At 74.3% G+C, this 57,671-nt stretch carries 46 protein-coding genes and 3 tRNA genes (1 of these 49 running past the window's edge); 21 read left to right on the top strand and 28 right to left on the bottom strand.

Going from position 1 to position 57,671, the window contains the following annotated elements; genetic code table 11:
* Together ABTZ17_RS11245 and ABTZ17_RS11240 are read right to left on the bottom strand one after the other, a co-directional pair.
* Nucleotides 1-449, bottom strand: partial view of a metal ABC transporter ATP-binding protein gene (locus ABTZ17_RS11245; RefSeq protein WP_352195297.1) — the 5' portion only. 370 nt of this gene lie to the left of the window's left edge; the window shows 449 of its 819 coding nt (coding positions 1-449); the start codon lies at nt 447-449; its stop codon lies beyond the left edge, outside the window.
* A gap of 38 nt (nt 450-487) precedes the next feature.
* Nucleotides 488-1,465 carry a metal ABC transporter substrate-binding protein gene (locus tag ABTZ17_RS11240; protein WP_352195296.1) on the bottom strand — a complete coding sequence of 326 codons (978 nt, stop codon included), beginning with the start codon at nt 1,463-1,465 and terminating at the stop codon, nt 488-490.
* Between the two features lie 164 nt (nt 1,466-1,629).
* On the opposite strand from ABTZ17_RS11240, the gene ABTZ17_RS11235 reads away from it, so the two are divergent.
* A complete protein-coding gene (locus ABTZ17_RS11235) occupies nt 1,630-3,012 on the top strand; it encodes a glycine--tRNA ligase (RefSeq protein ID WP_352195295.1) in 1,383 nt (460 codons plus the stop codon).
* A gap of 140 nt (nt 3,013-3,152) precedes the next feature.
* On the opposite strand, the gene ABTZ17_RS11230 is transcribed toward ABTZ17_RS11235, so the two are convergent.
* The 3 genes from ABTZ17_RS11230 to ABTZ17_RS11220 all read right to left on the bottom strand — a co-directional run bounded on the left by ABTZ17_RS11230 (nt 3,153) and on the right by ABTZ17_RS11220 (nt 6,220).
* Nucleotides 3,153-3,740 carry a TetR/AcrR family transcriptional regulator gene (locus ABTZ17_RS11230; protein ID WP_352195294.1) on the bottom strand — a complete coding sequence of 196 codons (588 nt, stop codon included), beginning with the start codon at nt 3,738-3,740 and terminating at the stop codon, nt 3,153-3,155.
* 20 nt (nt 3,741-3,760) lie between these two features.
* Nucleotides 3,761-4,801 (bottom strand): aldo/keto reductase, encoded by a 1,041-nt coding sequence (locus ABTZ17_RS11225; protein ID WP_352195293.1) that lies wholly within the window; start codon nt 4,799-4,801, stop codon nt 3,761-3,763.
* Nucleotides 4,802-5,050: 249 nt separating this feature from the next.
* Nucleotides 5,051-6,220 carry an MAB_1171c family putative transporter gene (locus tag ABTZ17_RS11220; protein ID WP_352195292.1) on the bottom strand — a complete coding sequence of 390 codons (1,170 nt, stop codon included), beginning with the start codon at nt 6,218-6,220 and terminating at the stop codon, nt 5,051-5,053.
* 222 nt (nt 6,221-6,442) lie between these two features.
* On the opposite strand from ABTZ17_RS11220, the gene ABTZ17_RS11215 reads away from it, so the two are divergent.
* Entirely contained in the window at nt 6,443-7,528 is a 1,086-nt protein-coding gene (locus tag ABTZ17_RS11215; RefSeq protein ID WP_352195291.1) for a polyprenyl synthetase family protein, read from the top strand.
* A gap of 39 nt (nt 7,529-7,567) precedes the next feature.
* On the opposite strand, the gene ABTZ17_RS11210 is transcribed toward ABTZ17_RS11215, so the two are convergent.
* Nucleotides 7,568-9,031, bottom strand: a complete 1,464-nt coding sequence (locus tag ABTZ17_RS11210) for an MFS transporter (protein WP_352195290.1) — start codon at nt 9,029-9,031, stop codon at nt 7,568-7,570.
* 57 nt (nt 9,032-9,088) lie between these two features.
* Between ABTZ17_RS11210 and dusB the strand changes: the two genes are divergently transcribed.
* The 3 genes from dusB (at nt 9,089) to ABTZ17_RS11195 (ending at nt 14,783) form a co-directional block, all read left to right on the top strand.
* Complete coding sequence (dusB, locus tag ABTZ17_RS11205; protein WP_502994641.1) at nt 9,089-10,240, top strand: tRNA dihydrouridine synthase DusB; 1,152 nt, start codon at nt 9,089-9,091, stop codon at nt 10,238-10,240.
* Between the two features lie 354 nt (nt 10,241-10,594).
* Entirely contained in the window at nt 10,595-13,303 is a 2,709-nt protein-coding gene (ppdK, locus tag ABTZ17_RS11200) for a pyruvate, phosphate dikinase (RefSeq protein ID WP_352195288.1), read from the top strand.
* A 478-nt stretch (nt 13,304-13,781) separates the two neighbouring features.
* Entirely contained in the window at nt 13,782-14,783 is a 1,002-nt protein-coding gene (locus tag ABTZ17_RS11195; protein ID WP_352195287.1) for an ArsR/SmtB family transcription factor, read from the top strand.
* A gap of 170 nt (nt 14,784-14,953) precedes the next feature.
* Here ABTZ17_RS11195 and ABTZ17_RS11190 read toward each other — a convergent pair whose 3' ends face one another.
* On the bottom strand, nt 14,954-16,114 hold the full coding sequence (locus ABTZ17_RS11190; RefSeq protein WP_352195286.1) for an alkaline phosphatase PhoX: 1,161 nt from the start codon (nt 16,112-16,114) through the stop codon (nt 14,954-14,956).
* Between the two features lie 256 nt (nt 16,115-16,370).
* On the opposite strand from ABTZ17_RS11190, the gene ABTZ17_RS11185 reads away from it, so the two are divergent.
* Complete coding sequence (locus tag ABTZ17_RS11185) at nt 16,371-16,826, top strand: group III truncated hemoglobin (RefSeq protein ID WP_352195285.1); 456 nt, start codon at nt 16,371-16,373, stop codon at nt 16,824-16,826.
* 155 nt (nt 16,827-16,981) lie between these two features.
* Nucleotides 16,982-17,395: a VOC family protein gene (locus ABTZ17_RS11180; RefSeq protein ID WP_352195284.1), complete on the top strand. Its 414-nt coding sequence runs from the start codon at nt 16,982-16,984 to the stop codon at nt 17,393-17,395.
* Nucleotides 17,396-17,401: 6 nt separating this feature from the next.
* Here the strand turns inward: ABTZ17_RS11180 and nirD are convergent, their stop codons facing one another.
* The 3 genes from nirD to ABTZ17_RS11165 are packed head-to-tail and all read right to left on the bottom strand — an operon-like array spanning nt 17,402 to nt 21,628.
* Nucleotides 17,402-17,740, bottom strand: a complete 339-nt coding sequence (gene nirD / locus ABTZ17_RS11175; protein WP_352195283.1) for a nitrite reductase small subunit NirD — start codon at nt 17,738-17,740, stop codon at nt 17,402-17,404.
* Nucleotides 17,737-20,274 (bottom strand): nitrite reductase large subunit NirB, encoded by a 2,538-nt coding sequence (nirB, locus tag ABTZ17_RS11170; protein ID WP_352195282.1) that lies wholly within the window; start codon nt 20,272-20,274, stop codon nt 17,737-17,739. Before nirB ends, nirD begins: the two co-directional genes overlap by 4 nt.
* A 1-nt stretch (nt 20,275) precedes the next feature.
* On the bottom strand, nt 20,276-21,628 hold the full coding sequence (locus ABTZ17_RS11165; protein WP_352195281.1) for an NAD(P)/FAD-dependent oxidoreductase: 1,353 nt from the start codon (nt 21,626-21,628) through the stop codon (nt 20,276-20,278).
* A 238-nt stretch (nt 21,629-21,866) separates the two neighbouring features.
* Here ABTZ17_RS11165 and ABTZ17_RS11160 point away from each other — a divergent pair, with 238 nt between their 5' ends.
* Nucleotides 21,867-22,649: a sulfite exporter TauE/SafE family protein gene (locus tag ABTZ17_RS11160; RefSeq protein WP_352195280.1), complete on the top strand. Its 783-nt coding sequence runs from the start codon at nt 21,867-21,869 to the stop codon at nt 22,647-22,649.
* A 49-nt stretch (nt 22,650-22,698) separates the two neighbouring features.
* On the opposite strand, the gene ABTZ17_RS11155 is transcribed toward ABTZ17_RS11160, so the two are convergent.
* The 4 genes from ABTZ17_RS11155 to ABTZ17_RS11140 all read right to left on the bottom strand — a co-directional run bounded on the left by ABTZ17_RS11155 (nt 22,699) and on the right by ABTZ17_RS11140 (nt 26,634).
* Entirely contained in the window at nt 22,699-23,373 is a 675-nt protein-coding gene (locus ABTZ17_RS11155) for a class F sortase (RefSeq protein ID WP_352195279.1), read from the bottom strand.
* Between the two features lie 164 nt (nt 23,374-23,537).
* Nucleotides 23,538-24,044, bottom strand: coding sequence for a GVDTG sorting domain-containing protein (locus ABTZ17_RS11150; RefSeq protein WP_352195278.1), 507 nt, complete (start codon nt 24,042-24,044; stop codon nt 23,538-23,540).
* 296 nt (nt 24,045-24,340) lie between these two features.
* Nucleotides 24,341-25,798, bottom strand: a complete 1,458-nt coding sequence (locus tag ABTZ17_RS11145) for a sensor histidine kinase (RefSeq protein ID WP_352195277.1) — start codon at nt 25,796-25,798, stop codon at nt 24,341-24,343.
* The gene (locus tag ABTZ17_RS11140) at nt 25,798-26,634 is read right to left on the bottom strand and encodes a hypothetical protein (protein WP_352195276.1); all 837 of its coding nucleotides are present in this window, start codon (nt 26,632-26,634) and stop codon (nt 25,798-25,800) included. The genes ABTZ17_RS11145 and ABTZ17_RS11140 overlap by 1 nt, the downstream gene beginning before the upstream one ends.
* A 250-nt stretch (nt 26,635-26,884) precedes the next feature.
* Between ABTZ17_RS11140 and ABTZ17_RS11135 the strand changes: the two genes are divergently transcribed.
* The gene (locus tag ABTZ17_RS11135) at nt 26,885-27,358 is read left to right on the top strand and encodes a gamma-glutamylcyclotransferase family protein (protein ID WP_352195275.1); all 474 of its coding nucleotides are present in this window, start codon (nt 26,885-26,887) and stop codon (nt 27,356-27,358) included.
* Nucleotides 27,359-27,384: 26 nt separating this feature from the next.
* Here ABTZ17_RS11135 and ABTZ17_RS11130 read toward each other — a convergent pair whose 3' ends face one another.
* From ABTZ17_RS11130 to ABTZ17_RS11120, 3 genes are all read right to left on the bottom strand, one after another.
* Nucleotides 27,385-29,589, bottom strand: coding sequence for a molybdopterin oxidoreductase family protein (locus tag ABTZ17_RS11130; RefSeq protein WP_352195274.1), 2,205 nt, complete (start codon nt 29,587-29,589; stop codon nt 27,385-27,387).
* 547 nt (nt 29,590-30,136) lie between these two features.
* Nucleotides 30,137-30,886: a glucose 1-dehydrogenase gene (locus ABTZ17_RS11125; protein ID WP_352195306.1), complete on the bottom strand. Its 750-nt coding sequence runs from the start codon at nt 30,884-30,886 to the stop codon at nt 30,137-30,139.
* A 105-nt stretch (nt 30,887-30,991) separates the two neighbouring features.
* Nucleotides 30,992-31,618 (bottom strand): SanA/YdcF family protein, encoded by a 627-nt coding sequence (locus ABTZ17_RS11120; RefSeq protein ID WP_352195305.1) that lies wholly within the window; start codon nt 31,616-31,618, stop codon nt 30,992-30,994.
* Nucleotides 31,619-32,182: 564 nt separating this feature from the next.
* Between ABTZ17_RS11120 and ABTZ17_RS11115 the strand changes: the two genes are divergently transcribed.
* The 5 genes from ABTZ17_RS11115 to ABTZ17_RS11095 all read left to right on the top strand — a co-directional run bounded on the left by ABTZ17_RS11115 (nt 32,183) and on the right by ABTZ17_RS11095 (nt 39,360).
* On the top strand, nt 32,183-32,950 hold the full coding sequence (locus tag ABTZ17_RS11115; RefSeq protein ID WP_352195273.1) for a sirohydrochlorin chelatase: 768 nt from the start codon (nt 32,183-32,185) through the stop codon (nt 32,948-32,950).
* 284 nt (nt 32,951-33,234) lie between these two features.
* Entirely contained in the window at nt 33,235-34,575 is a 1,341-nt protein-coding gene (locus ABTZ17_RS11110) for a deoxyguanosinetriphosphate triphosphohydrolase (protein WP_352195272.1), read from the top strand.
* 93 nt (nt 34,576-34,668) lie between these two features.
* Entirely contained in the window at nt 34,669-35,931 is a 1,263-nt protein-coding gene (locus ABTZ17_RS11105) for an NAD(P)/FAD-dependent oxidoreductase (protein WP_352195271.1), read from the top strand.
* Between the two features lie 32 nt (nt 35,932-35,963).
* Nucleotides 35,964-37,880: a DNA primase gene (gene dnaG / locus ABTZ17_RS11100; RefSeq protein WP_352195270.1), complete on the top strand. Its 1,917-nt coding sequence runs from the start codon at nt 35,964-35,966 to the stop codon at nt 37,878-37,880.
* A gap of 181 nt (nt 37,881-38,061) precedes the next feature.
* Nucleotides 38,062-39,360: an RNA polymerase sigma factor gene (locus ABTZ17_RS11095; protein WP_352195304.1), complete on the top strand. Its 1,299-nt coding sequence runs from the start codon at nt 38,062-38,064 to the stop codon at nt 39,358-39,360.
* A gap of 81 nt (nt 39,361-39,441) precedes the next feature.
* Here the strand turns inward: ABTZ17_RS11095 and ABTZ17_RS11090 are convergent, their stop codons facing one another.
* From ABTZ17_RS11090 to ABTZ17_RS11075, 4 genes are all read right to left on the bottom strand, one after another.
* On the bottom strand, nt 39,442-41,364 hold the full coding sequence (locus ABTZ17_RS11090) for an ABC transporter ATP-binding protein (RefSeq protein WP_352195269.1): 1,923 nt from the start codon (nt 41,362-41,364) through the stop codon (nt 39,442-39,444).
* Nucleotides 41,361-43,094: an ABC transporter ATP-binding protein gene (locus tag ABTZ17_RS11085; RefSeq protein ID WP_352195268.1), complete on the bottom strand. Its 1,734-nt coding sequence runs from the start codon at nt 43,092-43,094 to the stop codon at nt 41,361-41,363. The genes ABTZ17_RS11090 and ABTZ17_RS11085 overlap by 4 nt, the downstream gene beginning before the upstream one ends.
* Nucleotides 43,095-43,309: 215 nt before the next feature.
* On the bottom strand, nt 43,310-44,749 hold the full coding sequence (locus ABTZ17_RS11080; protein WP_352195267.1) for an FGGY family carbohydrate kinase: 1,440 nt from the start codon (nt 44,747-44,749) through the stop codon (nt 43,310-43,312).
* A gap of 52 nt (nt 44,750-44,801) precedes the next feature.
* Complete coding sequence (locus ABTZ17_RS11075) at nt 44,802-45,101, bottom strand: YtxH domain-containing protein (protein ID WP_352195266.1); 300 nt, start codon at nt 45,099-45,101, stop codon at nt 44,802-44,804.
* 158 nt (nt 45,102-45,259) lie between these two features.
* Here ABTZ17_RS11075 and ABTZ17_RS11070 point away from each other — a divergent pair.
* The 3 genes from ABTZ17_RS11070 to ABTZ17_RS11060 all read left to right on the top strand — a co-directional run bounded on the left by ABTZ17_RS11070 (nt 45,260) and on the right by ABTZ17_RS11060 (nt 45,672).
* Nucleotides 45,260-45,332: transfer RNA gene (locus ABTZ17_RS11070), tRNA-Asn, on the top strand.
* 5 nt (nt 45,333-45,337) lie between these two features.
* A tRNA-Asn gene (locus ABTZ17_RS11065) sits at nt 45,338-45,410 on the top strand.
* A gap of 188 nt (nt 45,411-45,598) precedes the next feature.
* Nucleotides 45,599-45,672: transfer RNA gene (locus ABTZ17_RS11060), tRNA-Ile, on the top strand.
* 207 nt (nt 45,673-45,879) lie between these two features.
* Here ABTZ17_RS11060 and ABTZ17_RS11055 read toward each other — a convergent pair.
* Nucleotides 45,880-47,049, bottom strand: coding sequence for a carboxylate-amine ligase (locus ABTZ17_RS11055; RefSeq protein WP_352195265.1), 1,170 nt, complete (start codon nt 47,047-47,049; stop codon nt 45,880-45,882).
* A 249-nt stretch (nt 47,050-47,298) separates the two neighbouring features.
* Here ABTZ17_RS11055 and ABTZ17_RS11050 point away from each other — a divergent pair, with 249 nt between their 5' ends.
* Entirely contained in the window at nt 47,299-48,636 is a 1,338-nt protein-coding gene (locus tag ABTZ17_RS11050; protein WP_502994642.1) for an MFS transporter, read from the top strand.
* 99 nt (nt 48,637-48,735) lie between these two features.
* Here ABTZ17_RS11050 and ABTZ17_RS11045 read toward each other — a convergent pair whose 3' ends face one another.
* From ABTZ17_RS11045 to ABTZ17_RS11035, 3 genes are read right to left on the bottom strand one after another with little or no spacing between them, the layout of a single operon-like run.
* Complete coding sequence (locus ABTZ17_RS11045) at nt 48,736-50,196, bottom strand: carboxyl transferase domain-containing protein (RefSeq protein ID WP_352195264.1); 1,461 nt, start codon at nt 50,194-50,196, stop codon at nt 48,736-48,738.
* Nucleotides 50,189-51,664: an acyl-CoA synthetase gene (locus tag ABTZ17_RS11040; RefSeq protein WP_352195263.1), complete on the bottom strand. Its 1,476-nt coding sequence runs from the start codon at nt 51,662-51,664 to the stop codon at nt 50,189-50,191. The genes ABTZ17_RS11045 and ABTZ17_RS11040 overlap by 8 nt, the downstream gene beginning before the upstream one ends.
* Before the next feature lie 17 nt (nt 51,665-51,681).
* Entirely contained in the window at nt 51,682-52,359 is a 678-nt protein-coding gene (locus tag ABTZ17_RS11035) for a LysE family transporter (protein WP_352195262.1), read from the bottom strand.
* A 70-nt stretch (nt 52,360-52,429) separates the two neighbouring features.
* Here ABTZ17_RS11035 and ABTZ17_RS11030 point away from each other — a divergent pair, with 70 nt between their 5' ends.
* The gene (locus tag ABTZ17_RS11030; RefSeq protein ID WP_352195261.1) at nt 52,430-52,867 is read left to right on the top strand and encodes an Lrp/AsnC family transcriptional regulator; all 438 of its coding nucleotides are present in this window, start codon (nt 52,430-52,432) and stop codon (nt 52,865-52,867) included.
* A gap of 45 nt (nt 52,868-52,912) precedes the next feature.
* Here the strand turns inward: ABTZ17_RS11030 and ABTZ17_RS11025 are convergent, their stop codons facing one another.
* Nucleotides 52,913-54,547 carry a sensor histidine kinase gene (locus ABTZ17_RS11025; RefSeq protein WP_502994640.1) on the bottom strand — a complete coding sequence of 545 codons (1,635 nt, stop codon included), beginning with the start codon at nt 54,545-54,547 and terminating at the stop codon, nt 52,913-52,915.
* A 4-nt stretch (nt 54,548-54,551) separates the two neighbouring features.
* A complete protein-coding gene (locus tag ABTZ17_RS11020) occupies nt 54,552-55,589 on the bottom strand; it encodes a rod shape-determining protein (protein ID WP_352195260.1) in 1,038 nt (345 codons plus the stop codon).
* 263 nt (nt 55,590-55,852) lie between these two features.
* Here ABTZ17_RS11020 and ABTZ17_RS11015 point away from each other — a divergent pair, with 263 nt between their 5' ends.
* Nucleotides 55,853-56,563, top strand: coding sequence for an esterase/lipase family protein (locus ABTZ17_RS11015; RefSeq protein WP_352195259.1), 711 nt, complete (start codon nt 55,853-55,855; stop codon nt 56,561-56,563).
* A gap of 75 nt (nt 56,564-56,638) precedes the next feature.
* Here the strand turns inward: ABTZ17_RS11015 and ABTZ17_RS11010 are convergent, their stop codons facing one another.
* Nucleotides 56,639-57,223, bottom strand: coding sequence for a hypothetical protein (locus ABTZ17_RS11010; protein WP_352195258.1), 585 nt, complete (start codon nt 57,221-57,223; stop codon nt 56,639-56,641).
* 93 nt (nt 57,224-57,316) lie between these two features.
* Here ABTZ17_RS11010 and ABTZ17_RS11005 point away from each other — a divergent pair.
* Nucleotides 57,317-57,671: SCO2400 family protein (locus ABTZ17_RS11005; RefSeq protein WP_502994639.1), on the top strand; the 355-nt coding region annotated here is incomplete at its 3' end.

Here is a 57,671-nt window from a genome sequence, read left to right as displayed (position 1 = left end):
GCCTGCGGCAGCATGTCCACGAGGGCCAGGGCGCGGTCCACGGCGGCCCGGTCGGCCTTGCGGGGCAGTCCGAAGCGGGAGCGGGCCAGCCGCCCGGAGGAGACCACCTCGCGGACGGTGGCGGGCACCCCGCCGGCGGCCGTGGTCCGCTGCGGCACGTATCCGATCCGGGACCAGGCGCGGAACTTGCCGAAGGGGGTTCCGAAGAGGTCCAGCTCGCCGCCGCTGAGGGGCACCTGGCCCACGACGGAGCGGACGGCCGTGGACTTGCCGGAGCCGTTGGCGCCGAGCAGGGCGACGACCTCGCCGCGGCGGACGGTGAGGTCGACCCCGCGCAGCACGGTGCGCGAGCCGAGCGAGGCGGTGGCCCCGCGCAGGGATATGACGGGCTGCTCCGCGGCGGTGGCCGGGTTCGCCGGTCCCGTCGCCGTGTCCGTGTGCGCGTTCATGGACTGCGCCTCCGATGCTGCCGGTGCTGCCGGGGTGGTCACTTGGCGCCGAGCGCCTTCTGCAGGTTCTTCAGGTTGGACCGCATGACCTCGAAGTAGTCCCGGCCCTGGGAGTCGTCGGTGATCCCCTCCAGGGGGTCGAGCACGTCGGTCTTCAGGCCGAGGTCGCGGGCGAGGGTGTCCGCGGTCTTGGGGCTCGCCAGAGTCTCGAAGAAGACGGTGGAGACCTTCTCCTTCTTCGCCAGAGCCTGGAGGTCCTTCATCCGGGCCGGGCTGGGCTCCGACTCCGGGTCCACCCCGGAGATGCCCTCCTGGTCCAGCCCGTAGCGCTCGGCGAGGTAGCCGAAGGCGGAGTGGGTGGTGATGAAGGTCTTGGAGGCGCTGTTCTTCAGCCCGTCCTTGAACTCCGTGTCCAGGGCCTTGAGCTTGCCGGTGAGGTCCGCGGCGTTCTTCTCGTAGGCGGCGGCGTGGGTCGGGTCGGCCTTGGCGAAGGCGGCGCCCACGCCCTCGGCGATCTCGGCGTACTTCACCGGGTCCAGCCAGACGTGCGGGTCCTCGCCGGCCTCGCCGTGGTCGTGACCGTGGTCCTCCTCGGCGTGACCGGCCTCGTCGGAGCCGTGGTCGTGGCCGTCGGCGGAGTGGACCTCCATGGTGGTCAGCTTCGCGGCGTCCACCTTCGCGGAGACTCCGGACTGCTCCACGGCCTTGTCCACGGCGGGCTGGAGGGTCTTGAGGTACAGGACCACGTCGGACTCGTCGAGCTGTGCGGTCTGGCGCGGGGTGATCTCCAGGTCGTGGGGTTCGACCCCGGGCTTGGTCAGCGAGGTGACCTTCACGTGGTCCCCGCCGATCTGCTGGGCGAGGAACTGGAGCGGGTAGAACGAGGCGACGACGTCCAGCTTGCCGCCGTTGGCGCCGTCGGCGGAGGCGCCTCCGGAGCAGGCGGTCAGCGCGGTGGCACCGAGCGCGACGGCTCCGGCGAGGGCGGTGGCGGGTATGAGGCGTCGTACGTTCATGACACTCATTTTCATCAAAGATGAGAATCATTGTCAAAAGCCCCTGCGTGCGGCCTCGCGTGCGCGCGGTGGGAAGGGGTGCGCGGGGAACCGATTTGAAAGTGGGGCCCCGGCCGCCGGTAACCTGAGGCATTCGCGTTCGTCCTCGTAATGAAGAGAGCATCGTGGCCGCCGACAAGATCGACACCATCGTCAGCCTCAGCAAGCGCCGTGGCTTCGTCTACCCGTGCAGTGAGATCTACGGCGGTCAGCGTGCCGCCTGGGACTACGGGCCGCTGGGTGTCGAACTCAAGGAGAACATCAAGCGCCAGTGGTGGAAGGCCATGGTCACCTCCCGTGAGGACGTCGTGGGCATCGACTCCTCCGTGATCCTCGCCCCCGAGGTGTGGGTGGCCTCCGGTCACGTGGCGACCTTCTCGGACCCGCTGACCGAGTGCACCGCCTGCCACAAGCGGCACCGTGCCGACCACCTGGAAGAGGCGTACGAGGCCAAGCACGGCCGCCTCCCCGAGAACGGCCTCGCGGACATCAACTGCCCCAACTGCGGCAACAAGGGCCAGTTCACCGAGCCCAAGCAGTTCTCCGGCATGCTGGAGACCCACCTCGGCCCGACCCAGGACACCGGCTCCAAGGCGTACCTGCGCCCCGAGACGGCCCAGGGCATCTTCACCAACTTCGCCGCGGTCCAGCAGACTTCGCGCAAGAAGCCGCCGTTCGGCATCGCGCAGACCGGCAAGTCCTTCCGGAACGAGATCACTCCGGGCAACTTCATCTTCCGGACCCGCGAGTTCGAGCAGATGGAGATGGAGTTCTTCGTCAAGCCGGGCGAGGACGAGCAGTGGCACGAGTACTGGATGAACGAGCGCTGGAACTGGTACCTGGACCTGGGTATCCGCGCCGAGAACATCCGGTGGTACGACCACCCGAAGGAGAAGCTCTCCCACTACTCGAAGCGCACCGCCGACATCGAGTACCGCTTCAACTTCGGCGGCAACGAGTTCTCCGAGCTGGAGGGCGTGGCCAACCGCACCGACTTCGACCTGAAGGCGCACTCCGAGGCCTCCGGCCAGGACCTGTCCTTCTTCGACCAGGAGGCCGGCGAGCGGTACGTGCCGTACGTCATCGAGCCCGCGGCCGGTGTCAACCGCGCCATGCTCGCCTTCATGCTCGACGCGTACATCGAGGACGAGGCCCCCAACGCCAAGGGCGTCATGGAGAAGCGCGTCGTGATGCGCCTCGACCCGCGCCTGGCCCCGGTGAAGGTCGCGGTGCTGCCGCTGTCCCGCAACCCGCAGCTGTCCCCGAAGGCCAAGGGCCTGGCCGCGGACCTCCGCAAGAACTGGAACATCGAGTTCGACGACGCGGGCGCCATCGGCCGCCGCTACCGTCGCCAGGACGAGATCGGCACGCCGTTCTGCGTGACCGTCGACTTCGACACCCTCGACGACAACGCCGTGACGGTGCGCGAGCGCGACACCATGAAGCAGGAGCGGGTCTCCCTGGACCAGATCCAGGCCTACCTGGGCGCCCGTCTGCTCGGCTGCTGAACCGGTGGGGGCGGTCCCGCCGCCCCGCCGCAGGACGAAGGCCGGTGCCCCGGCGCGCGAGGAGCGCGCCGGGGCGCCGGCCTTCGTCGTGGGTCGGTCCCCGTGGGTCCGTCCCGGTGGGTCCCGTCGTGGTGGGTCCGTCAGGGGCGGAGGCCGCGGATGACCAGGGAGGTCACGGCCTCGAACTCCGGCCGGATCCCCGGCAGCCGCCACTCCGGCGCGTACTGCGGGTCGTGGAAGCGGGAGGTGGCGTCGAAGACGGCCCGGGCGGCGGCGGGGACGTCCGGGGCGCCGAGGGTGCCGGCCGCCACCCCCTCGCCGATGATCCGGACCAGCTGGGCGATCAGCTCGGCGAGGTGCTCGTCGACCACGCCGCTGTTCTCCGAGAGCAGCACGGTGTAGGTGGCGAACAGCTCGGGATCGTCCCCCGCCTTGTGCCGCTTCGCCTCGAACAGGGCCTCCAGCCAGCTCTCCAGCTTGCTCGGAGCGGGCTGCTCCGGGGCCGCGGTGATCTCCTCCAGCACCCCGACCGTCCGGTGCAGCCAGCGCTCGGTGACGGCCTCGCGCAGGGCGGCCTTGGAGGGGAAGTGCCGGTAGACGCTGCCGTGGCTGACCCCGAGGGAGCGGGCCACGTCCACCACGGTGGCCTTGGTGGGCCCGTACCGGCGCAGCACCTCCTCGGTCGCTTCGAGGATGCGCTCGGGGGTCAGGGCTTCGGCGGCTGGCATGGAACGACGGTACCCGTCCGTCAGTGCTCGCTGTCCAGGTGGGCCATCTGGGCCGCCGGGTAGCGCTCGCCCGCGGCCGCCCCGACGGGGACGGCCGCCTCGATCGCGGCCAGGTCGGCGGCGTCCAGGGTGGCCTCCAGGGCTCCCAGGGCCTCGGCCAGGCGGTCCCGGCGACGGGCGCCGATCAGCGGCACGATGTCCTCGCCCCGCGAGAGCACCCAGGCGATGGCGGCCTGCGCCACCGTGATGCCGCGCCCCTCCGCCACCTTGCGCAGGGCCTCCACCAGGTCGAGGTTGCGGTGGAGGTTGTCCCCCTGGAAGCGGGGGCTCATGCCGCGGAAGTCGCCGGGGGCGAGGAGGCGGTCCCGGGTGAAGTGCCCGCTGATCAGACCGCGCGAGAGGACTCCGTACGCCGTCACGCCGATGCCCAGCTCGCGGGCGGTCGGCAGGATCTCCTCCTCGATGCCGCGCGACACCAGGGAGTACTCGATCTGGAGGTCGGCGATGGGGGCCGTGGCGGCGGCCCGGCGCAGGCTGTCCGCCCCCACCTCGGAAAGGCCGATGTGCCGGACGTGCCCGGCCTGCACGGCCTCGGCGATGGCGCCGACGGTCTCCTCGATCGGGACCTGCGGGTCCACGCGGGCGATCCGGTACACGTCGACGTGGTCCCGGCCGAGGCGCTGGAGCGAGTACGCGAGGAAGTTCTTCACGGCCTCCGGGCGGCCGTCGTACCCGGTGAACCCGCCCTCGACCGTGCGCAGCGCGCCGAACTTCACGCTGGTCAGGGCCTGCTCGCGGAGGGCCGCGGGGGCGGTGCGGAGGGCTTCGTTGATCAGGAGCTCGTTGTGGCCCATGCCGTAGAAGTCGCCGGTGTCGAGGAGGGTGACCCCGGCCTCCAGGGCGGCGTGGATCGTGGCCACGGACTCGGTGCGGTCGGCTTCGCCGTAGAGGGCGGACATGCCCATGCAGCCGAGACCGAGCGGGAAGACGGTGGGGCCGGTGCGGCCCAGGGTGCGGGCGGGGGCGGGGGTGGCAGGGGTGGTGCTCGTGTGCGAGGTCATGGAAAGAGAATGACATGACGACTGACAGAGTTCAATATCTGTCAGTCGTGTGGGTGTCAGCCCCTCCGGGATCGGGGCCCTCGCGGGGGCTTGAAATGGGCGCGGCGGGCCGTTCGGAGCGCTCCGGCGGAGTGGTCTGTCAGCGAACAGTCGGCTGAAAACGAGCCCCGCCGGAGGAAAACCCTCTCCACCGGGGCATGGCGATCCGGCCCCGCCGGCGTTCGAGGCGCGGGGTACGGGGGCGGAGCGCTAGGCGGTCCGGACCGGTCCCTCCGGGCGGCGAAAGCGTCGGGCGACCCGCACCAGTGCCTCGCGGTCCAGGGCCGGGGAGGGGTCCGGCACCGGGCAGGTCTCCTCGGCGGGGGCCTCAGGGAGCCGGTCGGTATTGGAGGCGGCCAGCCTGGCCAGCGCGGTCGCCAGCACCTCGGCCTCCACGGCGGCGGCCGCCTCGGCCCCGGACAGGCCCGTGGCCCGGGCCCGGTCGGCGGCGGCCGCCGCCGCGGAGCGGTCCCGGTACGGGCGCAGGGCCAACCGGCCGTCGTGGATCTCCGCCACCCGCCGGGTGACCCGCAGGTCGATCTCCCACCACGGCACCGGCGGGCCGGGCGGGGCCGCCGGGGCGGCGGGTTGCAGGGCGCACCACAGCGGCCGCAGCTGGACGAGGGAGCGCAGCGCCCCCCAGGTGTGGACCAGGGTGCTGCCGACCACCGGCAGGATGAAGCCGAGTCCGGTCAGCAGGGTGTAGCCGAAGGCGAACAGCGGGGCCGCCCCGGTGTTGAGCAGGTCCCAGTCGGCCCCGGCCCAGCGGGCCCCGACGGCGAGGAACTTGCAGGCGTCCATGCCGAGGCCGAGGGCGAAGCCCACGATGAGGAGCCGCAGTCCCCGGCGCAGCCACTGGCCCCTGACCAGGGCGAACCAGCGGATGCAGAGGGTGGTGGCGAGGGTGACCGACACCGCGTGCGCGGTCAGGTAGAGCAGGATCATCTCGCGGATGAAGGGGGTGGTGGCGTAGTAGGTGTCGAAGTCCACCCGCCGTTCCACCGGGGCCTCGCCGGCGGCGAAGAGCAGCACGATGCCGACCACGGTGGCCCCGTACGCGGTGAGCACCCGCCGGGAGGTCCGTCGGGCCCGTTCCTCCGTGCCCTCCCGCCAGTGCACCAGGAGGGTCACGATGAGCGCGCTGACCACGGTGAGCAGGGAGTACACCAGCGGGGCGGAGAAGTTGTCGACCCCGGTCCATGCGTTGACCACGCCGATGACCTGGGGGTTCGAGGTGAAGTAGGCGACCCCGCCGAAGAAGGGGACCAGGCACACCGTCACGTGGAGCGGCTCGCGGTGGTGCCGCAGGGTCGGCACCTTCACCAGGCAGGCGAGCCACATGGTGCAGGTGAGGATCCAGTGGCCGGTACTGCTGTTCACCGGTACTCCCGAGCTGGGCCGCGGGCGGGAGCCCGGGCGGGTACGGGCGGATCGTAGGGCCCCTTCGGGTCCGGTCGGAAGCCGGGGTCCGGAAAACCAGGGAAAATCAGACAGGCCGAAAATCGCCCTTACCCCGTGCGGGCCGGAATGATCGAATCTGAGCCGGACGCAGAGCGTCCGCCCGACAGTCGCCGGGACCGTTCTCTCCGTCGGGGGCAGCTCGTGGACGCCAGTCAGTACGGGCAGACGCCGCGGTCCCGCTACGCGGGGCTCACCTACCGGGAACTCCACCACGCCCTCGGCCCCGCCGTGCAGGCGGAGCTGACCGCGCTCCTCGACGGCCTGGGGCCCGACGCGCCCGGCGTCCGACTGGCCGCCGCCGCCCTGCTGCGCGCCCGCACCTTCGGGCACCCCCTGGAGACCCTGCCCCTGCTGGTGCACGGGGTCGAGACCGGGGACCCGGAGCCGGCCGTGCCGCTGGCCGCCGTGCACCTGCTCTGGTGGACCTCCGCCTGCCACTTCGACGACCTCGCCGACGCCGGGGCCGCCCCGACCGGCACCGCCCCCGGCCGGGAGGCCGGCGCCCCCGGTCCCGAGGCCGCCCTGCTGGCCGCCGTCCTCTGCGGCACGGTCCTGCCCCTGCGGATCCTCCAGTCCAGCCCCCTGGACCCCGCCGTCCGCGAGGCCCTCTCCGCCGAACTCGTCCGCGGAGCCGTCAGCGGTGCCGAGGGGCAGCTCGCCGACCTCCACCCGGACCCGGCCGGAGCCGAGCGCGGCACCGTGCTCGCCACCTACCGCGGCAAGTCCGGCGGCCCCTTCGGGATGATCACCGCGATGGCCGCCCGGCTCGCCGGCGCCGACGCCCCCCGGACCGCCCTCTGGCGGGAGTTCGGCGAGGTCTTCGGCCTGCTCTGGCAGCTCTTCAACGACCAGCAGGACCTCCTGACCGGCCGCAACGAGGACCTCGCCAACGGCACCGTCACCTACCTCCTCGCCGGCGCCCTCGAAGACGCCGCCACCCCGGTCCGGCAACGGCTGCTCACCCTGGCCGCCGCCGCCCGCACCCCGGCCCTCGCCACCCCCGCCGCCGTCCGCGCCGCCTGCGCGGCCCGCGCCGAGCTCGCCGCGCACCTCCAGCACGCCGCCGTACTGGACCGCTTCCACGCCGATCTGCGGGCCCTGCGCGCCCACGCCGACCGGGTCCTGACCCGGCTCGGCGGGGACGAGGACCACCTGCCGGCCCTGCGCGCCCTCACCGCCCTGGCCTCGGCCCCGCTGCTGCGGCCGGCCACCGTCCCGGCCGCCTGACGCACCCCGCCCGCCCGACCGCACCCCGCCGCCCGCGGCTCAGCCCGCGCGCGCCCGCAGGTCCTCCTCCTCCGACCGGGCCGCCTCCAGCACCCGGGCCGCGACCGCCGTGGCCCGGGGCCCGCTGGTCAGGGCCGCCAGCACCACCACGGCCGCCCCGCACCCGGCGACGATCCACCAGGCGGGCCGGGCCGCGTCCAGGAATGCCGCGCCGTGCCCCGGATCGCCGACCGCCGAGCCCGCCGGCCCCGAGGCCAGCACCGCCCCGATGACGGCCACCCCGAGGGCGCTGCCGGTCTGCCGGCTCGTCGAGGCCACCGCCGCGGCCACCCCGGCCTGGGCGCGCGGCATCCCGGAGACGGCGGTGTTGGTGATCGGGGCGTTGAGCAGCCCGAAGCCCAGGCCGAAGAGCACGTACGCGGTGAAGAGGAGGGTGTCGTCGGCCTCGGCCCGGAAGCCCGCGAAGAGCACCCCGCTCGCGGCCATCGCGGTGCCGGCCGCCAGCAGCGGGGGCCGCGGGCCGACCGTGGCGGTCAGCCGCCCGGACAGGGGTGCGCAAAGGAAGGTCAGCCCGGCCATGGGCAGCACGTACAGCCCGGCGTCGAGGGCGTCGAGCCCGCGCACCTCCTGGAGGTACAGGGTGTTCAGGAAGAGGAAGCCCGCGAGGGCGGCGAACCCGCACACGGCGATCAGGGTGGCGCCGCTGAAGGGCGGGCTGCGGAAGAAGCGCGGGTCGATCAGCGGATCCTCCCGCCGGGACTCGTACCGCACCAGCCCGACCAGGGCCGCCACCGCCACGGCCGCGCAGCCCAGGACGAGCGGGGAGCCCCAGCCCGCCGCCGGGGCTTCGATGATCCCGTAGGTGAGGGAGAGCAGCAGGGTCATCACCAGCAGCTGACCCACCCGGTCCGGGCGGCGCGGCCGGGGGGCCCGGGACTCGGGCACGAACCTCAGCGTCAGCAGCAGGGCCGTCAGTCCCACGGGCAGGTTCACCCAGAACACCGCCCGCCAGCCCACCCCGTCCACGAGCAGTCCGCCCACCAGCGGTCCGGCGGCCATGGAGACGCCGACCACCGCGCCCCAGGCGCCGATGGCGCGGGCCCGTTCGCGGGGTTCGGTGAAGGTGTTGGTGATGATCGACATGGCGACCGGGTTGAGCATGGAGCCGCCCACGGCCTGCACCACTCGGAAGGCCACCAGCCACTCCAGGCCCGGGGCCAGGGAGCAGAGCAGGGAGCCGAGGGTGAAGAGCACCAGGCCGGTGGCGAAGACCCGGCGGCGGCCCAGCCGGTCGGCGGCGGCACCCGCGGGCATCAGCAGCGAGGCGAGCACCAGCGTGTACGCGTCGAGGGTCCACTGCATCCCGGAGACGGAGGCGCCGAACTCGGCGCGCATCGTGGGCAGGGCGACGTTGAGCGCCGTGTTGTCCAGGCTGACGATCAGCAGGCTGGTGCAGCAGATCGCCAGGACCAGCAGGCGGCGGCGACGGCCGGACTCGGGCATGCCTCGATAGTACGCCTAACTAACCACATCGGGAGCGCGGCACCCGGATGGGCGACAATGGGGGGCATGACCACGCTTCCCCCGCCTCTCGCGATCGGCCCGCACACGGTGCGGCCGCCGGTGGTGCTCGCGCCCATGGCCGGCATCACGAACGCCCCCTTCCGCACCCTCTGCCGCGAGTTCAGCGAGGGCAAGGGGCTGTACGTGAGCGAGATGATCACCACCCGGGCACTGGTCGAGCGCAACGAGAAGACCATGCAGCTCATCCACTTCGACGCCACGGAGACCCCGCGCTCCATCCAGCTGTACGGAGTGGACCCGGTCACGGTCGGCAAGGCGGTCCGCATGATCGTCGAGGAGGACCGGGCCGACCACATCGACCTGAACTTCGGCTGCCCGGTCCCCAAGGTGACCCGCAAGGGCGGCGGCTCCGCCCTGCCCTACAAGCGGAACCTGCTCCGGGCCATCCTGCGCGAGGCCGTGGCCGGCGCCGGTGACCTCCCGGTCACCATGAAGATGCGCAAGGGCATCGACGACGACCACCTCACCTACCTCGACGCGGGCCGGATCGCCGTGGAGGAGGGGGTCACCGCCATCGCCCTGCACGGCCGCACCACCGCCCAGCACTACGGCGGCACCGCCGACTGGGAGGCCATCGCCCGGCTCAAGGAGCACGTCCCCGAGATCCCCGTGCTCGGCAACGGCGACATCTGGTGCGCCGAGGACGCCCTGCGGATGGTCCGCGAGACCGGCTGCGACGGCGTGGTCGTGGGCCGCGGTTGTCTGGGCCGCCCCTGGCTGTTCAACGACCTGGTCGCCGCCTTCGAGGGCCGCCCCGAGGACTACTACGCGCCCGCGCTGCGCGAGGTGGCCGCCGTGATGCTGCGCCACGCCACCCTCCTGGGGGAGTGGATCGGCGACGAGACCCGCGGCGTGATCGACTTCCGTAAGCACGTGGCCTGGTACCTCAAGGGCTTCTCGGTGGGCTCCGAGATGCGGAAGAAGCTCGCGGTCATCTCCTCCCTGGCGGAACTCGACGCTCATCTGAGCGAGCTCGACCTGGACCAGCCCTGGCCCGAGAGTGCGGACGGCCCCCGCGGGCGCACGTCCGGAAACAACCGAGTTGTCCTCCCGGACGGCTGGCTGAAGGACCCGTACGACTGCGCCGGAGTGAGCGAGGAAGCCGAACTGGACACGTCCGGAGGCTGAACGACGGGCGTGATATGCGCCACGCATGGTAGGGGTTGCGCTCAGATGAGCGTAAAAACCGACGATGCAATTCTCAAAGGGTGGCACTGGGTGCCACCCTTTGTTCGTTCAAGAGTTGAACGCAAATGTATCGATGATCGCTCAAACGAGCGTATTCAAGCCGATCCGAGGCCCTTGTCGTTCGGGAGGTGAAGGCGGAAGGGGCCGTTCGGCTACTCGACGGTCACTTTCGATCCAGTGGCGTACGGGTGGAGCGAGCCCCATGACGGCCGAGTGCACCTCCCCAGATGCCTTCGATCTGGGTATGTTCCTGGCCGTCAGGGCAGCCACCGAGTCCTCGAGGAGTCGAGACCCGTGTCGGAAAACAAAGATCAGAAGTTCGTCTACGACTTCACCGAGGGCAACCGCGACCTCAAGGACCTTCTCGGCGGCAAGGGTGCGAACCTCGCCGAGATGACCAACCTGGGTCTGCCGGTGCCCCCCGGCTTCACCATCACCACCGAGGCCTGCAAGGTCTACCTGGAGAGCGGCGAGGCCCCGGCCGCGCTGCGCGACGAGGTCACCGCGCACCTGGAGGCCCTTGAGGCCACGATGGGCAAGAAGCTCGGCCAGGCCGACGACCCGCTGCTGGTCTCCGTGCGTTCCGGCGCCAAGTTCTCCATGCCCGGCATGATGGACACCGTCCTCAACATCGGGCTCTCCGACGTCTCCGTGCAGGGCCTCGCCGCCCAGTCCGGCGACGAGCGCTTCGCGTGGGACTCCTACCGCCGCCTGATCCAGATGTTCGGCAAGACCGTGCTGGGCGTCGACGGCGAGCTCTTCGAGGAGGCCCTGGAGGCCGCCAAGGAGACCAAGCAGGTCACCAGCGACACCGACCTCGACGCCGGGGACCTCAAGGCCCTCGTGGCGCAGTTCAAGGACATCGTCGCCAAGGAGGCGGGGCGCGAGTTCCCGCAGGACGCCCGCGAGCAGATGGACCTCGCCGTCCACGCCGTCTTCGACTCCTGGAACGGCGACCGCGCCAAGCTGTACCGCCGCCAGGAGCGCATCCCCGGCGACCTCGGCACCGCCGTGAACATCTGCTCCATGGTCTTCGGCAACCTGGGCCCCGACTCGGGCACCGGCGTGGCCTTCACCCGTGACCCCGCCAGCGGCCACCAGGGCGTCTACGGCGACTACCTGCAGAACGCCCAGGGCGAGGACGTGGTCGCGGGCATCCGCAACACGGTGCCGCTGGCCGAGCTGGAGTCGATCGACAAGAAGTCGTACGACCAGCTCATGCAGATCATGAACACGCTGGAGACCCACTACAAGGACCTCTGCGACATCGAGTTCACCATCGAGCGCGGTCAGCTGTGGATGCTCCAGACCCGGGTCGGCAAGCGCACCGCCGGTGCCGCCTTCCGGATCGCCACCCAGCTCGTGGATCAGGGCCTGATCGACGAGGCCGAGGCGCTCCAGCGCGTCACCGGCCACCAGCTGGCCCAGCTGATGTTCCCCCGCTTCGACGACAACGCCGCCACCGAGCTGCTCGGCCGCGGCATCGCCGCCTCCCCGGGCGCGGCGGTCGGCAAGGCCGTCTTCGACTCGTACACCGCGGTCAAGTGGTCCCGCTCCGGCGAGAAGGTCATCCTGATCCGCCGCGAGACCAACCCGGACGACCTGGACGGCATGATCGCCTCCGAGGGCATCCTGACCTCCCGCGGCGGCAAGACCTCGCACGCGGCCGTGGTGGCCCGCGGCATGGGCAAGACCTGTGTCTGCGGCGCCGAGGAGCTCGACGTCGACACCAAGCGCCGCCGGATGACGGTGGGCGGCCGGGTCATCGAGGAGGGCGACGTCGTCTCCATCGACGGCTCGACCGGCAAGGTCTACCTGGGCGAGGTGCCCGTGGTGCCCTCCCCGGTGGTCGAGTACTTCGAGGGCCGCATGCACGCCGGTGCCGACGACGCCGACGAGCTGGTGCAGGCCGTGCACCGGATCATGGCCTACGCCGACCGGGTGCGCCGCCTGCGCGTGCGCGCCAACGCCGACAACGCCGAGGACGCGCTGCGCGCCCGCCGCTTCGGCGCCCAGGGCATCGGCCTGTGCCGCACCGAGCACATGTTCCTCGGCGAGCGCCGCGAGATGGTGGAGCGCCTGATCCTGGCGGACACCGACTCCGAGCGCGAGGAGGCACTGAGTGCCCTCCTGCCGCTCCAGAAGAAGGACTTCGTCGAGCTGTTCGAGGCGATGGACGGGCTGCCCGTCACGGTCCGCCTGCTGGACCCGCCGCTGCACGAGTTCCTGCCCGACATCACCGAGCTGTCGGTGCGCGTCGCCCTCGCCGAGGCCCGCAAGGACCCGAACGAGAACGACCTCCGCCTGCTCCAGGCCGTGCACAAGCTCCACGAGCAGAACCCGATGCTGGGCCTGCGCGGGGTCCGCCTCGGCCTGGTCATCCCCGGTCTGTTCGCCATGCAGGTGCGGGCCATCGCCGAGGCCGCCGCCGAGCGGAAGAACGCCAAGGGCGACCCGCGCGCCGAGATCATGATCCCGCTGGTGGGCACCGTCCAGGAGCTGGAGATCGTCCGCGAGGAGGCCGACGCGATCATCACCGAGATCGAGGCCGCCACCGGCACCGACCTCCGCCTGACCATCGGCACGATGATCGAGCTGCCGCGGGCCGCGCTGACCGCCGACCAGATCGCCGAGGCCGCGCAGTTCTTCTCCTTCGGCACCAACGACCTCACGCAGACGGTCTGGGGCTTCTCCCGCGACGACGTGGAGGCCAGCTTCTTCACGGCCTACCTGGAGAAGGGCATCTTCGGGGTCTCGCCCTTCGAGACCATCGACAAGGACGGCGTCGGCTCGCTGGTCAAGCACGCCGTGAAGCTGGGCCGGGAGACCCGCCCCGACCTCAAGCTCGGCGTCTGCGGCGAGCACGGCGGTGACCCGGAGTCGGTGCACTTCTTCCACGAGGCCGGCCTCGACTACGTCTCCTGCTCGCCGTTCCGGATTCCGGTGGCGCGCCTGGAGGCGGGCCGCGCGGCCGCCGACTCCTCGGGCAGCGACAGCCGCTGACCCGCCCGGGCGGCCCTCGCGCCGCCCTCCGCGACCCGCCCGGCTCCGGGGGACCCTGACCCCCCGGAGCCGGGCGTCGGCGTGTCCGGGGCGGGAGGACCGGAGGCGGCGGGCCGGCCCGGAGGACCGGGGGCCGGAGCGGGAGGGGCCGGGCCGGTGCCGGCGGCCGGGAAGAGAAACGGAATTCCACACAGCAGCAGGCGGCGGACGGATCCCCACCCGTCCGCCGCCTCCTGTCAATCCGCCGGGCACGTCGGCGCTTCCCGGTGCGACCGACCGCCAGGCCCCGCAAAGCCCCCCACGGCCTTCGCGGAGCGTTTCCGGTCGCCCCGGAGTGTGCCCGGCGGAGTACAGCATTTCGCTTGTCACGCCCCTGCCGAAAGGGGTTTCAACTGTGGCCGAAAGGGCGTGGTGACGTCGCGTGACGGTGTGCATACTCATGGGGCGGGGGGATTGCGGTTGCACAGGTGGGGGTTCGGTGCTGCGTATCCATTTCACTGGAGTGGACCTGGCACGGGTACGTGTGGCGGGGAGACCCGATGCGTTGTGGGAAACGATTCTGAGTTTCCATCGATTAAGAGATCGTCGGGATGTGCGGCTGTTCGGCGAATGGCGTACGGAAACCCGTACCCGGTTGAATGGTGAAACACGCCTCCTGGGGGCTCTGATACCGGCGCGAGGGTATTTCCCGGACTTTCTGACCCCCGTCGAGGGCCGCTACGGCATGGAGCTCGGGCTGGACGCCGTGCTCGGCACCCGGGCCCACCGGATCCGCCGGGAGACCGCCCTGCTGGCCCCCGCGGGACAGCAACTGCCCACCAGACTCCGGGAGTTCCACGAGGGCGGGCCACAGCAGCTCACCCGGCTCGCCACGGAGCTGCGGCGGTACCACCGGGCCGCCGTGGAGCCGTACTGGACGCACGTCCAGGCGCAGATCGAGGCCGAACGGGCCGCGCGCGGCCGGGCCTTGTTGGACGGGGGCGCGGACGAGTTGATGTCCTCGCTGCCGCCGATGATGCGCTGGCGGGCCCCGGTCCTGGAGTGTGACTACCCGGTGGACCGGGACGTCCGGCTGCGGGGGCGCGGGCTGCTGTTGCAGCCCTCGTTCTTCTGCCGGCGCACCGCGGTGACCCTGCAGGACCCCGAGCTGCCGCCGGTGCTGGTCTATCCGGCGGCGGCGCAACTGAGCACTGCCTACCCGCGGGAGATGGCGGCGCGCCCGGCCGAGGAGCACCGCTACCGCACGCTGGGCAAGCTGGTCGGGCACACCCGCTCGGTGGTGCTGCGCGCCATCGGGGACGGGGCCACCACCAGCGAGCTGGCCCGCCGGGCCGGGGTCTCGTTGGCCTCGGCGAGCCAGCACGCCGGGGTGATGCGGGAGGCCGGTCTGGTGACCACGTTGCGACACGGCAACGCCGTGCTGCACACGGTCACCCCGCTGGGAGCCGCCCTGTTGCGGGGCGGAGCGGTCGCTTCCTGAGGGGCGACCGCGCCCGCGCCGTCGATTTCTGGCCGGATTTCGCCCCTCGCGCGGGGGCGGGGTCCGGCCCGCGGCCGGAACACGGCGGGCCCCGCTCCGGAGATCCGGAGCGGGGCCCGTTCCCGTGGCGCCGCCGGGTCGGTCCCGGGCGGCGGTGGGGGTGGAGGCGGTCAGGTCCGGAAGGGGCCCGTCACCTCGTAGGTGATGCCGCCGGTGGAACTGCCCGAGGTGCCGCGCTGGCTGGAGAAGTAGAAGCGGCGGCCGTCGGGCGAGAAGGCCGGGCCGCAGATCTCCGAGGAGGACTGCCCGGTGATCCGCAGGAAGGGCGCGACCACGTCGTCCGGGGTGATCACGCAGACCTCCATGTTGCCGCCGTCCTCGGCGACGTACAGGTCCCCGTAGGTGGAGCCGGTGACGTTGTCCACGCCGGTCAGCGGGGCCCCGCCGCCCGTGACGAGCGAGTCGTCGTAGGCGAGCTCGTAGGTGTTCGTCAGCAGGTTCAGCTGCCAGACCCGGTTGTCGCCCTTGGTGGTGAACCAGACCGTGTCGTTGGCGTAGTGGCAGCCCTCGCCGCCGTTGAAGCGCTTGACCCCCGAGACCTGGTTGCGGGTGACGGTGGGGGAGCCGTCCGGGTCGGGCACGTTCTGCCAGGTGAAGGAGCCCGAGGTGGCGGTGCCCGCCTTGAGTACCTGGAGGGTGCCGGAGGAGAGGTTGCCCCAGGTGGTGGGGAGGAAGCGGTAGAAGCAGCCGTCGCTCTCGTCCTCCGTCAGGTAGATCGCCTTGCGGACCGGGTCGGCGGCCGCCGCCTCGTGCTTGAAGCGGCCCAGCGCGGGCCGCTGCACCGCCGCGTTCACCCCGTACGGGTCCGTCTCGTAGACCAGGCCGAGGCTGACCTCCTCACAGGACAGCCAGGTGTTCCACGGGGTCCTGCCGCCCGCGCAGTTCTGCCGGGTGCCGGAGAGGATGCGGTAGGCGCCGATGACCGCGCCGGTGGCGCCGAAACGGACCGCGCTCGCCCCGCCGGAGGGGTTGATCTCCGAGTTGGAGACGTAGATCCACCCCGCGCCGTCCGTGAAGCAGGCCCCGCCGTCGGGGGCGCTGTGCCAGGTGTACGAGGTGCCGGGCACGGTCTGCCCGGACCGGGCGACGACCCGGCTGGTGAACCCGGCCGGGAGCATGATCCCGTTGGCGTCGGCCGCACCGAGGGCCCCGTAGGGTCCCGGACCGGGCTGGGCGGGGGCGGCGTAGGCCGCACCCCGCATCAGGGTGCCTCCGAAGGCGGCGGCCGAGGTGCCGATCACGGCGCCGCGCAGGAAGGTGCGACGTTCCACAGTCACTCCATGGGGGAGTCGGGCCCCGCGGCCGGGCGGCGACGCGGGGTCACGCGCCGAGGACCCTAGGAGCGGCGGATGGACTCCCGGGCAACGCCGCGTGACCGCCCGACCACCGGGGCCCGACGCGCCGGTACGGGCCGCCCGGACGGCCCCTCGCGTCCCCCGGGCCCCGTGCCGCCGCCGGGTCGCCCGCCGGCCCGCCGGGGGACCTTCGCCCCTGGGCGGGCCCCGAGGCCGGACGGAGGATGGGGGCATGCCCCACCGCCCCCTCCCCGACGTCCGGGACCGCGCCGACCTCGACCTGCTGCTCCGCAGGTTCTACGGGGCGGCCTTCGCGGACCCGCGGATCGGCCCCTTCTTCACCGAGATCGCCGGTACCGACCTGGCCGTGCACCTGCCGCGGATCACCGACTTCTGGGAACGCGCCCTCTTCCGCAGCGCCGAGTACCGGCGCAACGCCTTCGCCCCGCACGCCGCCCTGCACTCCGTCCGCCCCCTCACCGCGGCGGACGCCGGGCGCTGGGTGCAGCTGTGGCGGGCCGCGGTGGACGGACTGCACAGCGGCCCGAACGCCGAGCGGGCCAAGGCCGTGGGCGAGCGGATCGCCCTCACGCTGCACAAGCGGCTCGCGGGCGCCGACGCCCCGCTCACCGGGACCGGCCCCGGCTTCGTCCCGCTGGCCGCCCTGGAGCTCCGCTCGGCGGCCTGAGCCCGGCGCCGCGCCCGGACGTCGGCCGTCCGTGCGGGTGCCGGAAAGTTTTCCGGAGGAATGCGCGGCGTGGCGATGAGTTCCGGGACCGACCGCGGTCTACCCCTTCAGGAGCGGCCCGCACGGTGCGGCCGCGGCAAGGGAAAGAGGCAGCCATGTCCGCCACCATGATCTTCGTGAACCTCCCGGTCGAGGACCTGGACGCCAGCAAGACCTTCTGGAACCGCCTGGGCTACTCCTTCAACCCGCAGTTCACCGACGAGACCGCCGCCTGCCTGGTGTTCAGCGACACCGTGTACGCGATGCTCCTCACCCGGGCCAAGTTCAAGGAGTTCACCGACAAGGAGATCGCCGACACCGGCCGCTCCGCCGAGGTGATCATCGCCCTGAGCGCCGAGAGCCGGGCCCGGGTGGACGAGCTGGCCGACGCGGCTCTCGCGGCGGGCGGTACCCAGACGCGGCCCGCCGACGACTACGGCTTCATGTACTCCCGCTCCTTCCAGGACCTCGACGGCCACCTCTGGGAGCTGGTCTGGATGGACGAGGCCGCCGCCTCCGCCCAGGGCTGACCGGGCTCAGCCCGTCGTGGTCGGGGCGGTACGGACCGGGAAGGTCCGCACCGCCACCTCCGCGTCGTCCAGGCACCGCCCCGTCTCCAGGTCGAACCGCTGCTTCAGCAGCGGCGAGGCCACGAAGGGCCGCCCCTCCGCCGAGCCCAGCAACCCCCGCGACAGCACCTGCGCCCCCGTGAAGGGGTCCCGGTTGGCGATGGCGTACGGGCGCCCCGAGCGGTCCAGGAAGACGGCCGCCTGGGTCCCGTCGGGCAGCAGGGCGGCGACACCGCGCCCCGGGATCACCTCGGACAGCTCGCACACGGTGAGCCAGGTGCGGTCCAGCCGGAGTTCGATGGTCATCGGGCCCCTTCCAGGGTCAGGACGTCCAGGTCGGGCCGGACCTGGTCGCGTTCGGGCACGAAGCGCACCGAGGGGTCCGGGGCGCCGGGGGCGTTCACGAAGGAGACGAAGCGGCGCATCCGTTCGGGGTCCTTGAGCGTCTCCGACCACTCGTCGCGGTAGTGCGCCACGTGCGCGGCCATCAGGGAGTCCAGTTCCGCGCACAGGCCGAGGGAGTCCTCCACGAGCACGTCCCTGAGGTGGTCGAGCCCGCCCTCCAGCCGCTCCAGCCAGGCGGAGGTCCGCTCCAGCCGGTCGGCGGTGCGGATGTAGAACATCAGGAAGCGGTCGACGAGCCGGACCAGTTCCTCGTCGGTGAGGTCCTGGGCGAGCAGGTCGGCGTGGCGGGGGGTGGCTCCGCCGTTCCCGCCCACGTAGAGGTTCCAGCCCTGGGCGGTGGCGATCACCCCGAAGTCCTTGCTCTGGGCCTCCGCGCACTCCCGGGCGCAGCCGGAGACCGCCGACTTCAGCTTGTGCGGGGCGCGCAGGCCCCGGTAGCGCAGCTCCAGGGCGATGGCCATGCGCACGCTGTCCTGGACCCCGTACCGGCACCAGGTGCTGCCCACGCAGGACTTCACGGTGCGCAGGGCCTTGCCGTAGGCGTGCCCGGACTCGAAGCCCGCCTCGACGAGCCGGGACCAGATCGCGGGGAGCTGGTCGACGCGGGCGCCGAACAGGTCGATGCGCTGGCCGCCGGTGATCTTCGTGTAGAGCCCGAAGTCCCGTGCCACTTCGCCGATCACGATCAGCCGGTCGGGGGTGATCTCGCCGCCGGGGATGCGGGGGACCACCGAATAGGAGCCGTTGCGCTGGATGTTGGCGAGGAAGTGGTCGTTGGTGTCCTGGAGGGCGGCCTGTTCCCCGGCGAGGACGTAGCCGTCGGCGCCGATCGAGGGGGCCAGGGAGGCGAGGATGGAGCCGACGGCCGGCTTGCAGACCTCGCAGCCCTCGCCGCCGCGGGCCGCGGCGGTGCCGTGGCTGTCGAGGAGGGCGGCGAAGGAGGTCTGGCGGAGGGTGCGGACGATCTCGTAGAGCTCGGCGCGGCTGTGCGGGAAGCAGCCGCAGAGCCCCTGTTCCCCGGTGGCGGGCAGGAGTTGTCCGATGACCTTGAGGCAGGAGCCGCAGCCGGTGCCCGCCCCGGTGCACTTCTTGACCTCGGGGAGGGTGGCGCAGGCGGTGATGGCCTTCTTGGTGACGTTGTGGCAGGAGCAGACGACGGCCTCGTCGGGCAGGGCGGCCGGGCCGAGGGCGGTGGGGGCCCCGAGTCCGGCGGGCAGGACGAGCTGCTCGGGTGCGGCGGGCGGTACGGAGCCGGTGAGGGGCCGCAGCAGGCCGTAGGAGTCGGCCTCGCCGACGAGGACCCCGCCGAGGAGGGTGCCGTCCCGGCCGATGACCAGCTTCTTGTACACGCCTGAGCGGGAGTCGGACCAGACCACGTCGAGGCTGCCCTCGGTGGTGCCGTGGGCGTCGCCGAAGGAGGCCACGTCCACGCCGAGGAGCTTGAGCTTGGTGGAGAGGTCGGCGCCGGTGAAGGCGCGGCCGGTGTTCCCGGCGAGGTGCGCGGCGGCGGTGCGGGCCATCTCGTAGCCGGGGGCGACCAGCCCGTAGACGCGGCCGTCGGCGGCGAGGGCGCATTCCCCGATCGCGTACACCCGGTCGTCGGAGGTGCGGCACTGCCCGTCCACGGCGATGCCGCCGCGTTCCCCGACGGTCAGCCCGCAGTCGCGGGCCAGTCCGTCGCGGGGGCGCACGCCGGCGGAGAAGACCACGAGTTCGGTGCGGACGGTGGATCCGTCGGAGAGCCGCATGCCGGTGACCCGGCCCCCGGGGCCGTCGGTCAGCACTTCCCGGGTGCCGACCCCGGTGTGCACGGTGAGGCCCATGCCCTCGATGGTGCGGAGCAGGGCCGCGCCGCCGCCCTCGTCGACCTGCACGGGCATCAGGCGGGGGGCGAATTCCACGATCCGGGTGGCGAGCCCGAGTCCCTGGAGGGCGCCGGCGGCCTCCAGGCCGAGGAGTCCGCCGCCGACCACGGCCCCGGAGGCCCGGCCGCGGGCGTACTCCTCGATGGCGAGGAGGTCCTCGATGGTGCGGTAGACGAAGCAGCCGGGGGCCTCCCGACCGGGGACCGGGGGCACGAAGGGGGCGGAGCCGGTGGCCAGGACGAGGGTGTCGTAGCGGTGGGTCCGGCCGGCGCGGGTGGTGACGGTGCGGGCGGTCCGGTCCACCCGTTCCGCCGGGTCCCCGAGGTGCAGTTCGATGCCGTGCTCGGCCATGAACCCGGGCGGGGTGAGGGATAGGTCCTCGGGGCGGGTGCCGGAGAAGTAGGAGGTGAGGTGGACCCGGTCGTAGGCGGGGCGGGGTTCCTCGGCGAGGACCACGATCCGGTGGGTCCGGCCGGTGATCCCGTGCTCGGCGAGGGCTTCCAGGTAGCGCTGTCCGACCATGCCGTGGCCGACGAGGACGATCACGGGTCGGGGGGCGGGGTGGGCCATGTCAGGAGCCTCCGTCGTCGGTGAGCAGGTGCAGCAGGGGGTGGCGGGGGGAGCCCGGGGGCGGGTCGGTGAGGGGTTCGGCGCCCTCCCAGGCGCGGGCCAGGGTGCCGATCGAGCCGAGGGCGCCGATCAGCACGCCCCCGACCAGCCGGTCCCCGCGGACCACGACCTTGCGGTAGGTGCCGCGGGTGGCGTCGGCGAGGCGGAGCACGTCGTCCCCGGGGAGCGGTTCGGTCTCGCCGAAGGCGGCCAGGTCCAGGGGGCCGGGGTCCGCGGGCAGGGTGAGGCGGGTCAGGGCCCGGGTGCCGGTGTACGGGCCGGGGCGTGCCGATCCGGCCCGCGCGGCGCTTCCGGTCGGATGTCCGCCCCGGGTGCCGGTCCCCGGCGCGGGGGTCGGTGCGGTGCTCGGCGCGCCCGCCGGTGCGGTGAGGAGGTCCGCGAGGGCGTCGGCCTGTTCCACGGCGGGGCCGGCGAGTCCGTAGATCCGGCCGGCGTGTTCGGCGCAGTCGCCGATGGCGTGGATCCGCGGGTCGTCGGTGCGCAGTTCGTCGTCGACGAGGACGCCGGTGCGGACGGCCAGTCCGGCGGCGCGGGCCAGGCCGGTGCGCGGCCGCACCCCGCACGCCAGGACGACCAGTTCGGCGTCGAGCCGGGCGCCGTCGGCCAGTTCGACCCCGGTGGCCCGGTGCGGGTCGGGGGCGGTGAGCAGCCCGCGGACCCGGCACGCGGTGTGGACCTCGACGCCCAGGCCGGTGAGGTGGGCGTGCAGCAGCGCGGAAGCCCCGTGGTCCAGTTGGCGTTCCATGAGGCGGTCGGCCTGCTGGGCGAGGAGGACCCGGGCCCCGCGGGCGGCCAGGGCGCGGGCGGCGGAGACCCCGAGGAGACCCCCACCGATGACCACGACCCGCAGTCCGGGCCGGACCGCGGCGGAGAGGTCCAGGCAGTCGGTCATGGTGCGGAAGGCGTGCACGCCCCGGGGGAGGGGGGCGGGTCCGCCGCCGCGCGGGCCGAACAGGCCGCGCAGCGGCGGCAGGACGGCGTTGGAGCCGGTGGCCAGCACGAGGGTGCCGTACGGGACGTCGGTGCCGTCCGCGCAGTGCACCCGCCGCGCCGCCCGGTCGATCCGCACCGCCCGGACCCCGCGGCGCAGCACCGGGCCCGGGTCCGGGAGGGCGGTGACCTCGGGCCCGTACCGTCCGGCCAGGACTTCGGCGAGCAGGACCCGGTTGTACGGGACGTGCGTCTCCTCGCCGAGGACGGTCACCGGGGCGGGGCCGTCGGCGGCCAGGCGCCGGGCGAGTCGCAGCCCGGCCAGGCCGCCGCCGATCACCACGAGGGGCTGTCGCGAGGTCATGTCGGGAAGCGTGCTTCGGCGCTGTTTCCCGGCGGCGTCCGCGCCGTTTCCCGGGGGGAACGCTGCCCTCACCCCGGCCGGGCGGGGTTGTGAGCGGCGCCGTGAGCGGGGCGGTGGGCTCGCGGGGGGAACGGGCCGGGTGGCGGGACGGGGCGGTCCGGGCGGGGAAAGCTCAAACCTGGCGCAAGTTTCCCGGGATCGATGGACGATGCATCCATCTGCTCCGTAGGGTCGCCGGGTGCCTGACATATCACTGACCGTGCTGGTCCTGTTGTGCCTGGCCGCGGCCGCCGCGGGCTGGGTGGACGCCGTGGTCGGCGGTGGCGGACTCCTGCTGCTGCCCGCCCTGTTGCTGGGCCTGCCCCCGGGCACCGCCCCCGTGTACGCGCTGGGCACGAACAAGGCCGTGGCCATCGTCGGGACCTCCGGTGCGGCCGTGACCTACGCCCGCCGGGCCCCGGTGGACGTGGGCAACGCCGTCCGGATCGGGCTCGCCGCGCTGGCCGGGTCCATGGGCGGGGCGATGTTCGCCGGGTTGATGAGCAAGGACACCCTGCGGCCCCTGATCATGTGCGTGCTGCTGCTCGTCGCCGGGTTCGTGCTGTTCCGGCCGGGCTTCGGGGCGGCTCCCGCGACCGGCCCCGTCAGCCGCCGTCGGATGGCCGCCGCGGTGCTGCTCGCCGGGGTGGGCATCGGCTTCTACGACGGCATGATCGGGCCGGGTACGGGCACCTTCCTGGTGCTCGCGCTGACCGCCGTGCTCCACCTGGACCTGGTCACGGCCTCCGCCACCGCGAAGATCGTCAACGTGTGCACCAACGCCGGCGCCCTGGCGATGTTCGCCTGGCAGGGCCAGGTCCTGTGGCAGCTGGCCGCGCTGATGGCCGTGTTCAACCTGGCCGGGGGCATGGCCGGGGCGCGGACCGCCCTCAAGAAGGGCAGCGGGTTCGTCCGCTGGGTGCTGCTGACGGTGGTGTGCGCGCTGGTGGTCAAGCTCGGCTTCGAGCAGTTCGCGGCCTGAGCCCGGACCAGGGTCTGAGCCCGGGCCCGGACGCGGGCCCGGCAGGGGGTCAGTAGGTGGCGGTCAGGTGGGCGAAGACCACCACGTTGCCCTGGTAGCCGGTGCGCTTCGAGAAGGGCCCGCCGCAGGTGATGACCCGCAGCTCGGCTCCCGCCGACGGCCCGTACACCTTCCGGTCCGGGAACCGCTTCGCGTCGTACAGCTCCACCGCGTGCACGGTGAACACGGCCGTCCGGCCGTCCCCGCGGACCACCTCCACCGACGCGCCGCGGCGCAGCGCGCCCAGGTCGTAGAAGACGGCCCGGCCCTTGGCGGCGTCCACATGCCCGGCGACGACCGCCGTGCCGGGCGCGCCGGGCGGGGTGCCGTCCCGGTACCAGCCGGCCATGCCGCGGCGTTCGGGCGGCGGCACCTCCAGGCCGCCGTCGGGGCGCAGGCCGAGCCCGATCAGGGGGGCGTCCACCCGGATCGAGGGGATCCGGATCCGCAGCGGGGGAGAGGCGGGCAGCGCCCGGATGCCGGCCGGGCGGCCGTCGGCGCCGAGGGGGGCGGTGCTGGTGGTGGTGCCGGATTCGGTGGTGTCGGTGCGGGCGAAGGACTCGGCCGCGGCGGGCAGCGGGGGTTCCTCGCGGGCACCGAGTCCGGTGCCGACCAGCCAGACGCCGGTGCAGACGGCGAGGGCGACGAGCCCGGCGTGCCGGGCGGTGCGGTTCTCCCCTGACACGGGTCACCCCCTCGGTGTCGGAAGCGGGAGGCGGGGCGTGGCGCGGGGGCGCGCCGGAGACGTTCCGCGCGGGTCCGGTGTGCCGCCCGCCCCGTGCGCGCCGGGGGGGGGCGCGGGGGCGGGCGGTCCGGTGGCGGTACCGGTGGACCGGGGGCAGGGCCCGGTCAGGCCCGCGTGCCGCTCGCCCGGCGACGCAGGACCCAGGTACCGCCCGCGGCGGCCGCGGCCAGTACGGCCACGCCCACCGCGATCCGGACGGGGTCGGCGGAGTCCTCGACCCCACCGCCCACGCCGGTCTGTACGTGCCCCTGCGGGGCGCGCCCGGTGACCGTGAGGTCCCCGGAGGCGAACTTCCCGTTGGCACAGGTCACACCGATGTCGTGGGCACCGGCAGGGGTCTCCGCACCGACCCGGAACCGGCCGACCACCACTTCCTCGTGGGTGCTCGGCACGAGGCGGAAGCGGCCGCCGCCCACCGTGGTGGCGTCCCCGTCGGCGGTCCCCTGGGGGCCGCAGGCCGTGGTGCTCACGGTGACGGTGGTGCCGGGGGCGGCCGAGCCGGGGTAGAGCTCCAGCGGGGCGAACTCCCCGGCGGCCGCCGCGGTCGCGGCGCCCGTGAGGGCCGCGGCCACCAGGGTGCCGGTCAGGAGCGAAGCGGTACGGCGGCGCATGGCCAGTCCTCCGGGAAGGGCGCGGATCTCGTGCCTCCACAGGTACGGCCGCGGACCGGCGCCCGCCTGCTGACCCTCCCTCAGTTCCGCCCCGCCGGGCCGCCGCACCGGGGAGTCCGGGCAGGTCAGAGCCCGTACCGGGGTACGTACGGGGGATCTGCCGGACCGCACCCCCCGTCCGGGTGACGGCTCGGGTGACGCACGGGGGCGGCGCGGCGGTACGGGAGAGGGCGGTGCGGCGACGGGACCGGGTGGCCCGGTCAGGGCGGGACCGCGTTGCCGGGACCGTCGCCCCGTCAGGCCGGGGGCAGCTCCAGGGTCGCGCGGGCCCCGCCCTCCGGAGGGTTCGACAGGGTCAGCCGGGCTCCGATCACCTGGGCCTGGCCCAGGGCGATGGTCAGCCCGAGGCCGGTGCCCCGGCCCCGTTCGGCCGCTCCCGTCAGGAACCGCTGGGGGCCGTCCCGCAACAGCTTCTCGGGGAAGCCCGGCCCGTGGTCGGAGACCGTGACGGTGTGGCCGGAGACGGCGATCACCACCGGGTCCCCGCCGTGCCGGCGCGCGTTGCCGAGGAGGTTCGTCAGGATCCGCTCCAGTCGCCTGCCGTCGGTGCGCACCAGCGTCACGGCGGCTTCCGCCGTGTCCCCGCGGGCGGGGCCCGTTCGGCCCGCGCCCGCGGGTTCCGCCGCGGAATCCGGGGCTGCGGGTTCGCGGAGGGGCGCGCGGCCGCGTTCGCGACCGGATTCGAGGCCGGATTCGAGACCGGATTCGCGGACGGGTCCGCGGACGGGTCCGGTCCCCGGGCGGTCGCCGGGCTCCGCCGCGAACCGGACCGGCACGCCCGAGCGCGCCACCAAGGCCGCCACCAGGGGTTCCAGCGGGTGCACGGCCAGGTCCGGCCGCTCTCGGTCGGCGTCCAGCCGGGCCACCTCCAATAGGTCCTCGGTCAGGGTCCGCAGGGCGGCCACCCGGTCCCGGACCAGCTCGGTGGGGCGACCGCCGGGCAGCAGCTCGGCCGCGGTGTGCAGGCCGGTCAGGGGGGTGCGCAGCTCGTGCGCCACGTCGGCCGTGAACCGTTGCTCGGCCTCCAGCCGCTCCTGAAGGGTGGCGGCCATGGTGTCCACGGCGTGCGAGAGTTCGGCGACCTCGTTGCGGCTGCCGGGCGGACCGGACCGGTCGATCCGGGCGTCCAGCTCGCCCCCGCTGATCCGGCGGGCGGTCTCCGCGGCCGAGCGCAGGTCCCGGCTCAGCCGGCTGGCCAGCGCGGCTCCGCCGAGGGCCGCGAGGCCGACCACGGCCGCCCCGTAGCCCACCAGCTGCCGGTCGAGCTCGGCGAGCTCCTCCCGCTCGGCGGCGAGCGGCAGCCGGACGGAGAGCACGTGCGCCCCGCCCACCGGCCGGGCCGCCCACACCGCCGGTTCCGCCCCGCACATCCGGAGGTAGGTGGTGCGGCGCCCGGCGAGCGCGGCCGCCCGCAGCTCGGCGGGCACCCCCGGGCCGTCGATGGCGGCCCGGGCCTCGCCGTCCTTCTCCGGGTCGAGCTGCCCGGTCACCTCGTACAACCTCCGGACCGCGTACAGCTGCTCCAGGGCCCCGCTGCGGGCCTGCTCGGCCACCTGCGCGGTGCGGGCCTGGTGGATCAACACCCCGATGGTCACCGCGACCAGGGAGCAGCCCGCCGCGAGCAGGGCCGCGATCTTCCAGCGCAGTCCGAGGGCCTGGAGGCGGAGGCGCAGGGCACGGGTGCGGCGGCGCATCAGCGGTCCGCCCCGGGGGCGAGGGCGCTCGGGGCGGGGGACCGGGTCGAGCCGGGCGCGGGGTCGGCGGACGGGCGAACGGGCGGATCGGCCGACGGGTGGGCCGACGGGTCGGTGGAGGACTCCGGATCGGGGTCCGGAGCGCCGGGGGCCGCCCGGTGGTCCGCGCCCCGGGCCTCGTCCCCGCCGGTCCCGGGCGGGGGCGGCGTGCGCCGGAACCGCTTCTCGTCGCTGACCACGATCAGGCGCAGGCCGTCCCACCGGTAGCGGACGGCCTGCTCGGCCCCGTCGTTCGCGGCGGTGCGGACGAGGAGGTCCTTGCCCAGGGTCTCCACGGCCATCCGGTTGCCCGTGGTGAGCAGGATCCGCACCACCCGGCCCCCGGACTCCGTGTACACGGCGAGCACGGTGCGACCGCTCTCCAGGTCGGCGGCCACCAGCAGCTCGGGGCGGCCGTCGCCCGTGAGGTCGCGCAGCACCACGGGTCGGAGCCCGGCGCGGCCCGGGCCGTCGAGGGTGCCGCGCGCCGCGAACGCCTTCATCTGCTTGTCCGCCGCGAGCACCTCGGCGGGGTCGAGCGCGGCCAGCCCGCCCGCCGGCACGACCGGACCGTTCTTCAGGGGCTGCGGCGGCGGCACCCGGGTGCCGACCTGGGCGCCCGGGGCGTCCGGGGAGGGCTCGGTCCATTCGGGCCACAGCTCCTCCGGCCGGGGCTGCGCGGACACCGCCGGGGCGGGCTCGCCCGCGGCCAGGCCACCGGGCGCGGCGCAGCCGCCGAGGAGGAGCACCACCGCCACGGCGGCGAAGGCCGGAGCCGGGGCGGTCAGGGTCCGCACGACGGAACGGGGATCTCGGGTCACTCGGGTCACTCGGGTCATGGAGCTGCCGCAGGGGAGGAGGGGCGAACGGAGGAGGGGAGAGAGGCGGGGGGCGAGGGATCGGACGGGGGGACGGGCCGACCGTAGGCGGCCTCCGTCACGGGCACCGGGACGTCGTGTAACGACGGCACATACGATGCGCGGACCAACCGCATTCGGGACCACCGGCCTGGGCCGGACCTCCCGTTCTAACCCGGGGAGCAGTGTCGTGGCATCGGTCGAAGGGCCAGGAAACGGAGGCATCGGGTCCGGTACTGTCGCCGGCCCCCTGCCCTTCTTCGTGTACGGCACCCTGCGCCCCGGCGAGGTCAACCACGACCTCTTCCTGCTCGGCCGCACCGCCGCCGAGCGCCCCGCCCGACTGGCCGCTGCGGAGCTGTACGACGGCCCCGGCTACCCGTACGCCGTCGAGGCCCCGGCCCGGCCCGGTCACCCCGGCATAGCGGGCGAGCTGGTCACCCCCGCCGAGGGCGAGTACGAGCGGCTGGTGGCGGAACTGGACCGGCTGGAGGAGTACCACGGCCCCGGCCGCGAGAACCTGTACGTCCGGGTGGCCCGCACCGTGGAGCTGGCCGACGGCACCCGCACCCCGGCCTGGGTCTACCTGGCGGCCCCCGCCCTCGCGGCCCGGCTCACCGCCGGCGGCCGCACCATCCCCACCGGGGACTGGCTGGCGCGCTGACGGCCTGCGGGCCCCACGGCAGGTCCCTACCGGGGACCCTCCACCGGCGGCACCCCCGACCCCTCCGCCCCTCCCGACCCCTCCCGTCGCACCCCTCCCGGCCCGTCCGCGTCGGCCGCCTCCACCCGGACCGCGCAGACCTTGAACTCGGGCATCCGGGAGACCGGGTCCAGGGCCGGGTTGGTGAGCGTGTTGGCCCGCCCCTCCCCGGGCCAGTGGAAGGGCATGAACACCGTGTCGGCCCGGATCCCCTCCGACAGCCGGGCCGGGGCCACCGCCCGGCCCCGCCGCGAGACCACCGCCAGGCGCTGTCCCTCCCGCACCCCCAGCCGCTCCGCGAGCCGCGGGTGCAGCTCCACGAAGGGGCCCGGGGCGGCCGCGTTCAACTCCGCCACCCGCCGCGTCTGCGCCCCCGACTGGTACTGGGCCACCACCCGGCCCGTGGTCAGCAGCAGCGGGAACGCCGCGTCGGTCCGCTCGCCCGCCTCCCGGTGCGACACCGGGGCGAACCGCGCCCGCCCGTCCTCCGTCGCGAACCGGTCGAGGAACAGCCTCGGGGTGCCGGCCGAGCCCTCCGGACACGGCCAGAAGACGCCCTCCCCGGCCCCCTCCGCCAGCCGCCCGTAATCGATGCCCGCGTAATCGGCGGGCCCGCCCGCCGAAGCCCGCCGCAACTCCTCGAAGACCTCCTCCGGGTCCGCCGGGAACGCCTTCTCCGGATCCACCGGGAACACCGCCCCCACCGCCGCCTCCTCCCGCGCCAGCCGCACCGCGAGCCCCCGGAGCACCTCCAGATCGCTGCGCACCCCCGGCGGCGGGTCCAGCGCGCGCCGCCGCAGCAGCACCCGCCCCTCCAGGCTGGTCGTCGTCCCGGTCTCCTCGGCCCACTGGGTCACCGGCAGCACCACGTCCGCCAGGGCCGCCGTCTCCGACAGCACCACGTCCGCCACCGCCAGGAAGTCCAGGGACCGCAGCCGCCCCTCCACGTGCGCGGCCCGCGGCGCCGACACCACCGGGTTCGAGCCCATCAACAGCAGGGCCCGCACCTCACCGCCCAGCGCGTCCAACAGCTCGTACGCGCTGCGCCCCGGACCCGGCAGCAGCTCCGGATCCACCCCCCAGACCCCGGCCACGTGCGCCCGGGCCGCCGGATCGGCCAGCTTCCGGTAGCCCGGCAGCTGGTCGGCCTTCTGCCCGTGCTCCCGCCCGCCCTGCCCGTTGCCCTGCCCGGTCAGGCAGCCGTACCCGGACCTCGGCCGGCCCGCCCGACCGGTGGCCAGGCACAGGTTGATCCACGCGCCCACCGTGTCGGTGCCCTTCGACTGCTGCTCCGGCCCGCGCGCGGTGAGCACCATCGCGGACTCCGGCGCGCAGAACAGCCGCACCGCCTCCCGCAGCGCGGGCACCGGGACCCCCGTGATCCGCTCGACCAGTTCGGGCCAGTGCGCCATGGCGGCGGCCCGGGCCTCCGGCCAGCCGGTGGTGCGCGCCGCGATGAACTCCTCGTCGGTCCGCCCCTCCGCCACCACCAGGTGCAGCAGGCCCAGGGCCAGCGCCAGGTCCGTGCCCGGACGGGGCGCCAGGTGCAGGTCGGCCCGCTCGGCGGTCCGGGTGCGCCGCGGATCCACCACGATCAGGGTGCCGCCGTTCTCCCGCAGCTCCGTCAGGTACCGCAGCGCGGGCGGCATGGTCTCGGCCGGGTTCGCGCCGACCAGGACGACGCAGCCGGTCCTCGCCACGTCCGCCAGCGGGAAGGGCAGCCCCCGGTCCAGTCCGAAGGCCCGCTGGTGCGCCGCCGCGGCGGAGGACATGCAGAACCGCCCGTTGTAGTCGATCTGCGAGGTCCGCAGCGCCACCCGGGCGAACTTCCCCAGCGCGTAAGCCTTCTCGTTGGTCAGCCCCCCGCCGCCGAACACCCCGACTGCGTCCCGCCCGTGCTCCCGCCCGGCCCGCGCCAGCCCCGCGGCCACCGCCCCCAGCGCCTCCTCCCAACCGGCCTCCTCCAACCGCCCCGTGACCGCCGAACGCACGAGGGGCGCCGTCAGCCGCACCCCGGCCGCCAGCAGGGCGGGCGCGGCCCGGCCCTTCCCGCACAACGCCCCCCGGTTCACGGGGAACTCCGGCCGCGGCACGACCGTGAGCGGAGCCCCGGTGGTTCCCGAAGGGGCGGGGCGGAGGTTCATCCCGCACTGCAGGGCGCAGTACGGACAGTGCGTGGCGGTATCGGACATGCCGCCCAGGCTGTGGCCGCGGTGTTTCGCCGGGGGCCCCGGCGGGTTACGGCCCCGGTACACGAGCCTCACGGCGGCGGCCGCCGCCGGTGAGCCCCACCACGAGGGAGCTCCGACCTCCGGCCCTGTCGCCTCAATCGCCGGCGGGGCTGGTGGGTGGTCCGGCCTGTGCACGGGTGCTGCTCACGGCCGCCTCAATCGCCGGCGGGGCTGGGGAGAGTCGCTGTCGTCGTCAGCAATCCCACCCGGCGCGGAGCTTGAGCCGCACGCGACCCACGGCCCGGGCCACACCAAGCCCGCGCGGCGCTTGAGCGCATCGTTGAGCCGCGCACGAGAACGAACGGGATCCCACCCCCAGCCCGCGCGGCGTTTGAGCGCATCGTTGAGCCGAACTTGCCCACCACCGGGACCACAGCAAGCCCGCGCGGCGTTTGAGCGCGCCCGGCGCGGAGCGCGCGGGTTGCGGGGCCGGGGCGGAGCTCCGGTTTCGGGAAGGGGCGGGGTGGGGGAGAGGCCCCGCGCAGCGGAAGCCCCGCCCCCACGGGAGCTAGACGCGACTCGGCCCCGCCGTCCACCCCCCGTCCACGACGAGCTCCGACCCCGTCATGTACACCGCGGCGTCCGAGAGCAGGAAGGCCACCGCCGAGCCCACCTCCGAAGGCACCCCCGCCCTCCCGAGCGCGGCGCCGGGGAAGCCGCCCTCGCCTTCCCGGACCCCGGCCTCCGCCGTCATCGCGGTGGCGATCATCCCGGGGTGCACGGAGTTCACGCGGATCCGGGAGGCGGCCAGTTCCACGGCTCCGATCCTGGTCAGACCGCGGACGCCCCACTTGGCGGCCCCGTACCCGGAGGTCGTCGCGAGTCCGGTGAGTCCGGCCACCGAGGAGACGTTCACGATGGAGCCGCCGCCGTGAGCCCGCAGGACCGGTACGGCGGCCCGGATGCCGAGGAACACGCCGACGAGGTCCACCTCCAGCACCCGCCGGAACTCCGCCGCGCTCTCCTGCTCCAGCAGGGACACCGACACGATGCCCGCGTTGTTCACCAGCCCGTCGAGCCGCCCGAACACGGACACGGCCTCCTCCAGGGCCCGCCGCCAGTCCTCCTCGTCGGTGACGTCGTGCCGCAGGAAGCGGGCCGCGTCGCCGAGTTCCGCCGCGGTGGCCTCGCCCTCCTCGACGAGCACGTCCGTGATCAGGACCCGACCGCCCGCCTCCACCACGGCCCGGGCCGAGGCGGCGCCCAGCCCCCGCGCCCCACCGGTGATCACGACGACCCGGTCCTTCAGGTCCACCACAGCACTCACACCTGCACCTCGTTCCCGGAGGGGTCGAGCGGCCGCGTCCGACCGTGTGGTCGGACCGACGCGACTATGCCTGATCGAAACAAAGCTGTCGGGGCGTCAGTCTGCCGGCAGGCCGTCCGCGTCCGCCAGGGCCAGGGCGACCCCCGGCTCACGGGGCCCGAGGAAGTGCGGGTCGGGCCGCACCGCCGCGTCCAGGGCAGCCTTCCCCGCGGCGAACACCTCGCGGACCCCGCCGTAGTACCAGGTGGCGTCGTGCACGTCGGAGACCCCGACCCCGTACGCGTCCACGCCCGCCGCCCCGCACAGCGCCACGGCCCGCCGGATGTGGAAGCCCTGGCTGATCAGCACGGCCCGGTCCACGCCGAAGATCCGCTTGGCGCGGACGCAGGAGTCCCAGGTGTCGAAGCCCGCGTAGTCGCTGACGATCCGGGAGTCGGGCACGCCGTGTCCGGTCAGGTAGGCGCGCATCGCGTCCGGCTCGTCGTACTCCCGACGGCTGTTGTCCCCGGTGACCAGCACCACTTTGACGCGGCCGGACCGGTAGAGCTCCACGGCCGCGTCCAGCCGGCGGGCGAGGTACGGGGTCGGCCGGCCCTTCCAGAGTCCGGCCCCGAAGACCACCGCCACGTCCGCGGCGGGGGCCTCCGCGGTGGTCCGCAGCCGGTCGGCGGCCACGGCATGGGTCCACGCCGAGGGCAGCAGGGCCACCGTGCACAGCACCATCACCGCCTGCACGAGCCGCCGCCGGTGCCGTCCGACCCACCGGCGCGCCCCGCGCGTGCCGCGTACGCCGCCGCCGGATCCCGCGGCCTCGGTGGCCCCCGCGGTGTCCGCGGTGTCCGCGGCGGCCGCGGTGCCGCTCTCGGCCCGGTCGGCCTCGTCGGCCCGGTCGGCCGGGTCGGGTGCGCGCATGGGGTCCCCCTTGTGAAGAAACGATCCACCACTGGGACGCGGAACCCCCTGTGCCCGGTTTCAGCGCCCCCGCCGGCCCGCCGTGAGCAGTCGGAAAACACCCGTCACGCCCGTGCAACGGCACCGCAATCCGCACCCGCGAGGATCGTTCCGGGAGCACCACCCGCGCCGCCGCCCTCGGCACCGCGCGCTCCGGCGGTACCCGGACTCCCGGATCCCGGGAAGGGCCGCCCCGGACGGCGACGGCCCGAGCCCCGCCCTCCCCACCCCCTCCGCCCCTCCTCGCCCGCACACCCGCCCATCCTCGTCCTCGCCCCGCGCCCTGGCAGCTCAGCCGCCCCGGCCGCGGCGGTCGGGACGGCCGAACGGAGCCGCATGCCCACCCTCGTCGCCGTCGCCCACGGCAGCCGTGACCCGCGCGCCGCCGACACCGCCCGCGCCCTCCTGCGCCGGGTCCGCGAACTGCGGCCGGGGCTGCCGGTCCGCCTCGCCCACATCGAGCTGACGGCCCCCCTGCTCGGCGACGCGCTGGCCGGGCTCCGGGGGGCGCCCGGTGGTGAGGACGACGAGGCGGTACTCGTCCCGCTCCTGCTCGGCCGCGGTCACCACACCGGCCACGACCTGCCCCGGGCCGCCGCGGCCGCGGCCGCCGCCGGCGGGCCGCGCTGCCGGGTGGCCGCCCCGCTGGGCCCGCACCCCCTGATCGTCGAGGCCCTCTGCGACCGACTCCTCGACACCGGCTGGACCCCGAACCGGGAGGGCGCCGCCGTCGTCCTGGCCTGCGCGGGCTCCCGCGATCCGCGGTACGCCGCCGACGCCCGTGCCGCCGCGGCCCTGCTCTCCGAACGGCTCGGGGGCGTACCCGTACTCCCCGGCTACGCATCGGCGGCGGCTCCGACCGTCCCCGAGGCGCTCCGTGCCCTCGCGGCGCGGGGCCACCACCGGACCGCCGTGGCCTCGTACTTCGCCGCGCCGGGACGGTTCGCCGCGATGGCCGCGGCGGCGGGCGGGCGGTACGCCGCCGAGCCGTTGGGGGACCATCCCGCGATGGCCCGGCTGGTCCTGCACCGCTACCTCACGGCGCCGGCCGCCGTACCCGTACCCGCCCGTCCACCCCTGACTACGGCGGTCGCCGCCGCGTGACCCCGGCGGGGCTGGAGCTGTCCGTCGTCCGGAGCCTCGCCGACCCCCCGCCGGCGTTCGAGGCGCCCGCGCCCCCATCGGGCGCGCCCTCGGGGGCCGGGGCGGAGCCCCGGGTTCGGGAAGGGGCGGGGCGGGGAGAAGGCCCCGCGCAGCGGCCCGCCGCCTCCCGGCACTCGCCGCCCCGCCCCGCCCCCGTGCCCCCGGCACCCCCCGGACATCCCACTGTCGCCCCGCCCCCACCCGATCCGCCCCACCACGACCACGACTCCGGTTACGGTCTCTCCATGGAAGGCACCACCGCACCCGCCCCGTCCGCGTACGGCCCCGGCGACGCCGAAGGCCCCTACGACCCCGCCGGATACGACCCCGCCGCCACGGACCGCTGGGCTCCGGAGCCCGACAAGCGTCCGGGGCGGACCGCGTTCCAGCGGGACCGGGCGCGGGTGCTGCACTCGGCCGCGCTGCGCCGGCTCGCCGGGAAGACGCAGGTGGTCGCCCCCGGTACCCGCTCCGCGGACTGGGACGCCAGCCCGCGGACCCGGCTCACGCACTCGCTGGAGTGCGCGCAGGTGGGGCGGGAGCTCGGCGCGGCCCTCGGCTGCGATCCCGACCTGGTGGAGGCGGCCTGTCTCTCCCACGACATGGGGCACCCGCCGTTCGGCCACAACGGCGAGGAGGTCCTCAACGAGTTCGCGAAGGACTGCGGCGGTTTCGAGGGCAACGCCCAGTCGCTGCGCCTGCTGACCCGGCTGGAACCGAAGCGGTTCGTGACCGGCCCGGACGGCCGCCCGGCCAGCGTCGGCCTCAACCTCACCCGGGCCGCCCTGGACGCCGCCACCAAGTACCCGTGGCCGCGCGGCGGGCACCCCACGGACCCGGACTCCGTGAAGTTCGGCGCCTACGAGGACGACCTGCCGGTCTTCACGTGGCTGCGCGAGGGGGCCCCGGCCGACCGCAAGTGCTTCGAGGCCCAGGTCATGGACTGGTCCGACGACGTCGCGTACTCGGTGCACGACTTCGAGGACAGCCTGCACGCCGGACACCTCGACCCCAACCTCCTGTTCGCGGAGCCCGAGCGCGAGGAGATCCGGCGGGTGGCCATCGGCCGGTACGCGCCCGTGGACACCGATCCCGCCGAGCTCAGCGAGGCCCTGGACCGGCTGATGGCCCAGGAGTGGTGGCCGCACGGCTACGACGGCTCCGCCGTGGCACAGGCCCGGCTGAAGGACGCCACCAGCCAGCTCATCGGCCGGTTCTGCCTGGCCGCCGAGGCCGCCACCCGTGCCGCCTTCGGGACCGGCCCGCTCACCCGGTACTCGGCCGAGCTGGTCGTCCCGCGCCGCACCCGCAACGAGTGCGCCGTCCTGAAGTCCGTGGCCGACCTGTACGTCATGCAGCGCGAGGAGCAGGAGCGGGTCCGCGCCGAACAGCGCATCGTCCTCGCCGAACTCGCCCGGGAACTGAGCGCCCGCGCCCCCGAGGGGCTGGACCCCCAGTTCCGTGCCGTGTTCGACGCCGCGTCCGATGACAAGGCCCGCAAACGGGCCGTCATCGACCAGATCGCCTCGCTCACCGACGCCTCCGCGCTCTCCCTGCACGCCCGTCTCACGGCGCGCCGCGGGTGAGGTGATCGGGCCACTCCCCCTTCACGGGGCAGGCTCTGTGCGGGACGCTCGCATGTGGCCGCATGTGGCGAAGAGGTTATGAGGAGGCATCAGGTGGTCGACGCACACCGGACGTTCGTCATCGTCGGCGGAGGGCTGGCCGGGGCAAAGGCAGCCGAAACCCTCAGGTCCGAGGGGTTCACCGGCCGCGTGATCATGATCAGTGACGAGCGCGACCATCCCTACGAACGGCCCCCGCTGTCCAAGGGCTTCCTCACCGGGGAGAAGGAACGCGAGTCCGTGTTCGTGCACGAACCGGCCTGGTACGCCCGCGCGGACGTCGAACTGCACCTCGGGCAGGCCGCCGTCCACCTGGACCGCACGGCGAAGACCGTCCTCCTCGGGGACGGCACCGTGGTCCACTACGACCGGCTGCTGCTCGCCACCGGAGCGGAGCCCCGCCGCCTGGAGATCCCCGGCACCGACCTCGCGGGCGTCCACCACCTGCGTCGGCTCGCCCACGCCGAACGGCTGCGCCGGGTGCTGGCCTCGTTGGGCCGGGACAACGGCCACCTGGTGATCGCCGGGGCCGGTTGGATCGGCCTGGAGGTGGCCGCCGCCGCCCGCGGCTACGGGGCCGAGGTCACCGTCGTCGAGCCCGAGCCCACCCCGCTGCACTCGGTGCTGGGGCCCGAGCTCGGCCGGCTCTTCGCCGACCTGCACGCCGAGCACGGGGTCCGCTTCCACTTCGGGGCCAGGCTCACCGAGATCGTCGGGCAGGACGGCATGGTGCTGGCCGCCCGCACCGACGACGGCGAGGAGCACCCCGCGCACGCCGTCCTCGCCGCCATCGGCGCGGCTCCCCGCACCGCCCTCGCCGAGACGGCCGGCCTGGCCCTGGTGGACCGCGAGCACGGCGGCGGCATCGCCGTGGACGCCTCCCTGTGCACCTCCGACCCCGACGTGTTCGCCGTGGGCGACGTGGCCGCCGCCCACCACCCGGTCCTCGGCACCCGGCTCCGCGTCGAGCACTGGGCCAACGCCCTCAACGGCGGACCGGCCGCCGCCCTCGCCATGCTCGGCCGCGCCGTCAGCTACGACCGGATCCCCTACTTCTTCTCCGACCAGTACGACGTGGGCCTGGAGTACTCGGGGTACGCCCCGCCCGGCAGCTACGACCAGGTCGTCATCCGCGGGGACGCCGCCAAGCGCGAGTTCATCGCCTTCTGGCTGTCGGAGGGCCGGGTCCTCGCCGGGATGAACGTCAACGTGTGGGACGTCACCGCACCCATCCAGGCGCTGATCAGGACCGGCGCGGTGGTGGACCCGGACGTCCTCGCCGACCCGGCCGTCCCCCTGGAGGAGCCGGCCGGCTGAGGGACCCCCCGCGGCCGCCGTAGACTTCACGCGTGGCAGGCAGGATCAACGACGACGACGTGAAGGCGGTGCGGGACGCGGTCCCGATCGACGCCGTGGTCTCGGAGTACCTCCAGCTGCGCAACGCCGGCGGCGGCAACCTCAAGGGCCTCTGCCCCTTCCACGACGAGAAGTCCCCGTCCTTCCAGGTCAGCCCCAGCAAGGGGCTGTACCACTGCTTCGGCTGCCAGGCGGGCGGGGACACCCTCGACTTCATCATGAAGATCGACCACCTCTCCTTCTCGGAGGCGGTGGAACGGCTCGCCGGACAGGCGGGCATCACCCTCCGCTACGAGGAGGGCGGGTACACCGCGGGCACCAGCGGCCGCGGCGAGCGCATCCGGCTGGTGGAGGCCCACAAGGCCGCCGCCCAGTTCTACGTGTCCCAGCTCGACGGCCCCGAGGCCGAGATCGGCCGCCGCTTCCTCGCCGAACGCGGCTTCGACCAGGCCGCCGCCGCCCACTTCGGCGTGGGCTACAGCCCGGCGGGCTGGGACCACCTGACCCGCTTCCTGCGCGGCAAGGGCTTCACCGACCGCGAGCTGATCACCTCGGGCCTCGCCCAGGACAGCCGCAGCGGCAAGCCCATCGACCGGTTCCGCGGCCGCCTCATGTGGCCCATCCGCGACATCACCGGGGAGGTCGTCGGCTTCGGCGCGCGCAAGCTCCGCGAGGACGACAACGGCCCCAAGTACCTCAACACCCCCGAGACCCCGATCTACAAGAAGTCCCAGGTCCTCTACGGGGTCGACCTGGCCAAGAAGGAGATCGCCCGGACCAGCCGGGCCGTGGTCGTCGAGGGCTACACCGACGTCATGGCCTGCCACCTCGCCGGGGTCACCACCGCCATCGCCACCTGCGGCACCGCCTTCGGCGGGGACCACATCAAGATCCTGCGGCGACTCCTCATGGACAACGCCACCGCCGAAGTGATCTTCACCTTCGACGGGGACGCCGCCGGCCAGAAGGCCGCCCTGCGCGCCTTCGAGGACGACCAGAAGTTCGCCGCCGAGACCTCCATCGCGATCACCCCGGGCGGCATGGACCCCTGCGAGCTCCGCCTCGCCGAGGGCGACCCGGCCGTGCAGAGCCTGGTGGATTCGCGCACCCCGCTCTTCGAGTTCGCGATGCGACACATCGTCTCCCGGCACAACCTGGAGAACCCCGCGGGCCGGGCCGCGGCCCTCGACGAGGCCGCCCCCGTGGTCGCCAAGATCAAGAACATCGCCATCCAGCACGAGTCCGCCGTGCAGCTCGCCGGCATGCTCGGCATCCTCGACGAGCAGTTCGTCGTCAAGCGGGTGGCCCAGCAGGCCCGCTGGGCCCGCGACCGCGGCGGCCGACCGCAGCAGCAGTCCGGCGGTCGCGGAGGGCCCGGCCGCGGCCCGGCCCACGAGCCCGCCCCGGCGGCCGAGCGCTTCCCCTCCGGCCCCGCCCTGAACCTCCGCAGCCCCGCCCACCGCACCGAGCGGGAACTGCTCAAGCTGGCCCTCCAGCGCCCGGAACTGGTCTCGCCCGCCTTCGACGCCTACGGGGCCGACGAGTTCACCGCCCCGCCGTACGCCACGGTCCGCGAGGCCATCCAGGAGGCGGGCGGCGCCGCCCAGGGCGGGGACGGCTACCTGGCCCGGGTCCGCGAGGCCGCCCCCGACGACACCGTCCGCGCCATGGTCACCGAGCTGGCCGTCGAGGCCATCCACGCCAAGACCGTCGACGAGGTCTACGCCGGGGTCCAGCTGGTCCAGGTCCGACTCCGGGCCGTGGACCGCCGCGTCCACGACATCCAGGGCTCCATGGCCCGCCTGGGCCCGCACGCCCCCGCCGAGCAACTGGCCGCCGTGCAGAACGAACTCTGGGTCCTCCAGCAGTACGGACGGGCCCTCCGCAACCAGGGCGCCGCCGCCCTCTGAGCCCTCCGCCGGACACCACCGCCGCCGGGTCTTCCCCGGACGCGCGTGCGAACGGGCATCGGATTCCGGGCTGCGGGTAACCATCCGGTCACGCAGCGGACTCAGAAAGTGCCCGCACGCCCCTCGTGACAGTGATGTGTCGTACCCCACACTGAATCGCGGCGCTTGAGTCCTCGGAGCCCTGGAGGTCGCCCCCGTGCAGACCCGGATCCTGACCCCGACCGAAGCCGTGCCCCCCGCGCGTCCGGCCGGACGTCCCGCGGCGGCGGGGACCGACCCGCGCGCGCCGGGGACGGCCCCGCCCGGGGCCACCGAGCCCGGCCCCCCGGCCCCCGACGGGGCGGCACCCCGCCCGGGAGCCGAAGCGGAACCCGAAGCGGAGGCCCCCGTGACCGACGCCGACGCGGCGGCCCACGCGGCGGCCGAAGCCGAGGCGCACGCCCGGCACGAGGACGGGGACGGCGAGGAAGAAGGGGACGAGCCGGGGCACGGGGCGGGGCGCCGCCCGGAAGCGGAGGACGAGTCCGCCGCGGAGGTCCCGGCCCAACGCCGCCGCACCGACACCGGCGGCACCACCTCCGACCTGTTCCGCCAGTACCTGCGCGAGATAGGACGGATCCCGCTGCTGTCAGCGGCGGAGGAAGTGGAACTGGCCCGCCGGGTCGAGGCCGGCCTGTTCGCCGAGGAGAAGCTGGGCACGGCCGGTGACCTCGACTCGCAGCTCGCCCTCGACCTCGACCGGATCGTGGTCATGGGCCGGATGGCCAAGCGCCGCCTGATCGAGGCCAACCTGCGCCTGGTCGTCTCGGTGGCCAAGCGCTACGTGGGCCGCGGCCTGACCATGCTGGACCTGGTGCAGGAGGGCAACCTCGGTCTCATCCGCGCCGTGGAGAAGTTCGACTACGCCCGCGGCTACAAGTTCTCCACCTACGCGACCTGGTGGATCCGCCAGGCCATGTCCCGGGCCCTCGCCGACCAGGCCCGCACCATCCGCGTCCCGGTGCACGTGGTCGAGCTGATCAACCGCGTGGTGCGGGTCCAGCGCCGGATGCTCCAGGAACGCGGCTACGAACCCACCGCCGAAGAGGTCGCCGCCCATCTGGAACTCACCCCGGAACGCGTCGGGGAGGTCCTCAGACTGGCCCAGGAGCCCGTGTCCCTGCACGCCCCCGTCGGCGAGGAGGAGGACGTGGCCCTCGGCGACCTCATCGAGGACGGCGATGCCGCCTCCCCGGTGGAATCCGCCGCCTTCTTCCTGCTCCGCGAACACCTCGAAGCCGTCCTCTCCACCCTCGGGGAGCGCGAGCGCAAGGTGGTCCAGCTCCGCTACGGCCTCGTCGACGGCCGCCCCCGCACCCTGGAGGAGATCGGCCGGATCTTCGGCGTGACCCGCGAACGGATCCGCCAGATCGAGTCCAAGACCCTCAACAAGCTCCGCGACCACGCCTTCGCCGAACAACTCCGCGGCTACCTGGACTGACGACCGGCCCGCACGGCCCCGGAAACCCGGAAGGGGGGAGGGCCGAAGCCCTCCCCCCTGGCCGGACCGGGCCGGGCCCGGTCAGTCCACCTCGGCCACCGCCTGCGCGAACTGCGCCGCGTACAGCCGGGCGTACGCGCCCTCCGCGGCCAGCAGCTCCGCGTGCGAGCCCTGCTCCACGATCGAGCCGTTCTCCATCACCAGGATTACGTCGGCGTCCCGGATCGTGGAGAGCCGGTGCGCGATCACGAACGAGGTACGGCCGTGCGCCAGCCGGGCCATCGCCTTCTGGATCAGCACCTCGGTACGGGTGTCCACCGAGCTCGTCGCCTCGTCCAGCACCAGGATCACCGGATCCGACAGGAAGGCCCGCGCGATCGTGATGAGCTGCTTCTCGCCCGCGCTGACCCCCGCGCCCTCGTCGTCGAGGAGCGTGTCGTAGCCCTCCGGCAGCGTCCGGATGAACCGGTCCGCGTGCGCGGCCCGCGCCGCCTCCTCGATCTCCTCCCGGGTCACCTCGCGCGAGGCCCCGTAGGCGATGTTCTCCGCGATCGTGCCCCCGAACAGCCAGGTGTCCTGGAGCACCATCCCGATGCCCGCCCGCAGCTCCTCGCGGGTCATCCGGGACACGTCCGTCCCGTCCAGGCTGATCCGACCGCCCGTCACCTCGTAGAACCGCATGAGCAGGTTCACCAGGGTGGTCTTGCCCGCCCCCGTCGGACCCACGATCGCCACCGTCTGACCCGGCTCCACCGACAGCGACAGCTTCTCGATCAGTGGCTTCTCCGGGTCGTAGCGGAAGGCCACCTCCTCCAGCGTGACCTGCCCCTTCAGCTCCGCGGGCCGCTCCGGGAACTCCGCCTCGGGCTCCTGCTCCGGCGCGTCCAGCAGCTCGTACACCCGCTCCGCCGAGGCCACCCCGGACTGCACCAGGTTCGCCATCGACGCCACCTGCGTCAGCGGCATCGAGAACTGCCGCGAGTACTGGATGAAGGCCTGCACGTCACCGATGGACAGGGTGCCCGAGGCCACCCGCAGCCCACCGACCACCGCCACCAGCACGTAGTTGATGTTCGACACGAAGAACATCACCGGCTGCATCAGACCACTGACGAACTGCGCCTTGAACGAGGCCCGGAACAGCTCCTCGTTGGACTCCGCGAACACCTTCGCGGACTCCTCCTGCCGCCCGAACACCTTCACCAGCGTGTGGCCCGAGTACATCTCCTCCACGTGCGCGTTCAACGCGCCCGTGGTCTTCCACTGGGCCACGAACTGCGGCTGCGCCCGCTTGCCGATCCGCGCCGCGATCACGATCGAGACCGGCACCGTCACCAGCGCGACCAGTGCCAGCAACGGCGAGATCCAGAACATCATCGCCAGCACGCCCACGATGGTCAGCAGCGAGTTCAGCAACTGGCCCATCGTCTGCTGGAGGGTCTGCCCGATGTTGTCGATGTCGTTCGTCGCCCGGCTCAGCACCTCACCGCGCTTCTGCCGGTCGAAGTACGACAGCGGCAGCCGCGACAGCTTCGCCTGCAACTCCTGCCGCAGCCGGTACACCGCGCCGTTCATGACGTGGTTCGACAGCCGCGTCGCCACCAGCATCAGCAGCCCCGCCAGCGCGAACACCAGCAGCGCCCACAGCGCCGTCCGGCCCACCGCACCGAAGTCGATGCCCTGACCCGGCGTGAAGTCCGTCCCCGACAGCATGTCCGCCATGCCGCCCTCGCCCCGGGCCCGCAGCCCCTCAAGGGCCTGCTCCTTCGTCTGCCCGGCCGGCATCTGACGCCCCACGATCCCCGCGAACACCAGGTCCGTGGCGTGCCCGAGGATCTTCGGCCCGATCACCGTCATCGTCACGCTGCCGACCACGGCCGCGACCATGCCCCACAGCCTGACCCGGTCCTTCGCCAACTGCGCCAGCAGCCGCTTGCCGGAGCCCTTGAAGTCCATCGACTTCTGCGCGGGCCCCATCATCATCCGTCCACCGGGCCCGCTCATGCGGCCTCCGCCTCCGTCAGCTGGGAGAGCACGATCTCCCGGTACGTCTCGTTGTCCGCCATCAGCTCGTGATGCCGGCCCACCCCCACGACCCGGCCCTCGTCCAGGACCACGATCCGGTCGGCGTCCCGGATCGTCGAGACGCGCTGCGCCACGATCACCACCGTCGCGTCCTCCGTCTCCCGGGACAGCGCCGCCCGCAGGGCCGCGTCCGTCGCGTAGTCCAGGGCCGAGAAGGAATCGTCGAACAGGTAGATCTCCGGGCGCTGCACCAGCGTCCGCGCGATCGCCAGTCGCTGCCGCTGCCCGCCCGACACGTTCGTGCCGCCCTGCGCGATCGGCGCCTCCAGACCGCCCTCCAGCTCCGCGACGAAGCCCTTGGCCTGGGCGACTTCCAGGGCCCGCCACAGCTCCTCGTCGGTGGCGTCCGGCCGGCCGTAGCGCAGGTTCGACGCCACCGTCCCCGAGAACAGGTACGGCTTTTGCGGCACCATCCCGACCGTGCGGGCCAGCAGCGCCGGATCGATCCGGCGCACGTCCGCGCCGTCCACCAGCACCTCGCCGCCCGTCACGTCGAACAGCCGGGGCACCAGGCCCAGCAGCGTGGACTTCCCGCTGCCCGTGGAACCGATCACCGCCGTGGTCTCACCGGGGCGGGCCACCAGGTCCACCCCGATCAGCACCGGCGCCTCGGCACCCGGATAGCGGAAGTCCGCGCCCCGCAGCTCCAGCGCCCCGCGCTCCGCCAGCTCCCGCAGCGGGTCCGCGGGCGGCACCACGCTGGACTCCGTGTCCAGCACCGCCTGGATCCGCTCCGCGCACACCTCGGCCCGCGGCACCATCATGAACATGAAGGTGGCCATCATCACGGACATGACGATCTGCATCAGGTAGGCGAGGAAGGCGGTCAGCGCGCCGATCTCCATGCCCCCGCTGTCGATCCGCATCGCACCGAACCAGACCACCGCGACGCTGGACATGTTCACGACCACTATCACCGTGGGGAACATCAGCGCCATCAGCCGCCCGGCCGACAGGGACACGTCCGTCAGCTCCGTGTTGGCCCGCTCGAACCGGTCCCGCTCGTAGCCGTCCCGGACGAAGGCCCGGATCACGCGGTTGCCGCTGATCTGCTCCCGCAGCACCCGGTTCACCGTGTCCAACCGCGACTGCATCTGCCGGAACAGCGGCCGCGTCAGCACCACGATCGACCCCACCGAGACACCGAGCACCGGCACCACGCCCAGCAGCACCGCCGACAGCGGCACGTCCAGGGACAGCGCCATCACGATGCCGCCGATGCACATGATCGGCGCCGAGACCATCAGGGTGAACGACATCAGCACCAGCATCTGCACCTGCTGGACGTCGTTCGTGGTCCGCGTGATCAGCGAGGGCGCGCCGAACTGCCCCAGCTCACGGGCCGAGAAGCTCTGCACGCGGTCGAACACCGCCGCCCGCACGTCCCGCCCCAACGCCGCGGCCGTCCGCGCGCCGAAGTACACGGCACCGATGTTGCACAGCAGCTGCACGAAGCTGACGCCCAGCATCAGCGCGCCGAAGCCGAGGATGTAGCCCGTGTCGCCCTTGATGACACCGTTGTCGATGATGTCCGCGTTCAACGTGGGCAGGTACAGGGTCGCGCTGGTCTGGAGCAGCTGCAGCAGCACCAGCAGGCCGATGGGTTTCCGGTACGGGCCCAGATGGGTCCGCAGAAGTCTTATGAGCACGCGCAGGCTCCGGGTAGGCAAGATCGGGGGTCACCCCAATCTTCGGCCACCCACCGGCCCGACCCCCACCCTTTTTCGCAAAGGCAGGTCAAAAGGCTGACCGAACGGCCCCCGGCCCTACGCCCTCCGGCCGTACGCCCGACGACCCCGGACCCCGCTCCCGACACACCCGGCCGGGCTCCGGACGGGGCCCGCGGGACCCCGCCCCGACACCCTCAGAAGGCCCCCGGGTGCAGCTGCTCGCGGGTGGCCACGAACTGCTGCCGCACCGCCTGCCAGGCCGCCAGCTCCTCGCCCGCCTCGAACACCTGCACCGCCGCGCCCTGCCAGGCCGGCGGGGTGTGCGCGGCCAGCGTGCCCTGCGCCACGCCCAGCGCCCAGGCGGCCTGCCGGGCCGCGCCCAGCGCCGCGTAGTCCGCCGGCTGCGGCACCACGATCTGCGTGCCGAACAGCCCCGGGGCCGCCGCCTGCACCGCGGGCAGTTCCGCCGCGGCCCCCAGCAGGAACACCCGCCGGATCGCCACCCCGCGCGAACGCAGGACGTCCAGGGCGTCCGCCAGACCGCAGAGCATGCCCTCCACCGCGGCCCGCGCCAGGTGCTCCGGCTTCATCGAGTCCCGCCGCAGCCCGGTCAGGGTGCCCGCCGCGTGCGGCAGCTCCGGGGTCCGCTCGCCCTCCAGGTACGGCAGCAGCACCAGTCCGTGCGCGCCCGGCGTGGACTTCAGCGCCAGCTCCGACAGCCCGTCCAGGTCCGTGCCCAACAGCTCGGCGGTGCCGCGCAGCGCCCGGACCGCGTTCGAGGTGTACACGACCGGCAGGTGCAGCCCCGCCGCGTCGGCCAGGGAGGTGATGGTCCCCGAGGGCTCGGTCAGCGCCTCGTGGTGCACGGCCATCACGGAGCCGGAGGCCCCCAGCGAGACCACCGCGTCCCCGGGCGCCAGCCCCAACCCCAGGGCGGCGGCCATGGTCTCCCCGGTACCGGCCGAGATCAGCAGCCCCTCCGGAGTGGTGCCCGCCGCCTCGGCCGGGCCCAGCACCTCCGGCAGCACGGCCCGGTGCCCGAGCGCCAGCTCGACGAGGTCGGGCCGGTAGGAGCCGGTGGCGGGGGACCAGTAGCCGGTGCCGGAGGCCGCGCCGCGGTCGGTGGTCCGCCGGGCGGGCCGACCGAGGAGCTGCCAGACCAGCCAGTCGTGCGGCTGCATCAGCATGGCGGTGCGCCGGGCCGCCTCCGGTTCGGTGCGCGCCAGCCAGGCCAGCTTGGCCACGGGCTGCGCGGGCTGCGGGACGCTGCCCACCGCCTCGGCCCAGCCCTCCCGGCCGCCGAGGGCGTCCACCAGTTCCAGTGCCGCGACCTGCGCCCGCTTGTCGTTGCCGACGAGGGCGGGGCGGACCAGGTTCCCCGCGGAGTCCAGCGGCAGCAGCGCGTGTTGCTGGGCCGAGACCCCGATGGCCTGCACCCCTTCGAGCAGTCCGCCGCCGGCGGCCTCGCCCAGGGAGAGCAGCCAGGACTGCGGATCGGTCTCGTACGGTCTGCTCTCGCCCTCGGGCTGGGGATGGGGGGCATAGCCCTGCCGGAGTACGGCGCCCGTGTCCGTGTCGCAGACGACGATGCGAGTGAAGGCGGAAGAGCTGTCCAGCCCGGCGACTATCCCCATGCGGAAGATTCTGCCGCACCGGCGGGGCGGACCCGCCGGTGCGGTAGGCCGCTCAGGTGTTGCTGGTGCCCCACTCGTCCTCGTCTGCGGGGGAGCGTCCCGCGAAGGCGCGGATCCGGGCGCTGACCGTGTCGGGGACGGCGTCCCCCACCTTGTCGCCCACGGCGGCGAAGGCCCGCCCCGCGAACTGCCGCCCGGTCTGCGCGGCGGTCTCGGCCGTGTTGCGCACGGCCGGGTTCTGCGCGATCTCCCGTGCGGACTTCTTGATCTGCTCGTACCGCTCCCGCCCCGCACGCGTGCCGAGGACGTAGCCCAGGGCCAGTCCGGCGACGAACGTGAGCCTGTAGCGCATGGTCTGTCACCCTTCGTTGAGTCGGTGCCCGGCCGCCCCCGGGACCCCGCGGGATACCGATTGGCGGAGCACCCCCCTGCTTGCGCTAATCTATGTCTCGCAGCGAGCGACCGCCCCCCGGCAAGCCGGTGGGAGGACTGTTCGGTGCAACGCAGCAATCCCCTGTAGCTCAATTGGCAGAGCAGCCGGCTGTTAACCGGCAGGTTACTGGTTCGAGTCCAGTCGGGGGAGCGCGATCCCCTGTAGCTCAATTGGCAGAGCAGCCGGCTGTTAACCGGCAGGTTACTGGTTCGAGTCCAGTCGGGGGAGCTGATCGACAGAGGACCCAGGCGGGTCCTCTTTCGTGTTTTCCGGGCCCCTCCCGGGAACCGCCCACGGCTCGGAACGGTCTCACTCCGCGAGCGCAGCCGATCACGCGGGCCATCCGGAGCAGGAGATCGTATGAGCGGCTATGCTGCGGCAGACGGCGCGCACACATGTACGCGCCACGCCGTGGAGGGGCGGTAGCTCAGCCGGTTAGAGCAGCGGACTCATAATCCGTCGGCCGTGGGTTCGAGTCCCACCCGCCCCACCGCAGGGCCTGTCGCGCAGAAACGATGCGACCGGCTCGTTCAGTGCCCCGCCCGGGTCCACCGGGTCGGGGCACTTCGGCTTTTCGGGGGCGGTGCGCGGGGCGGTGACCCCGTTCGGGGCGCTCCCGCCGGGGGTGGGGCGGGGGCGCGGACCGCGGGCGTGCGGGACGCGGGCGTCCGGCCGGGCGGTGCGGGCCCGGTGCCGGTTACAGGTCCTCGGTGGCGTCGGCCAGGTGGTGGAGGACGTCCGCGAGGCTGCCGCGGCGGGCGTGGACGGCGCGTTGGCGGTGGGCGCCGGAGCCCTCCCGCAGCAGGTCCGTGAGGGCGGCCGAGGCGTGGCCGAGGTCGCCCGCGGCGGCCAGGGCCGGGGCGAGGTGGTCCAGCAGCGCTTCCGCGAGGGCGGCGGCGGGGACCTCGGCCCCCGTGTACGGGTCGAGGCCGTAGCCCTCCAGTCCGTCGTGCGCCGCCCGCCAGCGGGCGAGGCGGAGGATCTCGTCGCGGGGGACGGGGGAGGGGTCCCCGGCGTCCAGGTCACGGAGGGCGGTGGCGACGAGGGCCCGCCCGAGGGCGGCCTGGAGCACGGCCGCGTCGAGGTCGGGGGACATGTCGGGGGCCCGGATCTCCAGGGTGGGCCAGCTGCCCGAGGGGCGGAGGTCCCAGTAGACCATCTTGACGTCGAGGGCGGCCCCGGAGTTCAGCAGCAGCTGGACGGAGTGCCGGTAGTGCGCGGTGGAGGAGAAGTGCGGGGGCAGGCCCGCGGAGGGCCAGGAGCCCCAGGCCAGCGCGCGCCAGCTGGCGTGCCCGGTGTCCCGGCCGTCCCAGAAGGGGGAGTTGGCGCCGAGGGCGATCAGGGTGGGCAGCCAGGGGCGGATCCGGTTGGCCACGGCGACGGCGGTGTCGGTGTCGAGGGTGCCGACGTGGATGTGGCGGCCGCAGCCGATCAGGTTGTCGGTGAGGGCCCCGAACCGCTGGAACTGCTCGCGCTGGCGGGGTTCGTCGTGGTTCAGGTGGAGCGGGGCCTGCCGGGCCAGCACCGGGGAGGGGCTGGCGAGCAGCCGGCAGCCGTGCTCACGGGCGGCCTTGGCCAACAGGCGCCGCAGCGAGGCCAGTTCGTCGCGGAGTCCGATCGCGGTGGTGGCGACGGGGCTGGCGATCTCCAGCTGGTAGCGGGTGCCCTCGGAGTGGAGTTCGGGGCGGCCCCCGCCCACCGAGGCGAGCACCTCGGCGGCGACCGGGGCCAGCCGCCAGGTCCGGGGGTCCACGAGGAGGAACTCCTCCTCCACGCCGAGGGTGAGGGTCGCGGGAGCCGGGTCGGCCCCCCGCAGTCCGGTGCCGGTTCCGGAAGTTCCTGAAGTGCTCTTGCCAGGTTCGATCACTTCGCCTCCCTGGACATACGAGTCGTTTCATGATGAGCCGCCCCGAGGCTCCGGGCGAACGCTGTTTCGGTCAATCCCCGGTAAACAAAGGCGAGTTCAACGGGTACCCCGATGCGAACGGCAGATGTGCGGGAGGCGTGGACGGGCCCGTGGGGAAGGGGCGGACGGGGGGTGTCCGCCCAGCGGGAATCCGTTTTCGGTCGCGAAGCGGGACGGTTAGCATCGCGTGTGACTCGAACGACCTCGGACATACCCGGCCCGGAGGGCCCCGACGCCCGCGGCACGGACCTCCCGGGGGCGGACGACACCCCCGCGCCGGACCCGAAGGCCGCCCCGCCGGACCCCGCCCCGCGCCGCTCCCGGATCTTCGCCGACCTCACCCCGCTGCGGGAGTCGGCGGACTACCGGCGGCTGTGGACCGGCAACACCATCTCCTGGCTCGGCCAGGGCATGACGGCCCTCGCGATCTCCCTCCAGGTGTACGACATCACCGGCTCCAGCTTCTCCGTGGGCCTGGTCGGGCTCTTCTCGCTGGTGCCGCTGGTGGTGTTCGGGCTGTACGGCGGGGCCATCGCGGACACCGTGGACCGGCGCAAGCTCGGTCTGTACAGCGCCGCCGGGGCCGCCGGACTGTCGGTGGCCCTGGCCGCCGCCGCCCTCGCCGGCTACCACCGGGTCTGGTTCCTCTACACCGTGGTGGCCCTCCAGGCGGTGTGCTTCGCGTTGATCTCGCCCGCCCGCAACGCCATGATCCCCAAGCTGCTGCCGCCCGAGCAGCTGCCCGCCGCGAACGCCCTCGGCTCCGTCACCAACACCACCGGCATGATGGCCGGGCCGATGCTCGGCGGACTGATCGTGGGCTGGTGGGGCTACCAGGCGGCCTACCTCATCGACGCCGTCACCTTCGCCGCCGCCCTGTACGCGATGTGGCGGCTGCCCCCGATGAAGCCCGACCGCGCCGGGGACAAGCGGGGCCGGGCCTCCGTCCTGGACGGGCTGCGGTTCCTCGCCACCCGCCCCAACGTCCGCATGACCTTCTTCTCCGACATGTGCGCCATGGTCCTGGCCCACCCCCGCGCGCTGTTCCCGGCCGTCGCCGTGCTCTGGTACGACGGGGACGCCAGGACGGTCGGTCTGCTGGTCGCCGCGCCGGCGGTCGGCGCGCTGCTCGGCGGGCTGTTCTCCGGGTGGACCGGCCGGATCCGGCGGCACGGGCTGGCCATCCTGGTGTCGGTGGCCGCCTGGGGCACCGCGATCGCCGTCTTCGGTCTCACCCGGGACCTCTGGTGGGGGCTGTTCTTCCTGGCCCTGGCGGGCTGGTCCGACACGGTGTCCATGGTGTTCCGCAGCACGATGCTCCAGACCGCCACCCCCGACGAGATGCGCGGCCGGCTCCAGGGCGTGTTCATCGTGGTGGTGGCGGGCGGCCCGCGGCTCGGCGACTTCCTCGCCGGGGTGACCGCCGACCTCGCCTCGCCCCGGACCGCCATCACCGGCGGCGGGATCGCGTGCGTGCTCGCGGTGGCCGTGCTCGGGGCCCGCTGGCGCGGATTCGCCCGCTACGACGCCCGCGACCCGCAACCCTGACCGGCCCCTCGGCGCCCGACCGAGCGCCGGCCGAGCCCTCGGCGCCGACCGCGCCCCGACCGCGTCCCGCGCCCCGTGGTGCGACCGCGCGTCCCGGGCTCAGGCCGGGGCGACCACGCCGCGGGCCACGCCCAGCTCGACCAGGTCCTGGGGGCGCAGGCGCAGTTGGTCGGCGGTGCGCGGGGCCTGGTCGGCGGGGCGCTTGAGGATGGCCGTGGCCAACTCGGGTGCGATCACCGAGAAGTAGCTGTCCGGGGTGACCCAGGTGTTGCCGGGCGCGGCCAGGGCCAGTGCCCCGCCCGAGCCGCCCTCGCCGATGAGCAGGGTGGTGACGGGCACCCGGGCCCCGGCGACCGCGGCGAAGGTGCCCGCGATGGCGGCGCCCGCGCCGGCCCGTTCGGCAACCGCGTCATTGGCGGCGCCGGGGGTGTCCACCAGGGTGAGGACGGGGATGCCGAGCCGGTCGGCCAGCGAGATCAGCCGGGTCGCGGTGCGGTAGCCGGCCGGGCGGGTGGCGGTGCCGCACTGGGCGGCGTAGGCCACGGTGCGGCCCTGGTGCAGGCCGAAGCCGCACCGCACGCCCGGGTCGGTGCCGCCCGCCCGGTCGCCGGAGAGCTCGCGGCGCAGCTCGAAGTAGGAGTCCAGGTAGGCGTCCGCGCGGGGGCGGCCCGGGTGTCGGGCCTGCCGGACGGCCTCCCAACCCGAGGCGGGCTCGGGGGCCGCGGCCAGCGCGGCGGGCGGCTCGGCGGGCTCGGGGGTCCCTTCCCCCTCGGCGCCGGCACCGGCTCCGGCGGGGAAGCCGGGGCCGGCCGGACCGGCGGGGCCGGGGGCGAGGAGCAGCAGCCAGTCGGCGAGCGCGGCCCGCAGCCGGGCGGCCGGTACGACCTCGTCCACGTGGCCGCCGGCGTACTGGCTCTCCGCCGTGTACGCGGCCGGATCGGCGTCGGCGGGCCGCACCCGGGAGCCCGCGAAGCCGACCTGTGCCCCCGGCAGCGCCAGCACCACGTCGGCGCCCGCCCCGAGCGTGGCCCAGCCGCCACCGGTGGTCGGGTCGCGCAACACGGCCAGCTGGGGCAGGCCCGCGGACCGGGTCAGTACCGACTGCCGTGCCACCCGCTGGAGTTGGGTGAGGGCGAGCATGCCCTCCTGCATCCGGGAGCCGCCGGTGGCGATCAACGAGACCAGCGGCAGGCGTCGTGCGCGGGCCAGGGCGTAGGCGGCCTCCAGCCGGTCACCGGTGCGCTGCCCGAGGGAGCCGCCGAGGAACAGGAACTCGAAGGAGACGAGGACGGTCTCGCGGCCGCCGATCCGGGCGGTGCCGCAGACCACCGACTCCTCCTCGCCGGTGCGGTCCGCCGCGCGGGCCCGGGAGTCGTCGTACCCCTCCCAGCCCAGTGGCCCGTCGGCCGGGGTCGGGCCCGGCGGCACGGCCGGGGCGGGCAGCTCGGTGAAGCTGCCCGGGTCGGTCACGGCGGCCAGGGCCTCACGGGCGGAGAGCCGCGGGGCGGCCGGGGCCGGGCCGGGGCCGGCGGGGGAGGGCTGCGCCCCGGGCTCAGCCATGGAGGGACCTCTTCATGATCTTCCCGAGGTCGTTGCGCGGCAGGGCGTCGAGGTAGTGGACCGTCCGGGGCCGCTTGTGCGGGGCGAGGGTGCGGGCCACGTGGTCGGCCAACTCGTCGGCGGTGGGCGGGCGGTCCGGGTCGGCGGGCACGATCCAGGCGGTGACCCGTTCCCCGAGGTCCGGGTCGGGCTCGCCGGTGACGGCGGCCTCGCGGACCCGCGGGTGGTCCAGGAGGGCGTTCTCGATCTCGCCCGCGCCGATCTTGAACCCGCCGCTCTTGATCAGGTCGGTGGCCTTCCGGCCGACGATCCGCACGTGTCCGGCGGCGTCCCGGGTGGCCATGTCACCGGTGCGGAACCAGCCGTCCGCGGTGAAGGCGGCGGCGGTGGCGTCGGGCCGGTTCAGGTACGCGGTGAAGAGGTTCGGGCCGCGCACCTGGATCTCCCCGATGGTCTCCCCGTCCGCGGAAGCGGTCGGGGCCAGCGCGGAGCCGTCCTCGTCCACCAGGCGCAGTTCCACCCCGCGCACCGGCACGCCCACGGTGCCCGGCGCGGAGGCCGCGTCGTCGGCGCGTACGCTGGTGTTCATCAGGGTCTCCGTCATCCCGTACCGCTCGATCACGCGGCGGCCGGTGGCGGCGGAGATCCGCTCGTGGTCGTGCAGCGGCAGCCCCGCCGAACCGGAGACCAGCAGCCGGGCCCCGGTGAGGGCGGCGGCGAGCCCCGGGTCCCCGGACACCGCGCCGGCCAGCCGGTGGTACATGGTCGGCACCCCGAACAGCATGGTGCCGCCCGCCGCGAGGGCGGCGGTCACGCCCTCGGGGGAGAAGGAGCCGAGGTGGTGCACGGTCCCGCCGCGGCGCAGCGGTCCCAGCGTGCCGAGCACCAGCCCGTGCACGTGGAACAGCGGCAGCGCGTGCACCACGGTGTCGGACTCCGTCCACTCCCAGGAGTCCTCCAGGGCGTCCAGGGTGGCCGCGACGGCCCGCCGCGGCAGAAGGGCCCCCTTGGGCGGGCCGGTGGTGCCGGAGGTGTAGATCACGAAGGCGGTGTCCTCGGGGCCGGTGGCCCCCGCGCCCGGGGGCGCCTCCGTCGGGACGTCCGTGGGGACGTCCGTCGGGACGTCCGTACGGGGCAGCTCCTCCAGGCCTGCGGGCAGTTCGACCCCGGCGGCGGCGAGCACGAGGGCGGGGGTGCTGTCGGCCAGGATGTGCGCCAGCTCCCGTTCGCCCGTCTTCGGGTTCAGGGGGACGACCGGCACACCGGCCCGCAGGGCCGCGACCGCGGCGACCGCCGTCTCCAGCGAGGGCGTGGCCCACAACGCCACCCGCCCCGCGCCGCCGATCCGCTCGGCCAGCGCGGCCGAGGCCGCCGCCAGCCCGGCGTAGGTGAGGGCGCGTCCACCGAACCGCAGGGCGGTCCGGTCCGGGTGCGGGAGCGCGTCGAGGGCGGGGAAAAGGGTGGCCACGGCCTCACCTTAGGCGTTCACGGGAGGGGAAGGGCGATCTTCACCGCGTAGACGGCAACCAGTCCGTAACCCGCCCGGAAGGTCCAGGCGCGGGCCCGCGCGGAGATCCGCGCACCGGCGAAGGAACCCGCCGTCACCAGCAGTTGCTGCCAGACCAACGAGGCCAGCAGCACCGCCCCGGTGAACACCACCGCCGCCGGTCCACCGGCCAGCGAGGCGCCCTGCGCGGTGGTCAGCGCCGCGAAGTACAGGGCGGTGGTGGGGTTCACGGCCGTCAGCGCGGCGAACCGGAGGAAGGCCCGCACGGCCCCGCCCGACGCCGTGTCGCCGCCCGCCGGACCGCCCGCCCGGGCGTCCCCCGCGCCGGCGGCGGAGGCGTCCTCGGCCACCACCGGCCCCGGCCCGCGCGAGCGGTACAGCCCCGTGCCCGCCAGGGTCAGCAGGATCACGGCCGACAGCAGCCGCACCCACGCCTCCACCCCGCCGAGCGCCTGCGCCACCAGCGGGCCCACGGCCGTCGCCAGCCCCGCGTACGCCATGTCCACCACCGCCACGGCGGCCGCCGCCGCGTGCGCGGCCCGGCGCGGGCCCCGCATGCTCTCCTGCACCAGCAGCACCCCGATGGCCCCCACCGGCACTGCCACGCCCAGCCCCGCGGCGGCTCCCGCCACCGCGGTCGTCGTCAGTTCGCTCATGCCGGACAGTAGGCGGCCCGCGGTGCGCGGAGTGCGGGCGCGTTCCGGCCGTGACTGCGACAATCGCGGGATGGACCGCATCGACAGGGAGATCCTCGGCGTCCTCCAGCGGGATGCGCGGATCTCGTACCGCGACCTCGGCGTCCGGGTCGGACTCAGCGCCAACGCCGCCGCCGACCGGGTGCGCCGGATGCGCCGCGACGGAGTGATCCGAGGCTTCACCACCCTGGTGGACCCGGCCGCGGAGGGCGGCGGCGGGCTGGTCGTCTTCATCGACGTCACCCTGCGCCTGGACGCCACCAACGAGGAGTTCGAGAAGGCGGTGGCCCGACTCCCCGGGATCACCGAGGTGGTGCACGTCACCGGGGAGCACGACTACCTGGTGCGGGCCCGGGCCGCGGACCCGGCCGCCCTCGACGGACTGCTGCGGCGCCTCAAGAAGGAGGCGGGCGTCGCCCACTCCAACACCCGCATCGCCCTGCGCGCCGCCACCCGCCCCGCCCCCTGAGCCCGGCCCCGAACCGCCCCGGGGCTCCGGCCCGGGTCGCGCCGCCTACAGGGCGGAGGACCAGGTCACGGTGGTGCCCCGGCCGCTGCCCGGCCCGCCGCGACCGTCGTCGCGGACCGTCAGGCGCACCCCGGCCGGATCCGCCGCCACCGACACCTCGATGGAGGTGACCTCGGCCCGCCGGTGGGCCGCCGCCAGCGCGCCCCGCAGCGCCGACAGCAGATCGGCCGCCACCCCGTCCCGCACCAGCGCGTCCACCGCGCCCGTGAACGTCACCGAGGGCTGGAACCCCAGCAGCACCGCCGCCCCGCCGGTCTCGCGCAGCACCCGGCCGCGGAAGGTCGCGGGCGCGTCGGAGGGCGGCTGCTGGAGCGCGAAGATCGCGGTCCGGACCTCCTGGATCGTGGAGTCCAGCTCGTCCACGGCCCGCCCCAACTCGTCCCCGACGGCCTCGGTCTCCGGCTCGACCGCCGCCGCGCCCCGCCGCCGGGTGGCGTCCAGCATCATCTCGGTGGCGAACAGCCGCTGCACCACCAGGTCGTGCAGGTCCCGGGCGATCCGGTCGCGGTCCTCGTACACGGCGAGCCGCTCCCGGTCGTGCTGGGCGTCGGCCAGGACCAGGGCCAGCGCCGCCTGGGAGGCGAACTGCGAGGCCAGCAGCCGGTCCACGGCGTCGTAGGGCCGGCCGCCGCGGTGCCGGGGGAGGGCCAGGGTGCCGATCAGCTGGCCGCCGCTCTGGAGGGGCAGCAGCATGCTGGGGCCGAACCGTTCCCGGACGTGCGTGGTCATCCGCGGGTCGGTGGCCGAGTCCGCCACGAACACCGGCTCCCCGCCCAGCAGCTGTGCCAGCACCGGGCTGCCCGGGGCGATGGTGGTGCCGACGATCCCGGCGGGGTCCTCGTGGGTGGAGGCGGCGACGATCTCCATACCGCCCTCCCGGGTCGGCTGGAGGATCACTCCGGCCGCGGCGTCCGCCAGCAGGCGGGCCCGTTCGGCCACGCACATCAGGGCGTCCTCGGCGGGGCTGCCCGCGAGCAGGGTGGTGGTGACGGCCGCGGCCCCCTCGATCCACCGCTCGCGGCGGCGGGCGGTGTCGTAGAGCCGGGCGTTGCCGATCGCTATCCCGGCCTGGGAGGCGAGGACCCGCAGCAGGGCGAGGTCGGCCTCGGTGAAGGAGCCGCCGTCCTGCCGGTCGGTGAGGTACAGGTTCCCGAAGACCTCGGTGTGCACCCGGATGGGGACGCCGACGAACCCGCGCATCGGCGGGTGGCCCGGCGGGAAGCCGGCGGCCCGCGGGTCGGCGGCGAGGTCGGGGACGAGGAGCGGGCGGGGGTCGCGGATCAGGGCGCCGAGCAGCCCCGACCGCCCGTCGGGCAGTCGGGGGATCCGGGCGCGCTCCTCCTCCGTCATCCCGGAGGTGATCAGCTCGGTGAGGCGGCCGCCGGTCTCGGCGTCCGGCTCGATGACGCCGAGGGCCCCGTAGCGGGCGCCGCACAACGCCCGGGCGGAGTCCACGATGTGCTGGAGCGTGCTGCGCAGCTCCAGCTCCGAGCCCACGCTGAGCACGGCCTCCAGGAGGACGGGCAGGGCCTGCCCCGGACCGGGGTCCGGACCGGGGTCCGGTCCGGGGTCGGGGCGGGGGTCTCGGGGGGTGCCGGCGGTTCCGGGCTCGGGGCTCACGCGGTCACTCGGAGAGCGGGTCCAGGACCATGGGGGCGATCTTTCCTTCCAGCATCGCGCCGAGACCGAGCACGGCGCACACGTCGGGCCGTTCCGCGATGTGCACGGGCATGCCGGTGGCCACGCGCAGCATCTGGTCCAGGCCCGGCAGCAGGGCGCTGCCTCCCACCATCATGATCCCCCGGTCCGTCAGGTCGGCGACCAGGTCCGGCGGGCAGTCCCGGAGCACCTTGCCGATGCCGTCGAGGACGGCGGTGAGCGGGGTGTGGATGGCGTCGCGGACGGCTGCGGTGTCCACGTGGACCGAGCGGGCCAGGCCGGTGGCCACGTCCCGGCCGTGGATCAGGGTGGAGGCCGGTCCGTGCTCGGTGAGGCCGTTGCCGTGCAGGGCGAGCTGGAGGGGGCGGACGGCCTGGCTCGGCAGCATCAGCTCGTGCTGGTGGCGGAGGTGCTGCACGATCGCGTGGTCCACGGCGTCGCCGCCGACGCCGACCCGTTCGGCGGTGACGATGGAGCCGAGGGAGAGCACGGCGATCTGGGTGGCCGCGGCCCCGCACACCATGATCATGGTGGCGGTGGGTTGTTCCACGGGGAGGCCGCAGCCGACGGCCGCCGCGATCAGGGTGTCCACCAGCTCCACCCGGCGGGCGCCGAGGCCGACGAGGGTCTCGACGGCGGCGCGCTGCGCGAGCGGGTCGGCGTCGTGCGGGGTGCAGGCGGCGGCCCGGAGCCGGGGCTTGCGGCGCAGCGCGCGGCGCAGCTTCTCGCCGAGCAGGTGACGGAGCATCCGCTGGGCCATCTCGATGTCGACGACGGTGCCGCCGGAGACGGGGCGGACCACGCGGATGTAGTCGGGGGTGCGGCCCGTCATCCGCTCCGCGAAGGAGCCGACGGCGATGAGCGCGCCGGTGCGGATGTTGACGGCCGCGACGCTGGGCTCGTCGACGACCAGTCCGGCGCCCTTGACGTAGACGCGGGTGCGGGCGGCTCCCAGGTCGACGGCGATGTGGCAGCGGCGCAGCTGCTCGAGGCTGACGGTCACGGCTGATCCTCCCGAGGCGGTGGTGCGGGGTCGGTGCGGTGGTGCGGGGCGGTCCGGAGGGGCTTCCGGAGGGCCCGGAACCCCTGATCTTCATTCGCATCATTTCGGGCAAAACGGACATATGCCGCGTTGGGGTGGTCCGGTCGGGGGGATGGGGGCGCTGGGCCGCGAGGGTCGGAAGGTGCTGCACGGGGGTGGTCTTCTGGCGTGTCGGGCCCCACCATGCCGCTACTACTCACGCGTAACCGGATAAGGGAGACGCCGTGCTGACGGTCCGCCAGAAAATGGCCGCCCTCTTCGCCCTGATCGCCCTCCTGCTCGCCCCGCTCCCGGCCGGAGCCGCCGAACGGGTGGTCAGAACCGGCTCCGACCAGGCACTTCTCCGCAATCCGGTGGTGTTCGTCCACGGTTACAACGCCGACCCGGGCGTCTGGGGGAGCCTCCGCGCCGACCTACGGGCCGACGGGTACGCCGACTCGCAGCTGTTCTCCTGGGGTTACGACACCCACCAGTCCGTGAACGAGGTCCTCGCCGGCCGCTTCGCCGAGTACGTGGCCCAGGTCCGCCGCCAGACCGGCGCCGCGCAGGTGGACGTGGTCGCGCACTCCTTCGGCTCCCTGGTCAGCCGCTGGTACCTCAAGCACGGCGGCGGCACCTCCTCCGTGGCCCGCTGGGTCTCCCTGGCGGGTCCCAACCACGGCACGTACATCAGCTGGGGGTGCGTCATCTGGGACCAGGCGTGCCGGGACATGAGCCCCGGCTCGTACGTGCAGCGCAAGCTCGCCGAGGGCGACGAGACCCCCGGGAGCACGGCCTACGCCACCTTCTGGTCGGACTGCGACGAGGTCATCAACCCCGACGGCAGCGTCCCGCTGAGCGGCGCCCTGAACACCTACGCGGGCTGCCTCGAGCACAACGAACTGCTCGGCGACGACGGGGTCTCCGCGGGCGTCCGGGCCTTCCTCGGCAGCTGACCGGCCGGCGGCCACCCTCCCGGCGGCCGACCTCCCGGTACCTGACGGACCGGCGGCCGGGCCCTCCGCGCCGCCTCAGCCCCCGGGGAACTCCCACCGCTGGAGCAGCCCCCAGGTGAACTCCGCCACGCAGGCCCGCCCGGTGCCCGGCTCCGCGAACGCGAGCCGCCACCGGGTGGGCGCGCCGCCCTCCATCGGGCGCACCGGCGCGAAGGCCCGCGCCACCTCGTCCACCGTGCAGGACCACGGGCGCAGGTCCGCCGTCGAGGCGGGCCGGTACGGGGGCTCGCCCGGGGCCCGCACCAGCCACTCGTTCCACACCTCCCCGCCCGGCCCGGCCATCACCTCGAAGCGCAACGAGGGCCACAGCGGCAGGGCCCAGAGCAGCACCTCGCACTCCAGGTCGCCGACCCGCCGCCGGCCCGTGGACTCCGGAGGCCCCAGCACCGACCGGTACCGGGCCAGGGCCCCGCGGGACCGCGGCGAGCGGACCATGGCCTGCCAGCGCCGGTTCGCCTCCCGCTGGTCGGCCGCGGAGGCCCCCAGGGAACGCCTGGCCTCCTCGACCCGTTCGGGCTGGAAGTCGGCCATCCGACGGAGCAGGACCAACTGGAAGGCGGCCTTGCCGAAGGGGGCGGCGGGCTGGGGCGCGGCGGTCATGCGACCAGATTTCCCCATGGACGGATTTCCACACAGGATCCTTACAGGCCCGGGACCTCCCCGTGCCCGCCCGGCACGTAGCCTGCGGGCGCCATGGACTACTGCCACTCCTGCCGCAGGCACCTCAACGGCGCGCTGGCCTGTGCCGGCTGTGGAACCCCCGCCGACCTGCTCGCCGCCCGCCCCGCGGCCCCCGCCCCGGCCCCGTACCCGGACGCCGGTGCGTACCCGGACGCGGGGGCTCACCCGGACGCCGGCGCGTACGGCCCCGGGGAACCGCCCGCCGGACCCTTCGGCGCCCCCCAGGCCCCGCCTCCGTACGGCGGCGCGGACGGGCCCGCCACGGGCGAGCTGCCCGCCGTACGGCTGGGGTCCGCCGAGCCCGCCGGCCGCCGGGTCGCGCCCGGGGGCCGCCGGGGCGGGCGCCGCCGGGCCGCCGCCGCGCGAC

This window comes from Streptomyces sp. NPDC097619 (assembly GCF_040302735.1).
Taxonomy (GTDB): Bacteria; Actinomycetota; Actinomycetes; order Streptomycetales; family Streptomycetaceae; genus Streptomyces.
This window is presented reverse-complemented; position numbering and strand designations above follow the sequence as displayed.

Coding starts and splice junctions, on each gene's coding strand:
- ABTZ17_RS11010 (WP_352195258.1), bottom strand. CDS start 57,223: ATGACCGCCGCGCCCCAGCCCGCCGCCCCCTTCGGCAAGGCCGCCTTC.
- ABTZ17_RS11035 (WP_352195262.1), bottom strand. CDS start 52,359: ATGAGCGAACTGACGACGACCGCGGTGGCGGGAGCCGCCGCGGGGCTG.
- dusB (WP_502994641.1), top strand. CDS start 9,089: ATGGGGGGCATGACCACGCTTCCCCCGCCTCTCGCGATCGGCCCGCAC.
- ABTZ17_RS11090 (WP_352195269.1), bottom strand. CDS start 41,364: ATGAGCGGGCCCGGTGGACGGATGATGATGGGGCCCGCGCAGAAGTCG.
- ABTZ17_RS11130 (WP_352195274.1), bottom strand. CDS start 29,589: ATGTCCGATACCGCCACGCACTGTCCGTACTGCGCCCTGCAGTGCGGG.
- ABTZ17_RS11165 (WP_352195281.1), bottom strand. CDS start 21,628: ATGACCTCGCGACAGCCCCTCGTGGTGATCGGCGGCGGCCTGGCCGGG.
- ABTZ17_RS11240 (WP_352195296.1), bottom strand. CDS start 1,465: ATGAACGTACGACGCCTCATACCCGCCACCGCCCTCGCCGGAGCCGTC.
- ABTZ17_RS11075 (WP_352195266.1), bottom strand. CDS start 45,101: ATGCGCTACAGGCTCACGTTCGTCGCCGGACTGGCCCTGGGCTACGTC.
- ABTZ17_RS11120 (WP_352195305.1), bottom strand. CDS start 31,618: ATGGTGCTGTGCACGGTGGCCCTGCTGCCCTCGGCGTGGACCCATGCC.
- ABTZ17_RS11180 (WP_352195284.1), top strand. CDS start 16,982: ATGTCCGCCACCATGATCTTCGTGAACCTCCCGGTCGAGGACCTGGAC.
- ABTZ17_RS11080 (WP_352195267.1), bottom strand. CDS start 44,749: ATGGGGATAGTCGCCGGGCTGGACAGCTCTTCCGCCTTCACTCGCATC.
- ABTZ17_RS11185 (WP_352195285.1), top strand. CDS start 16,371: ATGCCCCACCGCCCCCTCCCCGACGTCCGGGACCGCGCCGACCTCGAC.
- ABTZ17_RS11030 (WP_352195261.1), top strand. CDS start 52,430: ATGGACCGCATCGACAGGGAGATCCTCGGCGTCCTCCAGCGGGATGCG.
- nirB (WP_352195282.1), bottom strand. CDS start 20,274: ATGGCCCACCCCGCCCCCCGACCCGTGATCGTCCTCGTCGGCCACGGC.
- ABTZ17_RS11230 (WP_352195294.1), bottom strand. CDS start 3,740: ATGCCAGCCGCCGAAGCCCTGACCCCCGAGCGCATCCTCGAAGCGACC.
- ABTZ17_RS11110 (WP_352195272.1), top strand. CDS start 33,235: ATGGAAGGCACCACCGCACCCGCCCCGTCCGCGTACGGCCCCGGCGAC.
- ABTZ17_RS11210 (WP_352195290.1), bottom strand. CDS start 9,031: ATGCCCGAGTCCGGCCGTCGCCGCCGCCTGCTGGTCCTGGCGATCTGC.
- nirD (WP_352195283.1), bottom strand. CDS start 17,740: ATGACCATCGAACTCCGGCTGGACCGCACCTGGCTCACCGTGTGCGAG.
- ABTZ17_RS11045 (WP_352195264.1), bottom strand. CDS start 50,196: ATGGCTGAGCCCGGGGCGCAGCCCTCCCCCGCCGGCCCCGGCCCGGCC.
- ABTZ17_RS11225 (WP_352195293.1), bottom strand. CDS start 4,801: ATGACCTCGCACACGAGCACCACCCCTGCCACCCCCGCCCCCGCCCGC.
- ABTZ17_RS11115 (WP_352195273.1), top strand. CDS start 32,183: ATGCCCACCCTCGTCGCCGTCGCCCACGGCAGCCGTGACCCGCGCGCC.
- ABTZ17_RS11150 (WP_352195278.1), bottom strand. CDS start 24,044: ATGCGCCGCCGTACCGCTTCGCTCCTGACCGGCACCCTGGTGGCCGCG.
- ABTZ17_RS11145 (WP_352195277.1), bottom strand. CDS start 25,798: ATGCGCCGCCGCACCCGTGCCCTGCGCCTCCGCCTCCAGGCCCTCGGA.